42 protein-coding genes and 1 tRNA gene (1 of these 43 cut by a window edge) are annotated in these 43,335 nt (G+C 32.0%); 40 read left to right on the top strand and 3 right to left on the bottom strand.

The features are described from left to right. Positions 1–118: 118 nt before the first annotated feature. The 3 genes from BMY18_RS16775 to BMY18_RS16765 all read left to right on the top strand — a co-directional run bounded on the left by BMY18_RS16775 (position 119) and on the right by BMY18_RS16765 (position 3,642). Positions 119–1,135, top strand: coding sequence for a PocR ligand-binding domain-containing protein (locus BMY18_RS16775; RefSeq protein ID WP_092456289.1), 1,017 nt, complete (start codon positions 119–121; stop codon positions 1,133–1,135). A gap of 344 nt (positions 1,136–1,479) precedes the next feature. After that, positions 1,480–2,295, top strand: a complete 816-nt coding sequence (locus BMY18_RS16770) for a pseudouridine synthase (protein WP_092456286.1) — start codon at positions 1,480–1,482, stop codon at positions 2,293–2,295. Between the two features lie 423 nt (positions 2,296–2,718). After that, positions 2,719–3,642: a DUF5688 family protein gene (locus tag BMY18_RS16765; protein WP_092456283.1), complete on the top strand. Its 924-nt coding sequence runs from the start codon at positions 2,719–2,721 to the stop codon at positions 3,640–3,642. Positions 3,643–3,657: 15 nt separating this feature from the next. On the opposite strand, the gene BMY18_RS16760 is transcribed toward BMY18_RS16765, so the two are convergent. Further along, positions 3,658–3,730 (bottom strand) — tRNA-Arg (locus BMY18_RS16760). 89 nt (positions 3,731–3,819) lie between these two features. Here BMY18_RS16760 and BMY18_RS16755 point away from each other — a divergent pair. The 7 genes from BMY18_RS16755 (at position 3,820) to BMY18_RS16730 (ending at position 11,188) form a co-directional block, all read left to right on the top strand. Beyond that, positions 3,820–4,512 carry a hypothetical protein gene (locus tag BMY18_RS16755; protein WP_092456280.1) on the top strand — a complete coding sequence of 231 codons (693 nt, stop codon included), beginning with the start codon at positions 3,820–3,822 and terminating at the stop codon, positions 4,510–4,512. A 46-nt stretch (positions 4,513–4,558) separates the two neighbouring features. Further along, on the top strand, positions 4,559–5,260 hold the full coding sequence (locus tag BMY18_RS16750; RefSeq protein WP_092456277.1) for a pseudouridine synthase: 702 nt from the start codon (positions 4,559–4,561) through the stop codon (positions 5,258–5,260). A gap of 29 nt (positions 5,261–5,289) precedes the next feature. Further along, a complete protein-coding gene (locus tag BMY18_RS21185) occupies positions 5,290–5,445 on the top strand; it encodes a hypothetical protein (protein WP_170841458.1) in 156 nt (51 codons plus the stop codon). Further along, on the top strand, positions 5,409–7,379 hold the full coding sequence (gene ligA / locus BMY18_RS16745; RefSeq protein WP_092456273.1) for an NAD-dependent DNA ligase LigA: 1,971 nt from the start codon (positions 5,409–5,411) through the stop codon (positions 7,377–7,379). Before BMY18_RS21185 ends, ligA begins: the two co-directional genes overlap by 37 nt. 60 nt (positions 7,380–7,439) lie before the next feature. Further along, positions 7,440–8,372, top strand: coding sequence for a homoserine O-acetyltransferase MetA (gene metA / locus BMY18_RS16740; protein ID WP_092456271.1), 933 nt, complete (start codon positions 7,440–7,442; stop codon positions 8,370–8,372). Between the two features lie 689 nt (positions 8,373–9,061). Beyond that, positions 9,062–9,382: a rhodanese-like domain-containing protein gene (locus tag BMY18_RS16735; RefSeq protein ID WP_092456268.1), complete on the top strand. Its 321-nt coding sequence runs from the start codon at positions 9,062–9,064 to the stop codon at positions 9,380–9,382. A gap of 105 nt (positions 9,383–9,487) precedes the next feature. Continuing rightward, the gene (locus BMY18_RS16730; protein ID WP_092456266.1) at positions 9,488–11,188 is read left to right on the top strand and encodes an FAD-dependent oxidoreductase; all 1,701 of its coding nucleotides are present in this window, start codon (positions 9,488–9,490) and stop codon (positions 11,186–11,188) included. A 45-nt stretch (positions 11,189–11,233) separates the two neighbouring features. Here BMY18_RS16730 and BMY18_RS16725 read toward each other — a convergent pair whose 3' ends face one another. Together BMY18_RS16725 and BMY18_RS20825 are read right to left on the bottom strand one after the other, a co-directional pair. Further along, complete coding sequence (locus BMY18_RS16725) at positions 11,234–11,908, bottom strand: Crp/Fnr family transcriptional regulator (RefSeq protein WP_092456263.1); 675 nt, start codon at positions 11,906–11,908, stop codon at positions 11,234–11,236. 177 nt (positions 11,909–12,085) lie between these two features. Beyond that, entirely contained in the window at positions 12,086–12,250 is a 165-nt protein-coding gene (locus BMY18_RS20825) for a DUF6132 family protein (RefSeq protein WP_139197316.1), read from the bottom strand. Between the two features lie 279 nt (positions 12,251–12,529). Between BMY18_RS20825 and BMY18_RS16720 the strand changes: the two genes are divergently transcribed. The 30 genes from BMY18_RS16720 to BMY18_RS16580 form a co-directional block, all read left to right on the top strand. Next, entirely contained in the window at positions 12,530–13,555 is a 1,026-nt protein-coding gene (locus BMY18_RS16720) for an acyltransferase (RefSeq protein WP_092456260.1), read from the top strand. Positions 13,556–13,690: 135 nt separating this feature from the next. After that, a complete protein-coding gene (locus tag BMY18_RS16715; RefSeq protein ID WP_092456257.1) occupies positions 13,691–14,968 on the top strand; it encodes a LysM peptidoglycan-binding domain-containing protein in 1,278 nt (425 codons plus the stop codon). Between the two features lie 163 nt (positions 14,969–15,131). After that, positions 15,132–16,640, top strand: coding sequence for an IMP dehydrogenase (locus BMY18_RS16710; protein ID WP_092456254.1), 1,509 nt, complete (start codon positions 15,132–15,134; stop codon positions 16,638–16,640). Between the two features lie 97 nt (positions 16,641–16,737). Beyond that, the gene (locus BMY18_RS21180; RefSeq protein WP_170841457.1) at positions 16,738–16,884 is read left to right on the top strand and encodes a hypothetical protein; all 147 of its coding nucleotides are present in this window, start codon (positions 16,738–16,740) and stop codon (positions 16,882–16,884) included. A 217-nt stretch (positions 16,885–17,101) separates the two neighbouring features. Then, positions 17,102–17,413, top strand: coding sequence for a thioredoxin (gene trxA, locus BMY18_RS16705; protein ID WP_092456308.1), 312 nt, complete (start codon positions 17,102–17,104; stop codon positions 17,411–17,413). A 148-nt stretch (positions 17,414–17,561) separates the two neighbouring features. Continuing rightward, the gene (locus tag BMY18_RS16700) at positions 17,562–18,296 is read left to right on the top strand and encodes a YoaK family protein (protein ID WP_330386006.1); all 735 of its coding nucleotides are present in this window, start codon (positions 17,562–17,564) and stop codon (positions 18,294–18,296) included. A gap of 244 nt (positions 18,297–18,540) precedes the next feature. Then, complete coding sequence (locus BMY18_RS16695) at positions 18,541–20,451, top strand: NADH-quinone oxidoreductase subunit 5 family protein (RefSeq protein ID WP_092456251.1); 1,911 nt, start codon at positions 18,541–18,543, stop codon at positions 20,449–20,451. Continuing rightward, complete coding sequence (locus BMY18_RS16690) at positions 20,451–21,311, top strand: respiratory chain complex I subunit 1 family protein (RefSeq protein WP_092456248.1); 861 nt, start codon at positions 20,451–20,453, stop codon at positions 21,309–21,311. The genes BMY18_RS16695 and BMY18_RS16690 overlap by 1 nt, the downstream gene beginning before the upstream one ends. Before the next feature lie 68 nt (positions 21,312–21,379). Beyond that, complete coding sequence (locus tag BMY18_RS16685; RefSeq protein ID WP_092456245.1) at positions 21,380–21,808, top strand: NADH-quinone oxidoreductase subunit B family protein; 429 nt, start codon at positions 21,380–21,382, stop codon at positions 21,806–21,808. Between the two features lie 29 nt (positions 21,809–21,837). Beyond that, on the top strand, positions 21,838–22,185 hold the full coding sequence (locus tag BMY18_RS16680; protein ID WP_092456242.1) for an NADH-quinone oxidoreductase subunit C: 348 nt from the start codon (positions 21,838–21,840) through the stop codon (positions 22,183–22,185). After that, positions 22,185–23,264: a hydrogenase large subunit gene (locus BMY18_RS16675; protein WP_092456239.1), complete on the top strand. Its 1,080-nt coding sequence runs from the start codon at positions 22,185–22,187 to the stop codon at positions 23,262–23,264. The genes BMY18_RS16680 and BMY18_RS16675 overlap by 1 nt, the downstream gene beginning before the upstream one ends. Positions 23,265–23,289: 25 nt before the next feature. Continuing rightward, complete coding sequence (locus tag BMY18_RS16670; protein ID WP_092456236.1) at positions 23,290–23,655, top strand: 4Fe-4S dicluster domain-containing protein; 366 nt, start codon at positions 23,290–23,292, stop codon at positions 23,653–23,655. Further along, complete coding sequence (hypA, locus tag BMY18_RS16665; protein ID WP_092456233.1) at positions 23,621–23,959, top strand: hydrogenase maturation nickel metallochaperone HypA; 339 nt, start codon at positions 23,621–23,623, stop codon at positions 23,957–23,959. The genes BMY18_RS16670 and hypA overlap by 35 nt, the downstream gene beginning before the upstream one ends. 156 nt (positions 23,960–24,115) lie before the next feature. Continuing rightward, positions 24,116–24,769 (top strand): hydrogenase nickel incorporation protein HypB, encoded by a 654-nt coding sequence (gene hypB, locus BMY18_RS16660; protein WP_092456230.1) that lies wholly within the window; start codon positions 24,116–24,118, stop codon positions 24,767–24,769. Then, positions 24,742–27,180, top strand: coding sequence for a carbamoyltransferase HypF (gene hypF / locus BMY18_RS16655; protein WP_092456227.1), 2,439 nt, complete (start codon positions 24,742–24,744; stop codon positions 27,178–27,180). The genes hypB and hypF overlap by 28 nt, the downstream gene beginning before the upstream one ends. 110 nt (positions 27,181–27,290) lie before the next feature. Then, the gene (locus BMY18_RS16650) at positions 27,291–27,545 is read left to right on the top strand and encodes a HypC/HybG/HupF family hydrogenase formation chaperone (RefSeq protein WP_330386005.1); all 255 of its coding nucleotides are present in this window, start codon (positions 27,291–27,293) and stop codon (positions 27,543–27,545) included. Next, complete coding sequence (hypD, locus tag BMY18_RS16645; RefSeq protein WP_092456222.1) at positions 27,517–28,566, top strand: hydrogenase formation protein HypD; 1,050 nt, start codon at positions 27,517–27,519, stop codon at positions 28,564–28,566. Before BMY18_RS16650 ends, hypD begins: the two co-directional genes overlap by 29 nt. Positions 28,567–28,568: 2 nt before the next feature. After that, positions 28,569–29,546, top strand: coding sequence for a hydrogenase expression/formation protein HypE (gene hypE / locus BMY18_RS16640; RefSeq protein WP_092456219.1), 978 nt, complete (start codon positions 28,569–28,571; stop codon positions 29,544–29,546). 198 nt (positions 29,547–29,744) lie between these two features. After that, the gene (locus tag BMY18_RS16635) at positions 29,745–31,133 is read left to right on the top strand and encodes a tyrosine-protein kinase domain-containing protein (protein WP_092456216.1); all 1,389 of its coding nucleotides are present in this window, start codon (positions 29,745–29,747) and stop codon (positions 31,131–31,133) included. 108 nt (positions 31,134–31,241) lie between these two features. After that, a complete protein-coding gene (locus BMY18_RS16630; protein ID WP_092456212.1) occupies positions 31,242–33,080 on the top strand; it encodes a polysaccharide biosynthesis protein in 1,839 nt (612 codons plus the stop codon). A gap of 116 nt (positions 33,081–33,196) precedes the next feature. Beyond that, entirely contained in the window at positions 33,197–34,327 is a 1,131-nt protein-coding gene (locus tag BMY18_RS16625; RefSeq protein WP_092456208.1) for a DegT/DnrJ/EryC1/StrS family aminotransferase, read from the top strand. 7 nt (positions 34,328–34,334) lie between these two features. Continuing rightward, entirely contained in the window at positions 34,335–35,432 is a 1,098-nt protein-coding gene (locus BMY18_RS16620) for a GNAT family N-acetyltransferase (RefSeq protein WP_092456204.1), read from the top strand. A 37-nt stretch (positions 35,433–35,469) separates the two neighbouring features. Next, on the top strand, positions 35,470–36,132 hold the full coding sequence (locus tag BMY18_RS16615; RefSeq protein WP_092456201.1) for a PIG-L deacetylase family protein: 663 nt from the start codon (positions 35,470–35,472) through the stop codon (positions 36,130–36,132). Between the two features lie 25 nt (positions 36,133–36,157). Next, entirely contained in the window at positions 36,158–36,772 is a 615-nt protein-coding gene (locus BMY18_RS16610; protein ID WP_092456198.1) for a sugar transferase, read from the top strand. Positions 36,773–36,823: 51 nt separating this feature from the next. Beyond that, the gene (locus BMY18_RS16605; protein ID WP_092456196.1) at positions 36,824–37,507 is read left to right on the top strand and encodes a WbqC family protein; all 684 of its coding nucleotides are present in this window, start codon (positions 36,824–36,826) and stop codon (positions 37,505–37,507) included. Between the two features lie 99 nt (positions 37,508–37,606). Beyond that, the gene (locus BMY18_RS16600; RefSeq protein WP_207647455.1) at positions 37,607–38,584 is read left to right on the top strand and encodes a hypothetical protein; all 978 of its coding nucleotides are present in this window, start codon (positions 37,607–37,609) and stop codon (positions 38,582–38,584) included. An 88-nt stretch (positions 38,585–38,672) separates the two neighbouring features. Next, positions 38,673–40,592 (top strand): glycosyltransferase, encoded by a 1,920-nt coding sequence (locus tag BMY18_RS16595; RefSeq protein WP_092456194.1) that lies wholly within the window; start codon positions 38,673–38,675, stop codon positions 40,590–40,592. A 65-nt stretch (positions 40,593–40,657) separates the two neighbouring features. Then, a complete protein-coding gene (locus BMY18_RS16590; RefSeq protein ID WP_170841456.1) occupies positions 40,658–41,641 on the top strand; it encodes an acyltransferase family protein in 984 nt (327 codons plus the stop codon). Positions 41,642–41,667: 26 nt separating this feature from the next. Next, positions 41,668–42,894, top strand: a complete 1,227-nt coding sequence (locus BMY18_RS16585; RefSeq protein ID WP_207647454.1) for a glycosyltransferase — start codon at positions 41,668–41,670, stop codon at positions 42,892–42,894. 13 nt (positions 42,895–42,907) lie between these two features. Then, positions 42,908–43,335, top strand: the beginning of a protein-coding gene (locus BMY18_RS16580; protein WP_092456188.1) for a glycosyltransferase family 4 protein. 1,834 nt of this gene lie beyond the right edge of the window; 428 of the gene's 2,262 nt are visible here — the first part of the coding sequence; its start codon is at positions 42,908–42,910; the stop codon falls past the right edge of the window.

Raw genomic sequence — 43,335 nt, 5'->3', positions numbered from 1 at the left:
ATTTGTCAAGCGTTTTCGATAAAAAAGTGGGTGATTTTTAAAATATAGGAGTTGAAACCCTTATAGAATAAGGGCTGGAGATTCCGAGAAGTTATTATAATTACTTAGGAGGAAAGCGATGGAAAATAATAAAATCGAGTTAAAGGATGTTTTGGATTTAGTAGTTCTTCAAAAATTTCAAGATAATTTTGCGGAAAGTATGAATCTTGCAAGTGTTACAGTAGATTCGAATGGCGATCCGGTAACAAAACCAAGTTCATATACAAGTTTTTGTATGAAGTTTGTTCACTCAACTAAGGTTGGTGATGATAGATGTGCGGAGTCTCATAGAAAGGGTGGCCAGGAAGCTGCTAGAACAGGAAGACCATATGTATATAAATGTCATGCAGGTCTTATCGATTTTGCAGCTCCTATTATTGTTAATGGAACACAAATTGGTACGATTCTTGGTGGTCAAATACTTACATCAAAACCAGAAGAACAAAGCTTTAGAAAAACAGCTAGGGAAATTGGCGTTAACGAAGACAAATTTGTTAAGGTTGCGGATGAAGTTAAGTTGATGACAGAAAAAAACATTGAGGCGGCGGCTGAGGTTCTATTTATCGTAGCGAACGCACTATCTCAGATAGGCTATCAAAAATATAAATTAAAAGCCATGAGCGGTGATCTGGTAGAAAACTTTACGCAGATTTCTGCAGTTATGGAAGAACTTGCAGCTTCATCTGTTAATGTTAATGAAAACCAGAGTATGCTAAATGCAGAAATAATAAATGTTAAAAATATTTCAGAAAAGATTAATGTTATATTGGATTCTATTAAGAGTATAGCAGATCAGACAAAAATGCTAGGTCTTAATGCTGCGATTGAAGCGGCTCGAGCTGGAGATGCTGGAAGAGGATTTGCAGTGGTAGCTACGGAGATAAGATCACTTTCGCAGAGTTCAAAAGAAACAGCAATGCAAATTGTAAAATTAACTGATAATATTCAGAAGTCAGTGCAAAAGACCTTGAAAATATCAGATTCAACAATGGAAAATACAGAACAGCAGTCAGCTGCGATACAACAAACAACAGCAAGCGTTGAGGAAATTTTAGCATTGACGAATGAACTTAATTCTATGGCAAATGAAAAGTAAGATAAACATAAAAAGACTTATCTGGAATTTTAAGATAAGTCTTTTGTGTTTAAATAATAGAAAAAATACATTATATATGAATGTGAACCCCGAATAAAGTATTGTTTATTATCAGACATTCAGTTATAATTTCCATATTCCTATGAAACGTGATAAAGGAGTATGAATTTATTATTAGTTACAGATGATCCGGTTCCAAGTGAAAGCAGAATGCTGACAACAGATGTATTTGATTATAATTCAATATAGATATGATTCCGTTCAATAGAGTGAGTTTAGTTGAAAAAATATTAGGATAGCTAATAAAAATAACGGTTACTAAAAAGGATGCAAAGGACTGGAATATGAGATTAGATAAATTTTTGGCATTGGCATCGGTGGGGACAAGAAAAATTGTTCGAAACTATGTGCTAGAGGGTAAGGTGACTGTTAATAATCAAAAGATAGAAATTCCGGCAGCAGAGATTGATGAAAATGCGGATGATATTAGGTATCTTGGCAAAAAGGTCGTACAGATAGGTAAGATGTACTATATGTTTCATAAACCAGCGGGATGTATTACCGCAAGGAAAGATGAAAACAGTAAAACCGTACTTGATTATTTTGATATTGACAATATGGATGGACTTTTTCCGGTAGGAAGATTGGACAAAGACACTGAGGGGTTACTTCTTTTGACGAATGATGGTGAGTTCAATCATAGATTAATGTTTCCTGACAAGCATGTAGAAAAAACTTACTTTTTCTGGGCGTTTGGATCCCTAGATGTTGAAGCACAAAACCACCTTAAAATGGGAATAAATATTGGAGAAGATGAAGCATTGGCAAAAGCCATAAAAATAGAGGTGATAGAAGAAGGACTTTACCAAGAACTGAAAGATAAAATGAATATTAATGAAATAAATATTCATAAAGTAAAGGATATTAGAAGAGATTCTTATCCGCAACTTGTTGTATCCGGATATCTTACAATATCGGAAGGTCGGAAGCACCAAATAAAAAGAATGTTAAAAGCAGCAGGGTGTTATGTTGTTTATTTGAAAAGAGTTTCAATTGGTGAACTTATATTGGATGAATCACTTGAAAAAGGCCATTATAGGGAGCTGACAGAACAAGAGATAAATAAACTGTATCAAAATGATTTGATTACATCGGCGTAGAAACATATATAATATATATGTTAATTTATACTAAAAAAACGTATTGATATTTTTACAGATATATGTTAACATTATTACATATAAAACTCCTCGCATTATTAGCTGGATTTCTATTTTACAATGCTGTTTTCATAATTCTGTTTTTATAATTTTATTTTCATAATTTCATTTTATAATTTTATATTTCATAATTTCATTTCACAATCCAATTTTACAACTATTTCACGATTTTATTGTCTCAGAGGTGCTCCATTCTAATACTCTAATTCGGGACATATCATTATCGCACTTTGCGATACTTTATAGCTGTATTTATGCTATTCACTCTATTCTCTAGATGAGAATAATCGAACTTTTAATCAGTTTTTAGTTTTAAAATAACCCGAATAGGGATATTAATATTTTAAAAGAGAAGGAGAGTTAATGAATTACGAAGGATTTTTGACTCAAGTACAGAAAAGCGTAAGTGATATTATGGGGGAGGAGGGGAAAGTATCAGTCAGTCACATAATTAAGAACAATGGTATGGAGTTGGATGGTTTAATTATTATGATGGAAAATAGCAATGTGTCACCAACTATATATTTAAATTCTTATTATGCAGAGCATTGCGCAGGAAGACCATTTGAAGAAATTGTTGATAATATTATGGAAGTTTATCTTGAAAATAAGGACAAAGTATCAATATGTGCCGATTTCTTTTTGAATTTTGAAAATATCAAGGATAAAATAGTATATAAAGTAATCAACTATGATCAGAACAAAAAACTTTTACAAAAGGTGCCACATAAAAAGATTTTAGATTTAGCAGTTGTATTTTACTGTCTGATTGAACAGGGAGAACTAGGGAATGCAACCGCTTTGATTTATAACACGCATATGCAAACTTGGAATGTTGATGTTGACACCATTTATGAAATCGCTATGGAAAACACACCTAAGCTATTGAAGTCTAATATTAAGAAAATGGCAGATATAATTAAAGAATTGTTTATGCAGGAAAATAATATTAGTGAAGATGAAGGTTTAGATATATTTGATAAAATGGATACAGATGATATATCAGCAGATATGTTTGTTTTAACCAATATTTCAAGAATCAACGGAGCAGCATGTATGCTTTATGAAGATGTCTTAAGCAATTTCGCAAATTCTATTGATAGTGATCTATATATTCTCCCAAGTAGTATTCATGAAGTGATAATCGTTCCCCAAGTTAATAATTTAGATAAAACTGAATTGTGTCAAATGGTAAAGGAAGTAAACGCAGAAGGAGTCGCAGACGATGAAATTCTTTCTGACCACGTCTATGTGTATAATAGAACTGATCACACAATCACATTATAAGAATGAAATATAAAATGCGTATGATGGGAATCGGACCCACGACCTTTCGCTCCGGAGGCGAACGCTCTATCCACTGAGCTACACACGCAATATTTATATAATACAGCAAAATAGTTCTATTTTCAATTGAAATTATCTAAATTATCTGATAAAATTATAATCAAAGGCGGTGTGACGTTGAAATATAGACTTGAAGAGATATTTAAAAAGTATAATATATTTAAATATGTATCTTATATGCTCATTTTAATTGCTGTGGTGGTTATCATAATAGCATTGTTACCAGTGAATAGTAAAACAACTTATTCTACTGGAGAAGTTGTAATTCGAAATGCTGAATCAGACGTTATTGAGACTGCACTTGGTGAAACGGGAAGTGCAATAATTTCAGTGAAAACATTTTCTAAGAATAGTTATCCAATTATCAATCAGTTAGTTGGAAGGTATTATGATGCTTTGATGTCTAATGATGGCACAAAACTTAGTAAATATACAGATAGCGTTGAAAATATTGATCCGTTAAAGCGTATAATCAATTCGCAATATATTGAATCATATCAGGGATTAGACTGTTATACTATGACAGGATTAATTGAAGGAACCTATATTGTAGTTGTTTTGTATCAAGTAAAGTATAAGAATATTTTAACTGTGACATCTTATTTGGATTATTTTTATGTGTGTACGGATTTAAGTGGTAATGTTTATATAACGAACAAAGCAGTCAGCGATGAAGTATCTGCTTATAATCAATTGATGTATGAGAATAATACGATTAAGGGATTAGAGCAGTTTGTAGCGAATGAATATGACGCCGCACTTAAAAATGATGAACAATTGGCTGAATTTGTTAAGAATCTTCAGCAATAAATGAGTGAAAAATTCGTTAATATAGATAGTAAGGAAAAGAATGCATATGGAAGTTCGAATTAATAAATATTTAAGTGAAGCTGGGGTGTGTTCAAGACGTGAAGCAGACAGGCTTATTGAAGCAGGTAAGGTAATGATAGATGGGAAATCGGCTATAACTGGAAGTAAAGTGACAGACGGACAGGTAATTAAAGTCAATGGAACAACCGTTACCAAAGAGGAAGAATTAATCCTTCTTGCATTCAATAAGCCGGTTGGCGTGGTTTGCACAACAACGGATAAGCAAGGAAAGAACAATATAGTTGATTATATTGGTTATGAAAAGAGAATATATCCCGTTGGAAGATTGGATAAAGACTCCCAGGGCTTGATTTTAATGACAAATGACGGAGATATTATGAACAAGATATTAAAATCTGTAAATGGTCATGAAAAAGAATATGTGGTAGAGGTTGATAAGTCTGTTACAGAAGAATTTATTCATAAAATGAGTAATGGAATTTATTTAGAAGCGTTAGACAGAAAAACAGACCAGTGCTTCGTGAAAAAGGAAGGCAAGTTTTCATTTAGAATCATCCTTACGCAGGGTCTTAATAGGCAAATCAGAAGAATGTCAGAAAGTCTTGGATATAAGGTTACAAGATTGGAAAGAATTCGTATTATGAATATCAAATTAGCAGGAATTCCGTTAGGACAATATAGAAAAGTTTCGGATGAAGAATATAGGATACTTTGCAGTATGTTGTAATTGGAGATTGAAGAATATGGCGATTTGAATTGAAGAATATTAGATGGTTTGTAGTGTATCATGATTGGGAATTGAAAAATATAGATAAATTAGTATGTGATAATTGGACAAGCAGAAATAGCAAAATATATAGAAAAATTGGTGCGATATGGACGGTAGTATTTCAAGAATCAAAGAATTGGTAGAATTATTAAATAAAGCTGGTAAAACTTATTATGCAGAGAGTCAAGAGATTATGACTAATTTTGAATATGATAGTTTATATGATGAACTTGTTAGTTTAGAGAAGGAAACTGGCTGCATTTTATCGAATAGTCCAACAGTTAATGTGGGTTATGAAGTGGTAAGTGAATTACCAAAAGAAAAACATGAAAAACCAATGCTTAGTCTTGATAAAACAAAAGACGTCGATGTCCTTGTAAGTTGGTTAGGAGCTCAGACCGGATTGCTTTCTTGGAAATTGGATGGACTAACCGTAGTTATCACATACGATAATGGAATACTGCAAAAGGCAGTTACAAGAGGGAATGGAGAAATTGGGGAAGTAATTACAAATAATGCAAAAGTATTTAAAAACATCCCAGTCACAATTCCTTATAAAGGGCAGCTTATTATTAGAGGAGAAGCAGTCATTACCTATTCAGATTTTGCTAAGATTAATGAGTTAATTCCAGAGGCAGATGCGAAGTACAAAAATCCACGAAATCTTTGTAGTGGTTCCGTAAGACAATTAAACAATAGAATTACTGCACAACGTAATGTAAATTTATTCGCATTTTCATTGGTGAAAGCCGATGGAATTGACTTTGAAAATTCTCGAAAAAAACAGTTAGATTGGTTAAAACAGCAAGGCTTTTCAACCGTTGAATACAAGATGGTTAATAACGAAAATTTACGAGATGCAGTTCAATGGTTTGAAGAAACCATTGGATCAAATGATTTCCCATCAGACGGCTTAGTTATTTTATATGATGATATTGAATACGGAGATTCTCTTGGAAGAACTGCCAAATTTCCGCGTAATTCAATCGCTTTTAAATGGACTGATGAAACAAAAGAAACAACGCTTCTAGAAATAGAGTGGAGCCCATCAAGAACAGGCCTTATTAACCCGATTGCAATATTTGAACCAGTCGATTTGGAAGGTACACAGGTAAGCCGCGCAAGCATCCATAATATCAGTATTATGGAGGCGTTAGAACTTGGTTGTGGTGATACTATCGTTGTGTACAAAGCCAATATGATAATCCCCCAGATAGCTGAAAACCTCACGAAAAGTGGGGTAAAGGATATTCCTAAATTATGCCCGGCTTGTCAATTTGAGGCTTTAATTAAGCAGCAAAATGGAGTGAAATCACTATATTGTACGAATCCCTTGTGTCAGGCAAAACATATTAAAAGTTTCGAACATTTTGCGGCAAGAGATGCAATGAATATGGATGGTTTATCTGAAGCTACACTAGAAAAATTTATTCAACATGGTATGATCAAGAAATTCACAGATTTATATCATTTAGAACAATACAAAGATTTGATTGTTACTATGGAGGGTTTTGGAGAAAAATCTTACGAGAATTTAATCAATTCAATTGAAATTTCAAGAAAAACAACTCTAGCGAAATTGATCTATGGCCTAGGAATCGGAAATATAGGATTATCCAATGCGAAAATGATATGCAGACAACTTGGCAATGATATCGATAAGATAATCAATATCAACCGTGAGGAGCTTCAAGAAATTGGTGGGATTGGTGATGTTATTGCCGATACATTTGTCTCTTATTTTGAAAATGCAGACAACAAAAGCCTTTTTAATGATTTACTGAAAGAATTAGATATTGCGATTGAGGAAACATCACAGGAAAACAATATATTAGACGGCAAAACATTTGTAATTACGGGTTCTGTAGAACATTTTGAAAATAGAAATCTATTAAAAGACTTTATTGAGAGTTTAGGTGGAAAAACTACAGGTTCAGTAACCGGTAAAACAGATTATTTAATTAACAATGATAGTATGTCAGCATCCTCCAAAAATAAGTCGGCTGCAAAATTAGGTGTTCCGGTTATCACAGAGGAAGAATTCTTAAAACTTGCAGAAAGAGAAGATTTGTTGTAATATTAATTTTAATAACCACAAATCGTGTATGTAAATTTAGAGAAAGGCTGGTGTTCTAATATGCCAATTAAAATAATGAGCGATTTGCCCGCAAAGGCAAAACTTGAAGATGAAAATATATTCGTAATGGACGAGAATAGGGCACTTGAACAGCAAATCAGACCGCTTCAGATTTTGATTTTGAATTTGATGCCTTTAAAGCAAGATACTGAATTACAATTACTTAGAGCAATGTCTAACACTCCGTTACAGATAGACATCACATTTATGCAAATGGAAACACATGTATCTAAAAATACGTCCGCATCCCACTTACTTAAGTTCTATAATACATTTTCTGAAATTAAAAAGCAGAAATTTGATGGAATGATAATTACAGGGGCGCCAGTGGAACAACTTGAATTTGAGGACGTTAATTATTGGAATGAAATATCTGAAATAATGGAATGGTCAAATACACATTGTACTTCAACACTACATATATGCTGGGGAGCCCAAGCAGGATTATATTATCATTATGGTGTCAGAAAAGAAATGTTGAAGGAAAAATTGTCAGGAATATATAATCATACTGTATTAGAACGCAAAGTTCCTTTAATGAGAGGCTTTGATGATATATTCTTCGCGCCAAACTCTAGATATACAGGGGTATCAAAAAAAGATATAGAGGCAAATGAAAAACTTACAATATTAGCAGAGTCGGAAGAGTCCGGTGTATATATTGTATTAGCTGATGAAGGTAAGCATATATTTGTGCTTGGTCATCCCGAATATGATAGACTTACGCTAGACCTAGAATATAAAAGAGATCTAGAAAAAGGAATCAATCCATCAATTCCAGTTAATTACTATCCAAATGATGATGTAATGCAAAAACCTAACTTATCTTGGAGAAGCCATGCGAATAACTTGTATACGAATTGGCTAAATTATTACGTTTATCAGATCACTCCATATGAGTTGGATAGTGATGGAGAAGATTATAATATATAGAATGAATGATTTTTGTAAATATGATAGGATAAATAGGCATTCTAGTTCGAATTGAACTGGAGTGCCTTTTGATATTATAAATGCTATACTAATATATCAGTCTCACTAAAATGAAGAATTCTTCGATTATTCTAACTAAATAATAGAACATTTTACGTTGAAAAAGGCTTGTTACCATGTTGATTCATTACAAAATATTCAGAAATATCCCATATTTATTAATAAAACCTGTAAATTCTAAAATTTTCATTAAATGGTTTAAAATACCATTGCGTAATATATCAGATTGTGATATATTATGAATATGAAATACCTTAGAGGTATTTTCAAAACCCCTTATTAATTATTTAATCCCCTCAAAGCATCTACATCCCCTGTAGATGTTGTTGTACAAAGTAACCTGACTCCCCTCATGGTTACTGCAGAAAAGACATTCATGTCCCCCATGAATGTCTTTTTTGCGTAAAAAATATGTATATCTTTAGAGTATGTATATTATATATGCCAATAGATTCAATATAAATGGGACTAGTACTGATTCCTATCATTCATATCATTCATATCCATGGATTAATCTCCAATCAATATCATATGTGATTCAGTCACAGATAACTGTAGACAAGATGATATAATTAAAATATAAAAGCAAGAAGAATTATATCACTTGTGAATTTAGGAGGAAGATTAATATGATTGAATTATTAAACAAAAATGAGGCTAAAGTTATTAATGTGAATGATATGGCTAGTTTGATTGGTAAAGTTGAGTTGATTGATATTAGAGAAATATATGAATTTAACAGTGGAAGCATAGTGGGTGCTATAAACATTCCAATGGGTAATCTTTTAATGGAGCCTAACAAATATTTAACAAAAGAGAAGACATACTATATTATGTGCCAATCCGGCGGAAGAAGCGGAAGTGCTTGCGCAGAACTTTCAAAACAAGGATTTGATGTTGTAAATGTTTCTGGTGGTATGGGATCATATGTAGGCACAAAAAGAAATTAGAAAATAAGAAATAGAAATTAGAAAATAAGAAATAGAAAATAGAAAAAAATTAGAAAATAAGAAATAGAAATTATAGAATTAATTAAATTAAGGAGGAGTCAAATCATGATACGAAAGATATTAATTATCGGAGGAGTTGCCGGCGGCGCATCAGCTGCAGCAAGACTTAGAAGAAATAGTGAAGAAGATCAAATTATTATGTTTGAAAAAGGGCCTCATGTCTCATTTTCAAATTGTTCACTTCCTTACCACTTAAGTGGGATAATAAAGGAAGCCGAGGATTTGGTTTTAATGAATCCAGAATTATTTTTAAAGCAATATAATATTGATGCAAGAGTCAATAATGAAGTAATAGCCATAGATAGAAAAAATAAATCTGTAATTGTAAAAAATATTTTATCTGGTCAAAATTACACAGAAACTTATGACAAACTTATATTGTCACCGGGTGCATCACCAATTGTGCCCAATATCCCTGGAATGGAAAATGTTAAGGTGTTTACCATAAGAAATGTGGTAGATATAGATAAACTCAACAAATTCGTAAAGCAAATCAAGCTAAAAGATATTGCTGTAATTGGTGGTGGATTTATAGGAGTTGAGGTTGCTGAAAATCTAAGAAAAGCTGAATATAATGTTACTTTGATAGAAGGTACTGACCAAGTACTTAGGCCTTATGACTATGATATGGTTCAAATATTTCATAAAGAGATTGTTGATAAAGGGATAGATTTGATTCTTGAAGATACAGTTATTAAATTTGAAGAAAATAAAGTGATTCTATCTTCGGGCAGAAAAGTAGACGCTAATGTAGTTGTTATGGCAATAGGTGTATCACCAGAAACGAGACTTGCAAAAGATTCTGGAATTGAAATAGGTGTAACCGGAGCAATTAAGGTAGATAAAAATTACCAGACAAATGATCCTGATGTCTACGCAGTTGGCGATGCCATAGAAGTGTATCATGCATTAACTCATACAATGACCAAATTATCGTTAGCAGGTCCAGCACAAAAAGAGGCAAGAGCAGTAGCCGATCATATTAACAATAAAAGTACTTTAAATAAAGGTTATATCGGTTCATCAGCAATTGAAGTCTTTGATTATAATGGCGCAGCTACAGGTTTAAATGAATCAATAATTAAATTACTTGATTTAAAAGTCAACTATGATGTCGTTCGAGTAATACTCACTGATAAGGTAGGGATTATGCCAGGTGCAGCACCGATGCATTTTAAATTATTATTTGAAGTCCCAACAGGAAAAATTTTAGGTGCGCAAGCAATTGGCAAAGGTGATGTTACTAAAAGAATTGATGTAATTGCTACAACCATAAAATTCGGAGGAACATTAGAAGATTTAAAAGATGTGGAATTATGCTATGCACCGCAGTTTTCAACTGCAAAAGATATTGTGAATTATGCCGGATATGTGGGTACCAATCTTTTGAATAAAGAATTTAAGCAAGTGAACGTTGATAAGGTTAGAGAACTTGTAGAAAGCAATCGTTTTATAGTAGACGTTAGAGAACAAGGTGAGTTTGCAGGTGGACATATAAAGGGAGCAACGAATATACCGTTAAGTGAACTAAGGGAAAGAATAAACGAAATTCCAAAGGACAAGCCAGTATATATTCATTGCAGAACAGGTCAAAGAAGCTACAATGCAGTTTTAGTACTACAAAATTTAGGATTTCATAATGTTTATAATATAGCTGGAAGCTTTTTAGGATTATCTTTTTATGAATACTATAATGACTTGAGACTTCAAAGAGAACGCATTGTAACGGAATATAATTTTAGATAATACAACAATATAGCTGCATAAAATAAACCAATACAGAAGGATAACTTATAAAAGTTCTTTTAATTTTTCCTTATCAATAACATGAATTAGCCCTCTGGATTGCTCGAGAATTCCTTGTGATTGGAATATCTTTAACATACGAGAAACAACTTCGCGGGCACTTCCAATGTACTTTGCAATCTGTTCCTGTGTAAGACTGATTTTAGATGAGTTTGTCTTAGCCATTTCATCTAACAGAAATATAGCTAGTCTTTTATCGAATCGCATAAATAAAATTTGTTCCATTGCCCACATAACATCAGAAAATCTTTCGACAGTATTTTTATATGAAAAATTTTCAACATAGACATTTTGATTGCTAAGTTTGCTAAAAGCACTAATGTTTAACAGAAAAGCCTCTGTATCATCTTCGGCATCAATGTGTACATCAAAGGTAATGCTATTTAAAATGCAGGACGCAGATAGAACGCAAATGTCACCAGATGAAAGTCGATATAATGTTACTTCACGACCATCCTCTGACAAAATGTAGACGCGTAATGCACCATGTTGTACAAGAAGAACACCCAAGCATTTACTATCAGCACTGTGAATGTTTGAACCCTTGCTATAAGTAACTTTTGAGATATTATTTTCTAAAATATTTTTTTCTGCATCACTTAATTTCCCCCAGAAGCTTAGGCGTGATTCAACAAATGTTAATTCCTCTTTTTCTAACATATAATCCTCCGATTTTTGTCTTATTATACTAAAATTATTACAAGAACAAAGTAATGTGCGATAATATTACTTTGTTCTTGTAATAATTTAGATATACTTTCAATGGTTTTTATTAGTAAGTAATAACACCATAATTCCAGCTAATTTAGAAGAAATTGGACAAACCCATTTCATATTTTATATAAGATTGCTTACCAAAAGTCCAAGAAATGCTCCATAGATTGTTGAAATATAACGGTTTGATGTGATAGGGCATGTGCCATCAGGACAGCCAACTTTTTTATAATAAAGAAAACCTAAAAATCCACCTACTAGAATTCCTATTATCATTTTTATTGTCATTTTATTTTACCTCCGTAGTATAGTTGCTTAATAATTGAAATTATAACAATATAGATGGAGTTAATCTGTGATGAAATCACATTTGTTTTGAAAAATAGCCATCGTATTCTTGTGAATTTAGTCATGAGTAGTTCAGTACAAGAAACTGAAATGACTTTATATAATACTATGCACACCTTTACAAAACACACATAACTTGATAATAAATGCATAATAAAGTATGTTCCGTTCGGACTATATAATGTTTGGTATGGATGATATGTAATAGTGGAGATATTTATGGGAGAAGTAAGTGCAAATATTAACGTTAATAAAAGAAAAATGTGGATTGACTATCTTAGAATAATATCGGCATTTGCAGTTATTATGATACACGTTGTTTATTTAGGGAGGTTAACCTTTTGGGTTGGAACGGATACAACCATTTGCTTGATTTTTTTCAACTCTTTGTGTTTCGCAGTTCCAATTTTTGTTATGATTACTGGATATCTGCAACTGAATCCAGAAAAAGAATATAACTTCAAAAAGTCAATAATAAGAATTGTTTCGGTTCTTTGTATATTTGGTGTGATATATGCCTGGATGGAATTGATTTTTATTGAGCACGCTATATCGTTTGATCAGATTGGAAAGACAATTATTAATATGATTCAAGGGAAATCATGGGTTCATTTATGGTATTTATATATGCTTATTGGTCTTTATCTTATTATTCCTTTTTTGCGAACTTGGATAAAATATGCGAGTGAGAGAGAAATAAAATACTTCTTGATTTTAAATTTCGTTTTTAATAGTGTGTTAGTGCGATTGGCTCACTACGGAATTAGTTCTGCATTTTATATTCAGATTTCAACGATATTCCCATTTTATTTGGTCTTGGGATATTATTTGGGGAATTATCGAAAGAAAGTTTCTGGGAAAGTTATCGGAATAGCGTGGTGTGTGTGCTTGGTATCTCTATATATTGTATCTGCATATTTGAAAATTCTATTTGATGCGTATAACTATAATAATATCATTACTATAGTTATGGTAATCTTGATTTTTCTTACCTTTAAAACCTTGCCAGAAGTTCATTGGGGCAGAAATGCCAAGGCTTGTATAGATTCATTTGCAAGATGCAGTTTTGGTATATATATACTGCATATGGTATTTGTAAATGCATTATATAAGTTTCTTAAAGTAAATCCTTATAAATATTGGACCGTCATATTTTGGATTGTTATTTCGTTAGTGATTTTTATTTTATCATGGATAACAAGTTTGTTATTGATGAAGTTGCCTTTCTTTAGAAAAATTCTATGACCTATTTTGGGTGACTTATTCTATTTTATTATAATGAATAATTAATATATTAAAGAAAAAATCATAAAGGCCAAGTGGGTATGCTTTTAAACGAGCCATCATATAATTAAGTAAATATTGTTTGGAGGCACAAATATGACAATTCACGTAGTTCAAAGTGGAGAAACGATTAATTCTATTGCTGATAAATATAGTGTATCAGCGGAAAGACTAATAATTGAAAATGGAATAAATATCCCAGTTAGATTAGCTGTGGGAGAAACCCTTGTAATACTTCATCCTGAGATTACTTATACAATCCAGCAGAATGATACTTTAGACAGTATTGCGGATAAATATAAAGTTACTATATTTGATCTTCTACGGAATAATCCGTATCTTTCAGATAGAGAATATATTTATCCAGGAGAGATAATTGTGATAAAGTATGAGGGGGATAAAATCAGGGCAATAGCAACCAATAGTTATGCATATCCATTTATTGATATGAGTGTACTAAAGAAGACATTACCGTTTTTAACCACGTTGACTGTTTACAGTTATGAGGTGACAGCGCAAGGAGATATAAATGATATTGAAGATAATGAAATTATTCAGATGGCGAAAGCATACGGCGTTGCGCCTATTATGATGCTGACAGCATTATCAAAAAGTTTGGAAGAAGAAATTAATGTAGTACATTCGATAATATCAAGCAAGGAAAATCAGGAGCGATTATTTAATAATGTTCTTCGTATTCTACAAACCAAAGGATACAGTGGATTGAGCATTAATACACCATATTTAAGCCCGAGTGATCGTAGTCTATATGAAGACTTAGTTATAAAATTCACTGATCGTCTATCAAAGGCGGGATATAAAGTATTCATTACCTTTAGTATTCGTATTTTTCAATTATTGACTGGAATTATTTTTCCAGGACTTGATTATACTAAACTTGCGCAAAAAGTAGATGGCATTACTTTAATAAGCTATACATTTGGATATACGCAAGGAATCCCTCCAGGAACAACTTCGATGGAAACTTTAAGACGATTTATTGAATATTCAACTAGATTAATACCGGCCGAAAAAATACTTGGCGGAGTAAACGTTATAGGATATGTATGGAAGTTACCTTATATTCCGAATGTATCAATGGGGATGTCAATCAGTTATGATTCAGCAATTCAAATTGCTCTAGAAAATAATACAGAGATTCAATTTGATGAAATCACGAACACTGCATATTTTACATATATCGCAGGTGATGAATATGTCGTTCGGTTTTGGGATGCAAGAAGTATAGATAACTTTGTAAAGGTCGTACCGGAATTCGGATTAAAGGGTATCAGTATTTGGAATATTATGACCTGGTTTCCACAGATGTGGTTGGTCATTAATTCGCAGTACGAGATAGATAAAGTATTATAAATGCTTGTACATTTATAATAAAGATAATGGATCTTTGTATTTGAAATGCAATTAAAAATGATATATATCAACGTATATTAGTGGATATCGTCAAAACGACTTGTGTTTTCCATAAATAGCATATATAATTCAAGTATAATTTTTCTTAAGGAGTTAATAAAAAATGGCATATTATTATGATGAACCATCACATACTTTCAGTGAATATTTATTGGTACCAGGGTATTCTTCTACAGAATGCATACCAGCAAATGCTTCGCTAAGAACACCAATTACAAAATTTAAAAGAGGTGAAGAACCTGAAATCTCTATGAATATTCCGCTCGTTTCTGCCATTATGCAATCTGTTTCAGATGATAAAATGGCGATTGCACTTGCAAAAGAAGGCGGTATTTCTTTTATTTATGGATCTCAAAGTATTGAACAACAAGTAAAAATGGTTAGAACAGTTAAAAACTATAAAGCTGGATTTGCTTCAAGTGATTCTAACATTAGACCAGATCAGACATTAGAAGATATTCTCGTTTTAAAAGAAGAAACAGGACATGGAACGGTTGCTGTCACTGATGACGGTACACCTAACGGCAAATTAATCGGAATTGTAACAAGCAGAGATTATCGTGTCAGCCGTTTGGACAAAAATACAAAGGTTAGCGAGTTTATGACGCCAATCGAAAATGTTATTTATGCAAAAGATGATACAAGCTTAAAAGAAGCGAACAATATTATATGGGAACATAAACTCAATGCGTTACCAATCCTTGATAAAAACCAACGACTAGTTTCGTTTGTATTTAGAAAAGATTATGATTCACACAAAGAAAATCCATTTGAATTATTGGATTCTTCAAAGAGATATGTTGTAGGAGCCGGTATTAATACAAGAGATTATGCAGAACGTGTTCCTGCATTGGTTGAAGCTGGCGCAGATATTTTGTGCATTGATTCATCAGAAGGTTTTTCGGAATGGCAGAAGATTACGATTGCATATGTTCGTGAAAAATTTGGTAGCAGTGTTAAGATTGGTGCGGGCAATGTTGTAGACAGTGATGGCTTTCGATTCCTAGCCGAAGCAGGTGCTGATTTTATTAAAATAGGTATCGGTGGTGGATCAATTTGTATCACTCGTGAGACAAAAGGTATCGGCCGTGGACAAGCTACAGCTGCTATCGAAGTAGCTAAGGCAAGAGACGAATATTTTGAAGAAACAGGTGTTTATATACCAATCTGTGCAGACGGTGGTATTGTTAATGATTATCATATTACACTGGCACTTGCTATGGGATGTGATTTTTGTATGCTTGGAAGATATTTCTCTCGTTTTGATGAAAGTCCTACCAATAAAGTTATTGTAAATGGTAACTATATGAAAGAATATTGGGGAGAAGGATCTGCAAGAGCAAGAAACTGGCAAAGATATGACATGGGAGGCGATTCCAAGCTTTCATTTGAAGAAGGCGTTGATTCCTACGTACCATATGCTGGAAGCCTACATGATAATTTGATCATTTCCTTAAACAAAGTTCGTTCAACAATGTGCAATTGTGGTGCCTTAAGTATTCCAGAATTACAGAAAAATGCGAAACTCACTTTGGTTTCTTCTGTAAGTATTGTTGAGGGTGGCGCACATGACGTCGTATTAAAGGATAAAAATATAACACTCACGAAGTAAGAGAAACATAGAAAGCTTACTATCGTTAATTCGATTAACTAATATCTATAATGCATAATTTCGTATTTTGAGTAGATACTAAATGCGAGGTGATTATATGAATAAGAGTGAAACGGAAAAGATGCAGCAAAAAATTAGTAACCAAGAGTTTAATAGCGTTACTGAAAAGGTAAAAGTCGAGAACCAAAACCAGCAGCACAATGTAAAAAAAGAAGGACTACAACCGATAAATCAAAAGCGATGACAGTATTAAAATCATAATTTAAATTTAATTTCTAAATAGCTAAAGTGCAATAATTGTACACTTTGGCTATTTTTTTATTTTTGAATAGGGATAATAAAACTCAATTATAAAAATTTAAATATATATTATAATTATGTGACTTACTCACAGAGAAGATATGTATTTTTGGTATAATGAAATTAATAAAAAAAATAATGAATTTCATAAAGGAGTTACTATGGCAGCATTACACATAACAAAAGATAATTTTGATAAAGAGGTTATTAACTCACAGACACCAGTACTGCTCGATTTTTGGGCTGAATGGTGTGCTCCATGTAGAATGTTATTACCATTAATAGAAGAACTATCAGTAGAAGCTACTGGTGCGAAAATATGTAAAATTAATGTAGATGAGCAGCCGGAACTAGCAATGCAATTTAAAATCATGACAATTCCTACGCTTGTTGTTATGGAAAATGGGAAAGTCAGTAGCACTTCGATAGGAGTTAGGCCTAAATCAGCAATATTAGATATGATAAAATCATAAGAATTACATTTTATATTGAATCATTCAATTGACCATTCCATTGAGTATTTTATTTGAGAGTAAACGTTGACAAGTAGAATTCAAACTTGAAAATTTTTAAATAGTAGGCTATAATCTCAATAATAGAAAAATGGATGGTTAATTGAAAATGAAAACAGAAATGAAAACAGAAACAAAAACAGAAATGAAACAACAAATAAAACTACAAGTGAAACAACAAATGTCAGAATCTATATTCATGGGTATTCTATTAGCGATAACTGGAGGATTTTTGGATGCATATACATTTATATGCAGAGGGAAAGTATTTGCGAATGCACAGACTGGAAATGTAGTACTTCTGGGCATGAATTTAGCAGAAAAAAATTGGGAAATGGCATTTCGTTATTTTATTCCAATATTAGCGTTCATTTTCGGCGTATTTATAGCAGAAATTATAAAATTGATTTATAAGAATAATAATAGAATTCATTGGCGACAGATTATAATTGTATTGGAAATTATACTTTTATTTTTTGTCGCATTTCTACCACAAAATCTAAATATGTTAGCGAATATAACAGTGTCGTTTGTTTGTGCACTACAAACTGATAGCTTTCGTAAAATCAAAGGGAATGTATGCTCAACTACTATGTGTACAGGAAATTTGAGAACAGCAACTGAATTGTTGTTCCTCTATTGGAAGCATGGAGATAAAAATTTAAAAAAGAAAAGTATATGGTATTATACAATTGATTTATTATTCGTTTTAGGAGCAATTATTGGAACATTATTAACATATATATTTTTTGAAAAATCGATTTTATTTTGTTGCAGTGTGTTGTGTCTTGCATTTATTGTTATGTTTATTCAAAATAGTAATGAGAAAAAGGGAACTATTTAATAGTTTCTTTTTTTTATACTAAATTCTATGTATTAAATTAAGAACAATCTAAAGCGAATATTGTAAAATAACACCAAAGTGTTATAATATATTAATCTAATGCCTAACATAAGTGCCTATGTTTGTAATAAAAACAAATAATGTCGCATTTTTGTGTCAATATTAGAACAAACTAATACATACAGTTAATTTAAAGGTTTATTTTAAGTGTTTACTTTACAAATTTTAGGACAAGAGGTAGCGTATGAGTTTAATTTCGATATTAATTTTATTTCCATTATTAACATCCTTTTTGATATTCTTAATCAGAAAGGAAAAGATTAGAAATACAATCGTATTGGTAGGTGGCTTGATTACTGCAATTTTAACAATTATTACTGTAGTTCAGTATTTTAATGACGGACTCATATTATCATTTCAAAATGAAGAAGTTATTGATATTATTATAATCGTTGTTGAAGTATTGATGGCAGTTTATATCATAACAATGGGTATTAAAAACAAAAAGTATTTGGTATCAATTTTTGCAGCAATTCAAACACCTTTAATACTTTGGTTTGAATTTACCCAAAAGAATGGAATAGAGGTTGAATCAAGTATAGTTTTTGATAAACTATCAGGTATTATGGTTTTAATCGTAGGAATCATAGGAAGTTTGATATGCATATATGCTGTTGGATATATGAAATGGTATCATATTCATCATGATAAATACCCTCAAAGAAAATCCTTCTTTTTTGGGGTATTATTTCTATTCCTTTCAGCTATGTTTGGATTAGTTTTAAGTAACAATTTAATGTGGATTTATTTCTGTTGGGAAATCACATCTTTTTGTTCTTATTTACTTATTGGTTATACAAAAACAGCTGAGGCTAAGAACAATTCCTTCCGAGCTTTGACAATTAATGTGGGAGGTGGACTTGCATTTGCAATTGCAATCGTAATGATAGGAATTAATTATAATACGTTAGAACTATCAACTTTGATCGCAATGAAACCGGAGAGTATGGTACTTATTCCTGTATTCCTACTTTGTATTGCAGCACTTACAAAATCAGCACAGCTTCCATTTTCATCATGGTTACTCGGCGCAATGGTTGCACCTACACCTTCATCAGCATTACTTCATTCAGCAACAATGGTAAAGGCTGGCGTATATCTCATAATAAGGTTGGCACCTTTACTTGGAACAACTTCGGTAGGCAGGGTTGTTACTTTGGTAGGTGGTGTTACATTCCTTGCATGCTCATTAACAGCAATTGCGCAAAGTGATGCAAAGAAAATTTTAGCGTATTCAACAATAGCAAATTTAGGATTGATTGTAATGTGTGCAAGTATAGGAACACCAGAATCAATTTGGGCTGCTATTATGCTTGTAATATTCCATTCAATATCAAAGTCTCTTTTATTCTTATCAGTTGGTTCTATCGAACATCAGTTAGGAAGCAGAGATGTCGAAAACATGGATATTTTAATGCATGTATCACAAAAATTGACGATTTATATGTTGATTGGTATCGCAGGAATGTTCCTTGCACCATTTGGTATGCTAATATCAAAATGGGCAGCTATGAAAGCATTTATTGATTCAAATAATGTCTTGATTGTTGTTATCCTTGCATATGGAAGTGCGGCTACACTTTTCTATTGGACAAAATGGATGGGAAAATTAGTGGCGAATGCAAGTGTGAATAAGCATATAAAGCACAAATTTCATATTGAAGAGGAAGTACCAATTTCTATTCAGGCAGTACTTGTTATATCAGCTTGTATGGGATTCCCTTTGATTTCAGAGTTTGCAATTATTCCATATTTATCTAAAGCATTTGGAACAGAATCATTAACAATAATCAGCTCAAGTAATGCAACGCTGATGCTGGTAATGCTTAGTATGCTTTTGATTTTACCACTTAGTTTTATTCCTTTACACAAAAATGATAAACGTAGAATAGCACCAATCTATATGGGTGGAGAAAACTCGGGTGATAATGTAACTTTTAATGGAGCAATCGGTGTTAAACGTGAAGTTGAACTTCACAACTGGTATTTGAAAGATTATTTGGGAAATCATAGGATGTCATTGATGAGTAATATGATTGCACTGACAATTTTATGTGTTGGAGTTTTACTATTAATTTTGGGGGTGGCTAAGTAATGTTTATACTTCGTATCGTTTTAATAATTGTTTTAGCACCAATTTTAGGAGGATTACTCACAGGACTTGATAGAATAATATCAGCTAGATTGCAAGGAAGAAAAGGACCTCCTTTATTACAACCATTTTATGATGTTTTTAAGCTTATAGGGAAAGAATCAATCGAAGTTAATCCATTTCACAGATTTTATGTATACATTTCTTTGATATTTGTAATCTTTACTACAGTTATTATGCTACTAGGCGGTGATATACTGCTTGCAATATTTGTTCTAACATTAGGGTCAATTTTCTTTGTATTAGGAGGCTATGCTTCAAATTCTCCATATAGTGTAATTGGTTCAGAAAGAGAACTTTTAATGATGATGGCTTACGAGCCGATGGTTTTAATAATAGGCGCAAGTTTATATTATGCGAGTGGATCATTCTTTATTAGGGATATTGTTTCAGAGTCAACGCCTGCAATTGTATATTTACCTGGAGTATTTTTAGGTCTTGTATTTATATTGTTGTACAAATTGAGAAAGGCACCATTTGATTTGAGTATGAGTCATCATGCACATCAAGAAATTGTTGGAGGAATCACAACTGAATATTCTGGAAGAGATTTGGCTGTTATACAAATAGCGCATTGGTATGAAACAATTATAGTTTTAACTTTGGTTTATCTGTTTTTTGCAACCAATGCACCAATTAGCAAAGTATGGGCTATATCAGCCTGCTCAACTGTATTTCTATTTGAAACAGTAGTGGGTAATGCATGTGCACGTTTGAAATGGCAAGCGGCTATAAAGTCAACTTGGATTATTACAGGCGTTTTAGGAGTTGTTAATCTTGTCGTTTTATCATTCTTTAAATAAAAATATAATCACAATTTAATGCTGGATTTTGGAATAAACAAAAATTGTTTATTCAGAAAGTGGGAAATATGAATTTTATTAAGAAATCACCTTGGATATTACATTATGATGGTACTAGTTGCAATGGCTGTGACATTGAGGTACTCGCTTGCCTCACACCACTATATGACGTTGAACGTTTTGGAATCATTAATACTGGTAATCCAAAGCATGCAGATATTTTGCTGATTACTGGTAGTGTAAATGATCAGAATATTCCAGTAATAAAGCAACTTTATGAACAAATGGCAGATCCAAAAGTAGTTGTTGCAGTTGGCATTTGTGCAACATCAGGCGGTATTTTTGCTGAATGCTACAATATTGTTGGAGGAATCGACAAGGTTTTACCAGTTGATGTTTATGTGCCAGGTTGTGCGGCTAGACCAGAGTCAATCATAGATGGAGTTGTTAAGGCACTTGGTATTTTGGGAGAAAAACAGAAAACTGCTAGAAAGTAGTTACTCTTCGAGAAAGAAAAGGAGTATATATGGAACAAACAATAAAAAAAATATCAGCGAATGATCTTTTAAATGAAGCAAATTCAATGAAAAACTCAGGCTATCGTTTAGTTGCAATATCTTGCACGAACAAAGATGGTATAGAATTGACTTATTCATTTGATAAAGATTTTGATTTTATTAATTTAAGAATAAATATGGATTATGATGTTGAAATAGAAAGTATAAATCACATGTTTCCTTATGCATTTTTATATGAAAATGAAATTAAAGAACTTTTTGGAGTTAACATAATTAATATGACATTGGATTTTAAAGATAATCTTTATAGAATATCCGTTAAGACTCCATTTAATATGAAAAAGGAGAGTGAATAATGGGCGAGAGAACAGTTATTCCTTTTGGACCTCAACATCCAGTACTTCCTGAACCTATACATTTAGATTTGGTACTAGAAGATGAGGTTGTTATTGAAGCAATACCTCAGATTGGTTATGTTCATAGAGGACTTGAGAAACTTGTAGAAAAGAAGGATTTTAAACAATACACGTATGTTGCAGAAAGAATTTGTGGAATATGTTCATTTATGCATGGAATGGGTTATTGTATGTCAGTCGAAAGTATTATGGATGTAGAGATTCCTGCTAGAGCCAAATTTTTAAGAACAATCTGGGCAGAATTATCGCGTATGCACTCTCATATATTATGGTTGGGACTAACAGCTGATGCGTTTGGTTTCGATAGCTTATTTATGCACTCTTGGAGATTAAGAGAGCAGATTTTAGATATTTTTGAACAGACAACAGGCGGAAGAGTAATATTTTCAGTTTGTGATATTGGCGGTGTCAGAAAAGACATAGATGAAGAAACTCTTAAAATGATTGTTAATGTCATGAATAGTATTGAAAAAGAACTCAAAGGACTTGCAGATGTATTTTTAAATGATTCAACTGTAAAGAGTCGTACGATTGGTGTAGGCGTATTATCAAAGCAACAGGCATTTGATTTGGGTGCAATAGGTCCAATGACTAGAGCCAGCGGTAATGCGATTGATATGAGAACAGAAGGTTATGCAGCATACGATAAACTGAAGTTTGAACCGATTATTGCGACAGAAGGTGATTCTTATGCAAGAATGGTAGTAAGAATCAAAGAAATTTACCAATCTATTGATTTGATTAAGCAATGTATTTCAATCATTCCTGAAGGCGAAATTTTCGTCAAGATAAAGGGAAATCCAAACGGAGAATATTTTACAAGATTAGAACAGCCACGAGGCGAGGTTATATATTATGTAAAAGCAAATGGAACGAGCTTTTTAGACAGAGTAAGAGTTCGTACACCTACCTTTGCAAACATTCCTGCTTTACTCGAAACATTAAAGGGTTGTGCACTTGCTGATGTTCCTATATTAATTCTTACAATTGATCCATGTATCAGCTGTACAGAACGATAAAATGAGAGTAGGAAGGTAGGAATATATGCATATTTTAAGTATGACGAAAACACTATTTAAGAATATTATTCATGGGCCATATACAGTTCTTTATCCCATAAAAAAGAAAGCAAACTATGTACGAACAAGAGGCAGCATTAATAATGATATACAAAACTGTATCTTTTGTGGAATTTGTGAAAGACGTTGTCCAACTGGAGCTATTAAAGTCGAAAAAGCAGATAAAAAATGGAGCATTGAGAGAATGCAATGTATTCAATGTGGTTATTGCGTTGAAGTCTGTCCTAAAAAATGCCTTAATATGAACAACCAATATACTGCTCCTTCATCAAAAAAGACAAGGGATGAATACGTAGATGCACGAGTATCCGATAACGAAAAGAATAATTGAGATAGCACAGGAGTTTGCACAAAAAAACAATGCGGATGAAGTGAAACAGATCAACCTAGTTGTCGGTGATTACTCCGGTTATGTGGCTAGTTCAATTGAATTGTATTTTGAAATTATTGCAGAAGATAGTATATGCAAAAATGCGACGCTTAATATTGAACGGATTATACCCAAACTAAAATGTAATAATTGTGGAAAATTATTTGTAAGGAAGCCATTTTCATTTGAGTGCCCTGATTGTCAAGGGCAAGGTAGCCCTACGGATATAGGACAAGAGTTTTATATTAAATCCATAGAAGTATAAAGCGTATTTTTGTTTCGCTTGCAAGAAGGCATGTTTGTGTTTATGACGCAAACATGTCTTCAAATATAAATAAAGCAGATCAAAGATTCGTTTTATTTTGACAATAGTTGCGTTAGCAACGTAAACATATATCTACAAGTATGAAAGGAGATTAAAATGTCAGAAAATAAAGAGATAGAAGTAATGCAGTCCGTTTACGATAAAAATGATGAGGTTGCCGCAAAAATTAATGCATCATTAACAGAAAAAGGAATATTTGCAATTAATGTTATGGGTGCGCCTGGTGCAGGTAAAACATCTACATTGATTAAGATAATTAAACGACTTGATGATATTACCCCTTATGTAATTGAAGGAGATATTGAAGCAGATATTGATACATTGACTTTACTTTCACTGGGTGTTAAGACAATACAAATCAATACTGGTGGAGCATGTCATTTGGATTCTCCTTTGATTGGTGAAGCAGTAGAAAGCTTGAATATTGAAAAAGGCGTACTTTTTATTGAAAACATAGGTAATTTAGTATGTCCTGCCGAATTTCAGATAGGTGAGCATGCAAAAATGCTTATATCAACGGTTACTGAAGGTAGTGATAAGCCATATAAATATCCACTTGCATTTGAAAAAGCGAATATAATTATTTTGAATAAATGGGATCTTATTCCTTATGTAGATTTCGATGAGGAATTTTTCATGAAGGGTGTAAGAGCTTTAAATAAAACAGCTCCTGTTTTTAAAGTATCATGTAAAGCAGATGAAGGCTTTGAGGAAGTCGTTTTATGGATAAAGAACAATATCAAGTTGTAACAAAAAAAGTGATTGTTTCTGGTATTGTGCAAGGGGTTGGTTTTCGACCCCTTACTTTTCGTGTTGCGGGTAAACATAGAATATATGGGACTGTGCAAAATATTGGTGGAATGGTAGAAATTATAACACAGTCATCTCAAATAGATTTTAACGAATTTTTATATGATTTAAAAACAGCAGATTGTGAAGGTTGCGAAATTATAAATATTGAAATCAAAGATTTTATATCGCCAGAAGCAATCGTATACACTGAATTTAAAATAATAGAGAGCATTGCAAATGATGAGATCTCAATCATTCCTCCTGATTTAGCTACTTGTGATAATTGTAAAAATGAGTTACACACAAAGAGTAACAGGCGTTTTAACAATCCATTTATAAGCTGTATGTCTTGTGGACCCAGGTATACAATTATAGAAAAACTGCCCTATGATAGAGATAATACTACAATGGTAGATTTTGATATGTGTCCATCCTGTAGTGAGGAGTATACATCACCAGAAAGCAGGCGGTTTCATGCGCAGACAATATCTTGTAATGATTGTGGACCATACTTGATTTTCGATGAGTTTAATCATAATGAGTATAATAAAGCTAAAGATTTAGAAGCTAAAGATTTAGAAACTAAAGATTTAGAAACTAGACATTTAGTAACTAAAGATTTACGAGCTGAAAAATTAGGAAATAACGAATTAGAAAATAACGAATTAGAAAATATAGAGTTTGAGAATCGACAACTGAGTAATACACAAGCATTTAAAAAGGCAGTTGATATTATAAACGTAGGTGGGATAATTGCAGTCAAAGGAATAGGTGGATATCATTTTGCTTGTTCCCCATTTAAAGAAGCGACAGTTCATAATTTGAGAAAATTAAAAGGGCGAGAAGAGAAACCGTTTGCGGTGATGTTTAAATCTGTGCAATCTATTAGGCAATATTGTGAAGTCTCGAATGAGGAGCAAATGCTATTGAATTCGAAAGCCAGACCAATCGTTTTGCTATATTCCGATAATAAAAAGATGGCCAAAGCCACATATAAAGATAGTATTTATTGCGGTGCTTTTTTACCATATACACCATTGCAAATTATGCTTATTGAAAAATGCGGTCCTCTTATTATGACAAGCGCCAATATTTCAAATCGACCAATTATAAAAGAAGATAATGAGATGTTATCAATAAGAACACCGTTGTTGCATGGAGTTTTATATAATAGAAGGCGAATTATCCGTTCAGTAGATGACTCTGTAGCAAAAGTATTTGATGGGAAAGCGCAGTTAATTCGAAGAAGCCGTGGTTATGTTCCATATCCTGTATTTTTGCCGCTAAATGATAATTTGAACAATACCAATAAAAATCTACGTATATTTGCCGCAGGTGGAGATTTGAAAGCTGCGTTTTGTCTTTATAACAAAGGAAGTGCTGTCGTATCACAGTATTTTGGTGATTTAGAAGAGAAAACGGTGTTTGATGATTACAAAGAATCTATAGAAGATCTTTCACATTTATTAAAAATAGTTCCAGATATTGCAATATGTGATCTGCATCCTAATTATTTTTCTTCAAGATATGTGCAGACACTTGGAATACCAGTCTTTTATGTGCAGCACCATCATGCGCATATTGCTTCTGTTATGGCAGAGCATAATTTAAAGGAGCGTGTGATTGGAATTGCTTTTGATGGAACTGGCTATGGTACGGATGGGAATATCTGGGGTAGCGAATTCATGATTTGTAAGGGCGCAGATTATAATCGAGTTGCACATTTAAAATATACGCCTATTTTGGGCGGAGACCAATCCATGCGTGATGCTAAAAAGACGGCAACTTGTTTTTTGTTAAATGCACAACTTATTCAGTTTATTAATGATGATAGAAGTGATATAATAGAAGCTGCATTAAGAAATAATATCAATACCGTTCTTTCCTCAAGTATGGGCAGATTATTTGACGTTATCGCATGTCTATTAGGGATTCAGGATGAGAATCATTATGAGGGCGAATGCGCATCAAATTTGGAAAGAGAAGCGGTCTTAGCAGAGCGACATGGTATACTTCCTCAAAAAATGGAATTTTCAATTAAGCAAATTGAAGGAATGACCGAAATTGATCCACTTCCAGTATTGGAATCAATTTGTAAATTAAGAAGACACGTTGATACAGGATCTTTAGCATTGGGTTTCCATTATGCAATTGCAGATACAGTATTAAATATATGCGAGAAAATAAGACATGAACAAAATATCAATTTGGTTGCTATAAGCGGTGGCGTATTTCAAAATACGGTGCTATCAAAGAGAGTGTTAAAGGTCCTAAGAGAAAATCAGTTCCATGTTTACTATAATGTTTCAGTGCCTCCAAATGATGGGTCAATTAGCCTAGGTCAGACTTATGTTGGACTAATGAGATAACAAAATGTATAAGAAAATGAATAACAAAACAATAACAAAACAAATAACAAAACAATAATAACAATGTGGATGCTTGAACAAGCTAAATAGGCGCAGCGTGAAGTGCAGAAATGAGGAAAATTATGTGTGTTGCAGTACCTGGAAAAATTATAGAAATTAACGGCGATAAAGCAAAAGTTGATATAATGAATAATACTTGTGAAGTAAATATAAGATTGGTTACTGTAAAGATTGGTGATTATGTTTTAATTCATGCTGGATGCGTGATTGATGTATTGAAGAAAGACATGGCAGAAGAAATACTTTCGATGTTTAATGAACTCGAGGAGGACGCGAATGAAAACCCTTCAGCAGGTAAAAACTGAATTAAAAGAGTATGATGGCGAGCCGATTAAGATAATGGAGGTTTGCGGAACCCATACTTCTAGTATTTTCAAGAATGGAATAAGAAGTTTAATATCTCCAAAAATACAACTGATTTCTGGACCAGGCTGCCCTGTATGTGTAACAGCTTCTGCTTATATTGATAAACTCGTAGATTTTTCATTAAAGGAAAATTATTGTGTCTTGACCTTTGGCGATATGATGAAAGTAAAAGGTAATCAATTATGTCTTACACAAGCAAGTGCAATTGGTGGCAATGTCAAAATTTTGTATTCCCCATTAGATGCAGTTAAAATAGCAATGGAAAATAGTCAGACGCAGTACATTTTTGCGGCAGTAGGATTTGAAACAACAACTCCCATTTATGCAGTATTAATTGAAGAAATTACAAAAAACAATATAAAAAATTTAAAATTGTTAACGTCACTAAAAACGATTATACCGGCTGTTTCCTTTATTTGTGAAAATGAAGACAAGATTGATGCGTTCCTATCTCCGGGTCATGTATGTGTAATCATCGGAAGTAATGCTTTTAATGAGCTGGCAAAAAAGTATCAAAAACCTTTTGTTGTTGCTGGATTTGAGGGTGAACATATTTTAGCTGCAATTTATGAAATTGTACATCAAATAAAAAACAAGCAGTTCAATGTGAAAAATATGTATGTAAATGCTGTATCTGAAGAAGGAAATATAAAGGCACTTACAATGATTGATAAATATTTTGAAAAAGCAGATGATTATTGGCGTGGAATTGGAATTATAAAAATTTCAGCACTAAGACTCAGACCAGAATTCACTGAATTTGATGCAGGAAGTACATTTGAAGAATATAAAGAGAGCCCACCAAAAGGTTGTAGATGTAGGGATGTTATATTGGGCCGTATTAATCCCAATGAGTGTCCATTATTTTCAACAAAATGTACACCTTTAAATGCAATTGGTCCATGTATGGTTTCAACTGAGGGCGTGTGTGGAATCTGGTTCAAGAATAGAGAGGCATAGAGATGAAAATAGATATATCTTATGGTAGCGGTGGAAAACAGACTAGTAATTTAATTAATGATATATTCATTAAGAATTTTGATAACGAGATTTTAAACAAACTTGAAGATGCTGCGGTATTAGATATGAGTGGTAAAATTGCATTTACAACTGATTCTTTTGTTGTAACACCAATGTTTTTTAACGGTGGTAATATAGGAAAATTAGCTGTTTGTGGAACAGTAAATGATCTCTCAATGATGGGGGCTATGCCCAAATACCTCACAACAGGCTTTATTATCGAAGAGGGAGCAGATAGTGAGACTATTGATAAGATAGCATATGAAATGAAACTAGCGGCTTTAGATGCAAATGTACAGATAGTAGCTGGTGATACGAAAGTAATTGAAGGCAATGGCAATATATATATTAATACTGCTGGTATAGGCACAATAATGAAAGAAGGAATCAGCATCCACAATTGTCAGGAAGGTGATGCAATTTTACTTTCAGGTAATTTAGGGGAACATCATGCAGCAATCATGTCTAAAAGAATGGGAATTGATAATAATATCATGAGTGATTGTGCACCACTGTCTTTTCTTGTGAAAGAACTTTTGGATAATGGGATTGATGTTCATTGCATGCGTGATGTTACACGAGGCGGGCTTGCAACCGTTTTAAATGAAGTTGCTGAAAGCTCTGTATGTCGGGTTGAAATAATCGAAGCTTCCTTACCGGTAAGTGATGAGGTAAAAGGGTTTTGCAATATCTTAGGTCTAGATCCACTTTATATGGCAAATGAAGGAAAAATGATAGCTGTAGTCCCACAAAATCAAGCCGACAAAGCGCTTGAAGTAATGCGAAATAATAAATATGGTACCAATGCCCAGATTATAGGTAGTATTGTTGGTGGAAAAGGTGTAAATATGACAACGATATTAAAAGGTAATCGAATGGTAGATATTCTTTATGGAGAAGGATTACCCCGTATTTGTTAATAATCAATATTAAAAGTAAAAAATACCTGTCTCAATAGTTCACATTTGAGACAGGTATTTTTTTGTTGCAGATTATCAAATCTTTTTCACTAATATAAAATATTATCATAGTATAACTTTAGGTGATATGAAATTTTTGAGATTATTTATCAAGATAATCAATGTGGAATTGTTGTATTAATAGGAGGATTATAGATAATGGAATTTTCTTTTAAAGAAATATTGGAAATATTGGCGAAGCGATTTGTTTTTATCGCAATTTGTACATTCGTAGGTATTTGTTCTTTTTTCATAAATAGCAAGTATATTATAAAACCAACTTATGTAGCATCGGTTCAAATGTATGTGAATCCTAATGAAACAACTTATTCAGCTGACTTAAATGAACTAAATTATGCTCAAAAAGTTGTAACTACCTATATTAATTTTTTGCAAACAAAAGTATTTTATAAACAAGTTATCGATGAAAGTAAATTAAATTATACACCAATGCAATTAAAAGCCATGACCCATATTAAGGCTATTAATAACACAGAGATTTTTGAGATTAGTGTTACAACCACAAATCCTAATGATGCCTATAAATTAGTTGATGCAATGAAAAAAATCGCACCAGTATTAATTAAAAGTATTAAAGAAACATCACAAATTACTGTAGTAGATCCACCCACATTGCCAACTTCTCCATCTAGTCCTAATATATTGAAGAATACCTTGGTTGGAGGAATGTTTGGATTTGTTTTATCAATTGCTGTTTCTCTATTATTGGTACTTTTCGACTTGAATGTTAAAAATCAAGATGAATTATTAAAAAGATATCAATTACCTATTTTAGGAACGATACCTAATTTTAATGTGAACATAAAAAGAAAATTCGTACTCAAAAAAACAATACTAACTGATTTATTGCATAAAAAAGTGAAAAGAAATAATATCAGTAAAAATAAAGATACAGAATTTGTTATAGCAGAAGCTTATAAATCATTAAGATCTAACTTGAACTTTACTTTGCGTTTTAATGGATGCAAAAAGATCATCATCAGTAGTCCAGTTCCACAGGATGGTAAAAGTACCACTATTACTAATGTAGGGATTTCAATAGCACAAACTGGTGCAAAGGTGCTACTAATGGATTGTGATTTGAGAAAGGGTAGATTACACCGTTTATTTAATATTCAACTGATACCGGGAGTAAGCGATGCGTTATCTAGCACGATGGATGTGAAAAAATCAATATATAAAACATCTTATGATAATTTATATGTTATGCCAATGGGAACAATTCCACCTAATCCATCAGAGTTGTTAGCAAGTATTCAGATGGAAGAATTATTAAGTCAGCTTAACAATGAATATGAATATATCCTTATTGATACACCTCCAGTGAAAGTTGTATCAGATGCCCTAAATCTAGTTAAAATGGTGGATGGGGTTTTAATTGTAGTTCGAGAAGGTGTCACCTCACATCCTTGCGTATCTAGCGTAATAACAAAATTTCAATTTTTGAATGCTAACATACTAGGGTTTGTACTCAACGGGATTTCGCTTAATCAACAGGAAAGGTCTAAATATAGGTACTATAATTAGTCCTATATTTTGCACTATAATATAAAACCCTATTTTAATTCCATTAAATCGTGCGAATTGCATTGAATTAAAATGTATTTAAAATAAGTTTATTAAGAGGATATTACTATGAGAAGAATTAAAAAATATCGAAAAAAAATTATTTTTATATTAGACATTATTATTATTATATTTTCTTGTTATATATTTCAACTTTTAGTACCAATCGAGAAGGCTGCGAATGACTATAATATATTAGATTTCCTTCCTAATATCATTATATTATTGCTATCTATATCATTATGCCAGTACTTATTAAAAACATACGATAATATATGGAGATATGCTGAAGGGAATGAATATGTGAGATTAATGCTTGGAATGATAGCAGGATTTATTATTTATATAATGATTAACCATTTAATTTTCATTCATAAAACGTCTGCAATCTTTTCGGTGGCGACATGTTCGATATCTATAATCTTTATGTTGCTAATGCGTTTTATATACAGAATATACCTTATAAAAATTAAAAAGAATATAAACCAAAAGATTACGATGGCAATCATAGGTGCAGGCGGTGTAGGCGTACGATTAATGGAAGAAATTCAATATAATACAAATTCAAATTATGAAATATATTGTTTCTTCGACGATAACACAGAAAAAATTGGAAAGAAAATCCGAGGAATAAAGGTATTAGGACCAATAGATGAATTTAATGATTTGATAAAAAACACGCCCATTAGTGAAGTGATAATTGCAATTCCCATTTTACCAGATATTAGAAAAAATGAAATATTAAAGATTGTTTCAAAGTCCAACCTACGTGTAAAAGTATTGCCAGATCTTTTATCTATTTTACGAAATAGTAAAGGTGATTTATTAGAGTCTGCAAGTGATTTTAATGTGGATGATCTTTTAGGAAGAGCTTTGGTATCTTTCGATAAGAAAGAGATAGATAAGTTTTTTAATAACAAGGTTATTATGGTAACTGGTGGAGGGGGGTCAATTGGATCAGAGTTGTGTAGACAGATCGCACAATCGAAACCTGCCCAGTTAATTATTATAGATTACTACGAAAACAATGCCTACGAAATTCAACAAGAGTTGATATATGATTACAAAAATAAGCTTAATTTAGTTGTTGAAATTGCTTCTGTACAAGATAAAGATAAAATCGAACAATTATTCGAACGTTATCACCCACAAATAGTATTTCACGCAGCAGCACATAAACATGTCCCGTTTATGGAAATTAGTCCGGATGAAGCCATTAAAAATAACGTTTTGGGAACATACAATATGGTGCAGGCGGCGGATAAGTGGAATGTACAAAAGTTTGTTCTTATTTCTACTGATAAAGCTGTAAACCCAACTAGTATTATGGGGGCAAGCAAAAGAATGTGTGAGATGATTATTCAAAGTATGAAAAACATTAGTAAGACTGAATATGTTGCAGTTCGGTTTGGAAATGTATTAGGCTCAAATGGATCAGTGATTCCTCTGTTTAAACGACAAATTGAACATGGGGGACCTATCACAATTACAGACAAAAGAGTTTATAGATATTTTATGACAATATCTGAAGCAGCACAGCTTGTATTAAGAGCTGGTTCCATGGAATCTGATTCAGAAATATATGTATTAGATATGGGAAGACCTATCAATATTCTTAAATTAGCTGAAAAGTTAACTCGTTTATTAGGTCATATTCCATATACTGAGATTCCTATCAAAGAGATAGGAATGCGCCCAGGAGAAAAGTTGAATGAAGAACTTTTTATGCACGAAGACCTTGTGAAGACTGAAAATCAAAAAATCTATATAGAAATGCAAAAATCTATATCATTTGGAGAAATAGAAAAAAAGATAGATATATTAAATCAAGCTTTGGAGACAAAAGATATAAATATGATTAGAGAATCATTAATAAGCATTATTCCTAACTTTAAGTTAGCTGATTAATATAAAAGATAGGCTACTCCACCTGGAATAGCCTATATAAAAAAATCAAAAAAGGTAATATTTAATGCCTCTAAATAATGCAAATTGCATTAATGAAGTGCAGAAACGAGGATGTTATGAATGAAAATAAAATATTCCTTTCATCACCGCATATGAGTGATGAAGGCTATGAAAAAAAATTTATAAAAGAAGCATTTGACTCTAATTGGATATCACCGCTTGGAGAGAATGTCGATAAATTTGAGAAAGAACTTGCAACCATGGTTGGAATTAAGGCAGCAGCAGCTCTTAATACTGGAACAGCCGCTATTCATATGGCTTTGAAATTAGCTGGTGTTGGTGAAGGTGATATCGTATTTTGCCAATCATTAACATTTTCAGCTTCTGCTAACCCAATAATTTATCAAAAAGCAATACCAGTATTTATTGATAGTGATTATGAGACATGGAATATGAGCCCCAAAGCTCTAGAAGAAGGCTTTGAAAAATATGCAAGGATGGGAAAAACCCCGAAGGCTGTTATAGTTGTTCACCTTTATGGACTTTCTGCTGATATGGATAAGATAGTAGATTTATGTAAGAAATATGATGTGATATTAATTGAAGATGCGGCTGAAAGTTTAGGAACATTATATAAAGGTAAGTATACTGGAACCATCGGAACTTACGGAATATTTTCCTTTAATGGAAATAAAATTATTACTACTTCAGGTGGTGGTATGATTGTGTCAGAACGGGAAGAATCGATTCGTAAGGTTAAGTTTTGGGCAACGCAATCAAGAGATATTGCAAGGTATTATCAGCATAGCGAGTTGGGTTTTAACTATAGATTAAGTAATGTTTTAGCAGGTATTGGTAGAGGGCAACTAAAGGTCCTAAAACAAAGAGTAGATAAGAAAAAGTATATATTTGAGTTTTATAAAAGAGAACTTGAAGAATTTGATGACGTTACAATGATGCCAATTAATGAATGGAATGAGCCTAATTACTGGTTGTCTTGCATAAGCTTAAGTGGAAGGGTAAGGCCTTCAGATATTATAATGGCATTAGAAAAGGAAAATATTGAGGCAAGAAATATATGGAAACCAATGAATATACAGCCATTTTTTGAAAGTTACGATTTTATTGGAGAAGGAGTAGCAGAAAATCTATTTGAAAATGGCGTTTGTTTGCCAAGCGATACAAAAATGACTGATAATGATTTGAATAGAATAGTTACCATAATGAAAGAGTTATGGAGGCAATAAGATCTGAATGCTAAAAGAAATTTCAATAGATAATGCAGAAGAATGGGATCAATTAGTTAAGAATTTCCAAGATTATGATGTATATTACCTATCTGGTTATATTAAGGCATTTATGATTCATGGTGATGGAGTACCAAAATTATTCTATTTTGAAGATAATTGTATGAAGGCTATGAATGTAGTGATGCTAAGAGATATTGAAAAGGATGAGAATTTCATTGATAAAATACCACCAAATACCTATTTTGATATAACAACTCCATATGGTTACGGAGGATTTCTAGTTGAAGGAAGTGTTGATGAAAACAGCTTGAAATTGTTAGAAAATGAATACAGTACCTATTGCATTACAGCGGGTATAATAAGCGAGTTTGTACGATTTCATCCAGTACTTCATAACAGTGAGATGATGAAGAGTATCTATTATACTTCAAAGCTTGGTAAAACCATTACTATGGAATTGAATTCAAAGCTACAAATTTGGAATAATCTTATCAGTAAAAATAGGAATATGGTACGAAAATCATTAAAATCAGGCGTTGAAATATACTGTGGGAGAAGTAAAGAATTATTTGAGGCATTTATACCATTATATAATGTTACTATGGATAAAGATAAAGCAAAGCAATATTATTATTTCAAAGAAAATTTTTATAAAAGTATTCTCTATGATTGCAAATATAACTCTATTATTTTTTATGCAGTATATCAAGATAAAATAATTGCAATGTCTATTGTGTTACTTGCGAATGGGCATATGAATTATCATTTATCTGCAGTTGATAAACAATACCAACAGCTTGCACCAACTAATTTATTATTATATGAGGCGGCATGCTGGGGCTGTGAAAATGGATTTAAGACCTTCCATTTAGGTGGTGGGCTTGGAAGTAAAGAAGATAGTTTGTATAAATTTAAAGGTAGTTTTAATCGGGAATCTAATTATGAATTTGTAATTGGAAAAAAGATATTTGATGAAAAAAAATATAAAGAGTTAGTGGAAATTAGAAAAAATAATACATTGAATTCAGATGGTCAAGACTTAAAAATTATTGATTCAACTACTACTTTTTTTCCACAATATAGAGATGTTGGCACAAGCTAAAGATGTGCAAAAAGATTTATGAAAATGGAGGAAAGTTATGAATATATTAGTAATAGCACCCCATGCAGACGATGAAATACTTGGTGTAGGAGGTACTATTATAAAACATATAGAACAAGGTGACAGTGTTTATATATGCATAGCATCCAGGGGATATCCACCATTGTTTTCTGACGAATTTGTAGAAAGCATTATAAAAGAAGCAATTGCGTGCCATAAGTTAATTGGGATTAAAAAAACTTTCTTTTTTGATTTTCCAGCTGCAATGCTTGAAACAGCAAATAGAAATGAAATAAACGATAAATTGCATGATGTGATTGACGAAGTGAAGCCAGATATTGTTTTTATACCACATTATGGAGATATGCAAAAAGATCACGAAATAATTGCAAAAGCATCAATGGTGGCTTTAAGACCAAAGTACGAACATAAAGTTAAAGCAATCTATTCTTATGAAACCCTTTCAGAAACGGAATGGAACATACCACATTCTACGAATACATTTATTCCCACTGTTTATATTGATATAAGTGATTATATTCAGATAAAGTTAGAAGTATTGAAGCAATATAAGTCACAATTATCAGACTTTCCTAATCCACGTTCATTAGAAGCAATAGAGGCTTTGTCAAAATATCGAGGATCTACAATTAATGTACGTGCAGCTGAGTCATTTGTCTTGATTAGGCAAATTATGTAGTTTGGATAAAACGGGAGGTGTTTATATGTATAGTAAATTTATAAAACGTATTTTGGATATCTGTTGTTCGTTCATTGCGATTATAATCTGCATCCCCATTTTTGCCATGCTTGCAGTAATAGTTCGCATAAAGTTGGGCAAACCAGTATTTTTTAAACAGTATAGAGTTAGTAAAAAAAATAAGATCTTTAAAATGTATAAATTTAGAACGATGAAAGATATAAGAGATGAGAAGGGCGACCTTTTACCAAATGAATTAAGATTTACAAAACTTGGAAGTATCCTTCGATCTTCATCAATTGATGAGCTACCAGAGCTAGTGAATATTTTAAAAGGTGATATTTCTTTAGTGGGACCGAGACCTCTTATCGTAGAGTACTTACCTTTATATACGAAATATGAGATGCAGAGGCTCAACGTAAGAGGCGGACTTATTCCGCCAGAAGTATTATATGGGAATATTACACCAACATGGGAACAGCAGTTTGAATATGAAGTTTTCTATGCAAATAATGTTTCGTTCCTATTAGATATTAAAATTATACTGGCCACTTTTGTTGGCATTTTTAAAAGAAACACAATAAATTACGGTAATTATAGTAGAGATTCATTTGAAGAAAGATTGGATAAAAAAGAATAAGCAGTTTAATACATGAATATAAGTCTATAAATTTGAGGTGATTATAATTTTATGATAATAGCCATACACCAACCAGATTATATACCATATCCGGGGTATTTCTACAAGATTGCCAAATGTGATTGCTTTGTATTCCTAGACGACGCCCAGTATTCCAATGAAGGAATTTGTAATTGGAATAGGATTAAGACTCCACAGGGAGAACTTCGTCTCAAGGTTCCAGTAAAGCAAACCTTTGGAGATACGATACAAGAAGTAACTACAAGGGACTACTTAGGATGGAAACAAAAGCATTTAAAGACTTTGAAATCTAATTATAGTAAAGCTAAATTCTTTGATGAGATTTATGCGGATCTTGAAAATATATTGATTCCTGAATACAAAAACATTGCGGAAATGAATATTGCAATCATAAAGCAAACTTGTGAAAAATTTGGTATCTCAAAAAGATTCGAGCATTCATCGTCCTTGGATATTACGACTCGAAGGGAGGAACGCGTAATTGATATATGTAGCGCCCTTGGAGGTGATGTATATTTCTCTGGAAATGGAGCCAGTGTTTATCAAGTAGAAGATCACTTCCTGAAACGTGGAATAAAGCTTCAATATACAAACTATCATTCTATTATTTATAAACAATGCTGGGGAGAGTTCTTGCCAAATTTATCAATTATAGATTATCTTTTTAATAATGGTTATGAGTGGGACACACTTAAAAAACAGATGCAGGAGTAATATTATATTAGAAGAGTAAGAATAGTGTAGCGTAAGAATTGTTGAAAATAAGAATGGTGAAGAGCAATTATAGTTGAGCGTGAGATTGGAGAGCTGAAAATGGAAGATCAAATGGAAATCGGAAGCTTCCTTGAACTAAAATTTTTGAGCGGCCTCGAATATTATGTTGGTGATCATGTTGCTCGCCTTAATACTGGTAGAGCTGCAATTCTACATGCAATTAAAATATTAAATCAAGATATAATATATCTTCCATATTATCAATGTGAAACAGTTAAAGATTTCCTATTAAAAAATGGAGTTAAGATCAAGTACTATTATTGTGATAGAGCATTTAATCCTTTGATAACAGATTATATTGAGAATGCTGCAATTTTACTCGTGAATTATTTTGGGATTATGAGTTCGGCTAGAATGTGTAGCTTAGCTTCAAAGTATAAAAATGTAATTATCGATAATTCTCAGGCATTTTTTGCACCTCCAATTGCCAACTGTATGAATGTATATTCTGCAAGAAAATTCATAGGTGCACCAGACGGGGCATATCTGATTGGTAGTCATGCAAATGATTATTTAGAAGAATATGAGCAGGATTATTCTTCTGATACAAGCTTGTTTTTGCTACAGCGTATTGAATATGGATGTGCAGGAAAAGCCTATGAGAACAAAAAAACTAACGATGACCGGATAGACAATTCTAGTATCAAGAAAATGTCAAAGTTAACACATGCTATTCTAGATGGAACTGATTACAATCTCATAAAACGCATACGAAAAGTAAATTTTGAAATTGCGTGTTCGCTATTTAAAAATATTAACAAAATAGATCCTACAGAATTTTATGAGGAGGATTGTGTACCAATGGTGTATCCACTTGTGATTGAAGATAATAGAACATTACCCAAATTAATTGAAAACAATGTATTCCAGGGACATTGGTGGAGTTATATTTTAGATGAGGTGAATTCAGACACATTTGAATACTATTTGTCAAAAAATATGATTCCAATAACAATAGACCAAAGATACGGAGAAAAAGAAATAAAGTATGTATTTGATTTGATAACAAGTAATTAGATATAATTAAATCAAGATATAATAATTTAAATAATAAAATAAAGATATTAGTAAAGCAAGATATTAATAAATAAGGATAATAATCAATATGAACGTATTATTAATAACAATCGCATGGCCCAAAGTAGGGGAGTATAATCTGTATTCAGATTTAGCGCAAGAGTTCTATGAGAATGGTAATAAAGTTACGGTTGCGGCAGTAAATGAAAGGGTAAATAATCAAAAAACATTCTTGGCATATGAAGATAATATTCAAGTACTACGTGTAAAGTCAGGTAATATACAAAAAAGAAATAAGTATTTAAAAGTGATATTTTCATTTCTTGCAGGACCTAAAATCATATATGCAATGCATAGATATTTTAAAAGAGAGAAATTTGATTTGATTTTATTTGCGACACCACCTATTACTTTATCTTTGAGTGTTATTTTATTGAAAAAGTTATATCATTCAAAACTATATCTTCTTTTAAAAGATATATGGCCACAAGATGCAGTCGATTTGGGTGAAATGCGTAAAGGTGGAATTGTATGGTCTGTTTTTCGATTATTAGAAAAAATAACATATAAAAATTCGGATTATATAGGCTGTATGTCAGATGCAAATGTAGACTTTATTAGAAAAAATAATCAATATTTAAGCAATAAAGTGATCGAGGTATGCCCCAACAGTGAAAAAATTCGAAATCTTGAATGTGTTGAAAGAGATTTGATTAGAGAAAAATATGATTTACCAAAAGATAAAATGATTTTTGTATATGGGGGAAATCTTGGAAAAGCGCAAGGAGTAGATTTTTTGGTAGATATAATTAATTACTATCAAGAAAGGAATTCATTTTATTTTCTCATAATAGGTGCAGGAACTGAGTACCTTTATTTATTCAATTTGATTAGTAACATTTATTCGAATGCAAAAATATTACCTTGGATTAAAAAAACAGATTTTACAGAAATAGTTCAAGCTTGTGATGTTGGACTTATTTTATTAAGTAAAAATAGTAGTGTACCAAATTTCCCTTCTAGATTATTAACTTATCTTACAGCAAAAACTCCAATTATTTCAGCTACAGATAGTGCTACTGATATTGGCGATATCATTGAAGCCGCAGGTTGTGGTGCAAAAGCATACAATGGTGATATAGGCAGTTTTGATTTAGCGGTTGAAAAAGTCATTGCATCAGAAAAAAACGGAGATTTGATGGGAGAAAATGGGTATAAACTTTTTTTGGAAAAATATACTACTAAAAGAAGCTATGACATTATAATGGAGCATTTTAAAAGTGAAAATTTAATGAATAATGATACTAAAACAAATGAAGGTAAATTAAGTGATGTTAAGATTAATAATGATAATGGAAATAGTATGTCATATAATCAAGCCTTATATAAAATAGAGGTGATTATGAAAGCAATAAAGAGGTTCATATTAACACATATCTTCGAAACTATAAATTTTATCTGCTATGGAGATTTACCAACATCTTACTATTTAAAAAGAGGAATGAAGATCGGTTACAATTTTTATAGACAAACAGCAACAAAGTTTGATCCATCACATTGCTACTTAATCAGTATAGGAAATGATGTGACAGTGGCAAATAATGTTCAGTTTCTTGCTCATGATCAATCGACTAGAGTCTATTTAGGCTATGGGAAAGTTGGTAAAATTGTTATAGGTAACAGTGTATTTATTGGTGCAAAATCTTTGATATTGCCTAATGTAATAATTGGTGACAATGTAATTATCGGAGCTGGGAGCGTTGTTACAAAAAGTATTCCGGAAAATTCTGTAGTTGCGGGAGTCCCAGCTAAGATAATAGGAAATACGGATACCTATATTTTGAAATGCAGTAAGCAAATTTTGACTACTAAAATAATAAAAAGTTCTGATACAAATCACAAAAAACAATCTAATAGTAAAAAGGAAGAAATTAGAAATACTTGTGAAGAGGGATTTGCCTATATTGAATTAGGGAAAGTGATTAATTATGGAAAAAAGAGGACTTGAATATTAATTATTTTAATTGCGACTTGATAATTCGAATTACATTTGCATAGCAGATGGGAGAATATATGATTAATATTGATATTTTTCAAGAAAGAGATTGTATATACATTATGAAAGCAATTGCGTTATATAGTGTAGTATCAGCGCATGTTGGAATAATATCAAACAATACTTTTTTTGGTATACTGTTTTCATTAATTCTTAGTAGTATTGGTTCAATTGGTGTGGGCATATTTTTCTTGATTTCAGGATACCTTTTTTTGAATACTAACAAAACAACAACACAATTTTTAAGTGCTAAAGTAAGTACCATTATAATACCGTGGATTTTTTGTGGAACATTACTTTTTTTTTATGTTGCACTTCGAAAAGGTGGTGTTAATATTTATAACTGGGTCAGTACCCTTATGGTACATAGCCATCTATATTACTTAACGATATTAATGATTTTCTATCTGCTATTTTGGAAGCTAAAGAATAATTTATGTTTTCTGCTTTTCAATATGTTTCTATCAATAATAAGTATTGTTTTAACAGGCTTAGATTTAATACCTATATATCCATATATAAATCCATTCAATTGGTCAATTTATTTTATACTAGGATTGTTGATTAAGAAGTATCATTTGCTAGAAAAGTTAGTCTTGTTTTGTAAGAAATGGTTTTTATGCATAACAAGTATATATTTCTTGTTTTTGATTATTTATCTAATAAATGGAGTAAGTATTTCTTATTGGAAATATGCATCATTTATTGCAGAATTGGTAGCTATGGCATTCGTTTTTGGGGCTTCCTATTTTTGCTTAATGTTAAAGAAAGCAAATTGGCTTGTAGATATTGGTAAAATATCATTTTCACTCTACCTATTACACATGCCAATTGCAGGGATAATAACAAATTTATTTAATCGGTTTGAGCTTTGGTATTTCACATTATTTATACCAATTATTGTTATTATAATCACAATTGCAGGGATACAAACATTTCGGTTTATCTCGCGGAAAATCAAAGTAAACAAAATTTTTGATATATTAATTGGGTACCGCTGAAGTGACAGAGCGGGAGCAATAGTTTGATGTTAAGTGCCGATAAAGAGGCAGGTGGGAGTATTATGAAAGTGTTACTAATTAATTCTGATTGTGGATATGGTAGTACAGGCAGAATCTGTGTTGATTTATATAAGCTAATTGTGGAATCAGGAAATGATGCATGTATCGCATATGGAAGAGACTGTACAGATGAGTCCGTTAAAAATATTAGAATTGGCGGTAAACTTGATGTTTATGCGCATGTAATAAAAACTAGATTACTAGATCTACAAGGCTTTGGTTCTAAAAGAGCAACGATAAAATTCATTAATCAGTGCAAAGCTTATAATCCTGATATCATACATCTTCATAATATCCATGGAAGTTACATCAATATAGATTTATTATTTAAATATATAAAAGAAATGAAATTACCTGTGATATGGACATTACATGATTGTTGGGCATTCACAGGGCATTGTGCTTATTATACATATGTTGGTTGTAGTAAATGGAAAGATTGTTGCTACGATTGTATTCAAAGAAATCTATATCCGGCAAGTATCTTTCGTGATAATTCTAAAAAAAATTACATTTTTAAAAAAGAATTATTTAATGGAATTGAGAACTTAAAAATAACAACTGTCTCTAATTGGCTTAAGTTTGAGGTGATGCAATCTTATTTAAATAAATATGATGTTCAAGTCATACCAAATGGAATTGATTTGGATATATTCAAACCAACAGAAAGTGATTTTAGACAAAAATTCGATCTAGAAAATAAAACAATTATTCTTGGAGTAGCATCAATTTGGCATGACAGAAAAGGTTTGTGGCTATTCAATGAATTGGCAGATAGATTAGATAATTTTTACAAAATAGTACTTGTTGGAATTACCGAGAAGCAAAAAAATAACCTTTCGAGTAATATATTAGTGATTCAAAGAACAAATGATTTAATGGAATTGGCTGAAATTTATACAGCCGCAGACTTATTTCTTAATCCTTCCATAGAAGAAACCTTTGGAATGGTATCACTGGAAGCACTTGCATGTGGAACTCCTGTGATTTCTAACAAATACTCGGCAAATCCTGAACTGATTAATGAACAATGTGGAATCATTGTAGAGGATATTACTACCCAATTATATATTGATGCAATTCAAAAATTTAAAACAGAGTCAATCGATATTTTAGAATGTGTAAAAAAAGCTCAGCAATATAATAAAAATAGCTGCTACAAAAAATATTTGGAATTATATGAGGGCTGTTAAATGGAGAATGTAGATGAAAATTTTATGGATAACGAATATACCGTCGCCATATAGGGTCGATTTCTTTTGTGAGATGGGTAAGCTTTGTGAACTAACAGTTTTGTTTGAAATGGCTACATCAACTGAACGAGATATAAGTTGGAAAAATTATAACTTTGTTAATTTTCAAGGAATTATTATGGATGGAAAAGAAGTTGATGTAGATAAGACCATTTGTTTTCAAATATTTAAATATTTGAAAAAGAAAAAATATGATTATATTATTGTTACTAATATCGCAACACCAACTGGAATAATGGCAATCGAATATATGAAATTACGAAAAATCCGATATATTTTAGAAGGTGATGGAGGCTTTGCTAAGAGTGGCAAGGGAGTTAAAGAATGCTTGAAAAAGCATTTGATTCAGGGGGCAGAACTATATTTTAGTACGTCAATCAG

It is taken from the genome of [Clostridium] fimetarium (assembly GCF_900111235.1).
GTDB classification, from domain to species: Bacteria; Bacillota; Clostridia; order Lachnospirales; family Lachnospiraceae; genus Clostridium_N; species Clostridium_N fimetarium.
This window is presented reverse-complemented; position numbering and strand designations above follow the sequence as displayed.

What these genes read in the sequence shown, in the direction of transcription:
- BMY18_RS16625 (WP_092456208.1), top strand. Translation starts at nt 33,197, where the DNA reads ATGAATGAAAATAAAATATTCCTTTCATCACCGCATATGAGTGATGAA.
- BMY18_RS16680 (WP_092456242.1), top strand. Translation starts at nt 21,838, where the DNA reads ATGGAACAAACAATAAAAAAAATATCAGCGAATGATCTTTTAAATGAA.
- BMY18_RS16585 (WP_207647454.1), top strand. Translation starts at nt 41,668, where the DNA reads ATGTTAAGTGCCGATAAAGAGGCAGGTGGGAGTATTATGAAAGTGTTA.
- BMY18_RS20825 (WP_139197316.1), bottom strand. Translation starts at nt 12,250, where the DNA reads ATGACAATAAAAATGATAATAGGAATTCTAGTAGGTGGATTTTTAGGT.
- BMY18_RS16730 (WP_092456266.1), top strand. Translation starts at nt 9,488, where the DNA reads ATGATACGAAAGATATTAATTATCGGAGGAGTTGCCGGCGGCGCATCA.
- BMY18_RS16710 (WP_092456254.1), top strand. Translation starts at nt 15,132, where the DNA reads ATGGCATATTATTATGATGAACCATCACATACTTTCAGTGAATATTTA.
- hypA (WP_092456233.1), top strand. Translation starts at nt 23,621, where the DNA reads ATGCACGAGTATCCGATAACGAAAAGAATAATTGAGATAGCACAGGAG.
- BMY18_RS16765 (WP_092456283.1), top strand. Translation starts at nt 2,719, where the DNA reads ATGAATTACGAAGGATTTTTGACTCAAGTACAGAAAAGCGTAAGTGAT.
- BMY18_RS16685 (WP_092456245.1), top strand. Translation starts at nt 21,380, where the DNA reads ATGAATTTTATTAAGAAATCACCTTGGATATTACATTATGATGGTACT.
- BMY18_RS16695 (WP_092456251.1), top strand. Translation starts at nt 18,541, where the DNA reads ATGAGTTTAATTTCGATATTAATTTTATTTCCATTATTAACATCCTTT.
- hypF (WP_092456227.1), top strand. Translation starts at nt 24,742, where the DNA reads ATGGATAAAGAACAATATCAAGTTGTAACAAAAAAAGTGATTGTTTCT.
- BMY18_RS16670 (WP_092456236.1), top strand. Translation starts at nt 23,290, where the DNA reads ATGCATATTTTAAGTATGACGAAAACACTATTTAAGAATATTATTCAT.
- hypD (WP_092456222.1), top strand. Translation starts at nt 27,517, where the DNA reads ATGAAAACCCTTCAGCAGGTAAAAACTGAATTAAAAGAGTATGATGGC.
- BMY18_RS16750 (WP_092456277.1), top strand. Translation starts at nt 4,559, where the DNA reads ATGGAAGTTCGAATTAATAAATATTTAAGTGAAGCTGGGGTGTGTTCA.
- BMY18_RS16715 (WP_092456257.1), top strand. Translation starts at nt 13,691, where the DNA reads ATGACAATTCACGTAGTTCAAAGTGGAGAAACGATTAATTCTATTGCT.
- BMY18_RS16600 (WP_207647455.1), top strand. Translation starts at nt 37,607, where the DNA reads ATGGAAGATCAAATGGAAATCGGAAGCTTCCTTGAACTAAAATTTTTG.
- BMY18_RS16590 (WP_170841456.1), top strand. Translation starts at nt 40,658, where the DNA reads ATGATTAATATTGATATTTTTCAAGAAAGAGATTGTATATACATTATG.
- metA (WP_092456271.1), top strand. Translation starts at nt 7,440, where the DNA reads ATGCCAATTAAAATAATGAGCGATTTGCCCGCAAAGGCAAAACTTGAA.
- BMY18_RS16735 (WP_092456268.1), top strand. Translation starts at nt 9,062, where the DNA reads ATGATTGAATTATTAAACAAAAATGAGGCTAAAGTTATTAATGTGAAT.
- BMY18_RS16775 (WP_092456289.1), top strand. Translation starts at nt 119, where the DNA reads ATGGAAAATAATAAAATCGAGTTAAAGGATGTTTTGGATTTAGTAGTT.
- BMY18_RS16615 (WP_092456201.1), top strand. Translation starts at nt 35,470, where the DNA reads ATGAATATATTAGTAATAGCACCCCATGCAGACGATGAAATACTTGGT.
- hypB (WP_092456230.1), top strand. Translation starts at nt 24,116, where the DNA reads ATGTCAGAAAATAAAGAGATAGAAGTAATGCAGTCCGTTTACGATAAA.
- BMY18_RS16770 (WP_092456286.1), top strand. Translation starts at nt 1,480, where the DNA reads ATGAGATTAGATAAATTTTTGGCATTGGCATCGGTGGGGACAAGAAAA.
- BMY18_RS21180 (WP_170841457.1), top strand. Translation starts at nt 16,738, where the DNA reads ATGAATAAGAGTGAAACGGAAAAGATGCAGCAAAAAATTAGTAACCAA.
- BMY18_RS16690 (WP_092456248.1), top strand. Translation starts at nt 20,451, where the DNA reads ATGTTTATACTTCGTATCGTTTTAATAATTGTTTTAGCACCAATTTTA.
- BMY18_RS16720 (WP_092456260.1), top strand. Translation starts at nt 12,530, where the DNA reads ATGGGAGAAGTAAGTGCAAATATTAACGTTAATAAAAGAAAAATGTGG.
- BMY18_RS16610 (WP_092456198.1), top strand. Translation starts at nt 36,158, where the DNA reads ATGTATAGTAAATTTATAAAACGTATTTTGGATATCTGTTGTTCGTTC.
- BMY18_RS16725 (WP_092456263.1), bottom strand. Translation starts at nt 11,908, where the DNA reads ATGTTAGAAAAAGAGGAATTAACATTTGTTGAATCACGCCTAAGCTTC.
- trxA (WP_092456308.1), top strand. Translation starts at nt 17,102, where the DNA reads ATGGCAGCATTACACATAACAAAAGATAATTTTGATAAAGAGGTTATT.
- BMY18_RS16675 (WP_092456239.1), top strand. Translation starts at nt 22,185, where the DNA reads ATGGGCGAGAGAACAGTTATTCCTTTTGGACCTCAACATCCAGTACTT.
- BMY18_RS16650 (WP_330386005.1), top strand. Translation starts at nt 27,291, where the DNA reads ATGAGGAAAATTATGTGTGTTGCAGTACCTGGAAAAATTATAGAAATT.
- BMY18_RS16620 (WP_092456204.1), top strand. Translation starts at nt 34,335, where the DNA reads ATGCTAAAAGAAATTTCAATAGATAATGCAGAAGAATGGGATCAATTA.
- BMY18_RS16700 (WP_330386006.1), top strand. Translation starts at nt 17,562, where the DNA reads ATGAAAACAGAAATGAAAACAGAAACAAAAACAGAAATGAAACAACAA.
- BMY18_RS16635 (WP_092456216.1), top strand. Translation starts at nt 29,745, where the DNA reads ATGGAATTTTCTTTTAAAGAAATATTGGAAATATTGGCGAAGCGATTT.
- hypE (WP_092456219.1), top strand. Translation starts at nt 28,569, where the DNA reads ATGAAAATAGATATATCTTATGGTAGCGGTGGAAAACAGACTAGTAAT.
- ligA (WP_092456273.1), top strand. Translation starts at nt 5,409, where the DNA reads ATGGACGGTAGTATTTCAAGAATCAAAGAATTGGTAGAATTATTAAAT.
- BMY18_RS16605 (WP_092456196.1), top strand. Translation starts at nt 36,824, where the DNA reads ATGATAATAGCCATACACCAACCAGATTATATACCATATCCGGGGTAT.
- BMY18_RS16595 (WP_092456194.1), top strand. Translation starts at nt 38,673, where the DNA reads ATGAACGTATTATTAATAACAATCGCATGGCCCAAAGTAGGGGAGTAT.
- BMY18_RS16630 (WP_092456212.1), top strand. Translation starts at nt 31,242, where the DNA reads ATGAGAAGAATTAAAAAATATCGAAAAAAAATTATTTTTATATTAGAC.